Source organism: Richelia sinica FACHB-800 (assembly GCF_014698825.1).
Classification (GTDB): Bacteria; Cyanobacteriota; Cyanobacteriia; order Cyanobacteriales; family Nostocaceae; genus FACHB-800.
In genome coordinates this window covers 1-57,671 of the sequence record NZ_JACJTT010000035.1, presented here as the reverse complement: position 1 = coordinate 57,671, position 57,671 = coordinate 1, and the positions used below count along the sequence as shown (strand labels likewise).

At 40.0% G+C, this 57,671-nt stretch carries 42 protein-coding genes; 12 read left to right on the top strand and 30 right to left on the bottom strand.

Annotated features, from left to right (window positions below; genetic code table 11):
* Positions 1-172: 172 nt before the first annotated feature.
* The 7 genes from H6G73_RS19520 to H6G73_RS19490 form a co-directional block, all read right to left on the bottom strand.
* Entirely contained in the window at positions 173-1,381 is a 1,209-nt protein-coding gene (locus tag H6G73_RS19520) for a 4-hydroxy-3-methylbut-2-enyl diphosphate reductase (protein ID WP_190607508.1), read from the bottom strand.
* Between the two features lie 94 nt (positions 1,382-1,475).
* Positions 1,476-2,303, bottom strand: coding sequence for an SGNH/GDSL hydrolase family protein (locus tag H6G73_RS19515; protein WP_244997492.1), 828 nt, complete (start codon positions 2,301-2,303; stop codon positions 1,476-1,478).
* Positions 2,304-2,646: 343 nt separating this feature from the next.
* Complete coding sequence (locus H6G73_RS19510) at positions 2,647-4,062, bottom strand: ammonium transporter (RefSeq protein ID WP_190607495.1); 1,416 nt, start codon at positions 4,060-4,062, stop codon at positions 2,647-2,649.
* Between the two features lie 500 nt (positions 4,063-4,562).
* Positions 4,563-6,776, bottom strand: a complete 2,214-nt coding sequence (locus H6G73_RS19505) for a CHASE2 domain-containing serine/threonine-protein kinase (protein ID WP_190607494.1) — start codon at positions 6,774-6,776, stop codon at positions 4,563-4,565.
* Between the two features lie 82 nt (positions 6,777-6,858).
* Positions 6,859-7,137 carry a hypothetical protein gene (locus H6G73_RS19500; RefSeq protein ID WP_190607492.1) on the bottom strand — a complete coding sequence of 93 codons (279 nt, stop codon included), beginning with the start codon at positions 7,135-7,137 and terminating at the stop codon, positions 6,859-6,861.
* Between the two features lie 120 nt (positions 7,138-7,257).
* Complete coding sequence (locus H6G73_RS19495; RefSeq protein WP_190607490.1) at positions 7,258-8,328, bottom strand: NADH:flavin oxidoreductase/NADH oxidase; 1,071 nt, start codon at positions 8,326-8,328, stop codon at positions 7,258-7,260.
* Between the two features lie 271 nt (positions 8,329-8,599).
* Positions 8,600-9,064: a BON domain-containing protein gene (locus H6G73_RS19490; protein ID WP_190607488.1), complete on the bottom strand. Its 465-nt coding sequence runs from the start codon at positions 9,062-9,064 to the stop codon at positions 8,600-8,602.
* A 449-nt stretch (positions 9,065-9,513) separates the two neighbouring features.
* Here H6G73_RS19490 and H6G73_RS19485 point away from each other — a divergent pair, with 449 nt between their 5' ends.
* Positions 9,514-10,947, top strand: coding sequence for a sensor histidine kinase (locus H6G73_RS19485; RefSeq protein WP_190607486.1), 1,434 nt, complete (start codon positions 9,514-9,516; stop codon positions 10,945-10,947).
* 191 nt (positions 10,948-11,138) lie between these two features.
* On the opposite strand, the gene H6G73_RS19480 is transcribed toward H6G73_RS19485, so the two are convergent.
* Positions 11,139-12,212 carry a DMT family transporter gene (locus H6G73_RS19480; protein ID WP_190607485.1) on the bottom strand — a complete coding sequence of 358 codons (1,074 nt, stop codon included), beginning with the start codon at positions 12,210-12,212 and terminating at the stop codon, positions 11,139-11,141.
* A gap of 255 nt (positions 12,213-12,467) precedes the next feature.
* Between H6G73_RS19480 and H6G73_RS19475 the strand changes: the two genes are divergently transcribed.
* On the top strand, positions 12,468-13,289 hold the full coding sequence (locus H6G73_RS19475) for an alpha/beta hydrolase (RefSeq protein WP_190607483.1): 822 nt from the start codon (positions 12,468-12,470) through the stop codon (positions 13,287-13,289).
* Here the strand turns inward: H6G73_RS19475 and H6G73_RS19470 are convergent.
* The 3 genes from H6G73_RS19470 to H6G73_RS19460 all read right to left on the bottom strand — a co-directional run bounded on the left by H6G73_RS19470 (position 13,286) and on the right by H6G73_RS19460 (position 16,936).
* Complete coding sequence (locus H6G73_RS19470; protein WP_190607481.1) at positions 13,286-14,380, bottom strand: Gfo/Idh/MocA family protein; 1,095 nt, start codon at positions 14,378-14,380, stop codon at positions 13,286-13,288. The genes H6G73_RS19475 and H6G73_RS19470 overlap by 4 nt on opposite strands.
* A gap of 145 nt (positions 14,381-14,525) precedes the next feature.
* On the bottom strand, positions 14,526-15,671 hold the full coding sequence (locus H6G73_RS19465) for a DUF1822 family protein (protein WP_190607479.1): 1,146 nt from the start codon (positions 15,669-15,671) through the stop codon (positions 14,526-14,528).
* A 101-nt stretch (positions 15,672-15,772) separates the two neighbouring features.
* A complete protein-coding gene (locus H6G73_RS19460) occupies positions 15,773-16,936 on the bottom strand; it encodes a sigma-70 family RNA polymerase sigma factor (RefSeq protein WP_190607477.1) in 1,164 nt (387 codons plus the stop codon).
* Between the two features lie 83 nt (positions 16,937-17,019).
* Between H6G73_RS19460 and H6G73_RS19455 the strand changes: the two genes are divergently transcribed.
* The 3 genes from H6G73_RS19455 to H6G73_RS19445 all read left to right on the top strand — a co-directional run bounded on the left by H6G73_RS19455 (position 17,020) and on the right by H6G73_RS19445 (position 23,689).
* Positions 17,020-17,496 carry a hypothetical protein gene (locus H6G73_RS19455; protein WP_190607475.1) on the top strand — a complete coding sequence of 159 codons (477 nt, stop codon included), beginning with the start codon at positions 17,020-17,022 and terminating at the stop codon, positions 17,494-17,496.
* A 516-nt stretch (positions 17,497-18,012) separates the two neighbouring features.
* Positions 18,013-23,016: an nSTAND1 domain-containing NTPase gene (locus H6G73_RS19450; RefSeq protein WP_190607473.1), complete on the top strand. Its 5,004-nt coding sequence runs from the start codon at positions 18,013-18,015 to the stop codon at positions 23,014-23,016.
* A gap of 82 nt (positions 23,017-23,098) precedes the next feature.
* On the top strand, positions 23,099-23,689 hold the full coding sequence (locus tag H6G73_RS19445; protein WP_190607471.1) for a thioredoxin family protein: 591 nt from the start codon (positions 23,099-23,101) through the stop codon (positions 23,687-23,689).
* Positions 23,690-23,727: 38 nt separating this feature from the next.
* On the opposite strand, the gene H6G73_RS19440 is transcribed toward H6G73_RS19445, so the two are convergent.
* The 8 genes from H6G73_RS19440 to H6G73_RS24905 all read right to left on the bottom strand — a co-directional run bounded on the left by H6G73_RS19440 (position 23,728) and on the right by H6G73_RS24905 (position 34,848).
* Positions 23,728-23,958: a DUF6737 family protein gene (locus H6G73_RS19440; RefSeq protein WP_190607469.1), complete on the bottom strand. Its 231-nt coding sequence runs from the start codon at positions 23,956-23,958 to the stop codon at positions 23,728-23,730.
* A gap of 85 nt (positions 23,959-24,043) precedes the next feature.
* The gene (locus tag H6G73_RS19435) at positions 24,044-24,415 is read right to left on the bottom strand and encodes a hypothetical protein (RefSeq protein WP_390840481.1); all 372 of its coding nucleotides are present in this window, start codon (positions 24,413-24,415) and stop codon (positions 24,044-24,046) included.
* Between the two features lie 753 nt (positions 24,416-25,168).
* Complete coding sequence (locus H6G73_RS19430) at positions 25,169-28,015, bottom strand: zinc-dependent metalloprotease (protein ID WP_190607467.1); 2,847 nt, start codon at positions 28,013-28,015, stop codon at positions 25,169-25,171.
* A 207-nt stretch (positions 28,016-28,222) separates the two neighbouring features.
* Positions 28,223-30,271 (bottom strand): ribonuclease catalytic domain-containing protein, encoded by a 2,049-nt coding sequence (locus tag H6G73_RS19425; protein ID WP_190607465.1) that lies wholly within the window; start codon positions 30,269-30,271, stop codon positions 28,223-28,225.
* 578 nt (positions 30,272-30,849) lie between these two features.
* Complete coding sequence (rpsR, locus tag H6G73_RS19420) at positions 30,850-31,065, bottom strand: 30S ribosomal protein S18 (protein WP_066383809.1); 216 nt, start codon at positions 31,063-31,065, stop codon at positions 30,850-30,852.
* Between the two features lie 3 nt (positions 31,066-31,068).
* Positions 31,069-31,263, bottom strand: coding sequence for a 50S ribosomal protein L33 (gene rpmG, locus H6G73_RS19415; protein WP_096572409.1), 195 nt, complete (start codon positions 31,261-31,263; stop codon positions 31,069-31,071).
* Positions 31,264-31,306: 43 nt separating this feature from the next.
* Positions 31,307-31,864, bottom strand: a complete 558-nt coding sequence (locus H6G73_RS19410; protein WP_190607464.1) for an RDD family protein — start codon at positions 31,862-31,864, stop codon at positions 31,307-31,309.
* A gap of 392 nt (positions 31,865-32,256) precedes the next feature.
* Positions 32,257-34,848, bottom strand: a complete 2,592-nt coding sequence (locus tag H6G73_RS24905) for a bluetail domain-containing putative surface protein (protein WP_199317775.1) — start codon at positions 34,846-34,848, stop codon at positions 32,257-32,259.
* A 323-nt stretch (positions 34,849-35,171) separates the two neighbouring features.
* Between H6G73_RS24905 and H6G73_RS19400 the strand changes: the two genes are divergently transcribed.
* Positions 35,172-35,735, top strand: coding sequence for a Uma2 family endonuclease (locus H6G73_RS19400; RefSeq protein ID WP_190607462.1), 564 nt, complete (start codon positions 35,172-35,174; stop codon positions 35,733-35,735).
* Between the two features lie 46 nt (positions 35,736-35,781).
* Here the strand turns inward: H6G73_RS19400 and H6G73_RS19395 are convergent, their stop codons facing one another.
* The 3 genes from H6G73_RS19395 to metH form a co-directional block, all read right to left on the bottom strand.
* Positions 35,782-37,716 (bottom strand): WG repeat-containing protein, encoded by a 1,935-nt coding sequence (locus H6G73_RS19395; protein ID WP_190607460.1) that lies wholly within the window; start codon positions 37,714-37,716, stop codon positions 35,782-35,784.
* Positions 37,717-37,936: 220 nt separating this feature from the next.
* A complete protein-coding gene (locus H6G73_RS19390; protein WP_190607458.1) occupies positions 37,937-38,776 on the bottom strand; it encodes an Rpn family recombination-promoting nuclease/putative transposase in 840 nt (279 codons plus the stop codon).
* A gap of 191 nt (positions 38,777-38,967) precedes the next feature.
* Positions 38,968-42,519 carry a methionine synthase gene (gene metH / locus H6G73_RS19385; protein ID WP_190607457.1) on the bottom strand — a complete coding sequence of 1,184 codons (3,552 nt, stop codon included), beginning with the start codon at positions 42,517-42,519 and terminating at the stop codon, positions 38,968-38,970.
* A 299-nt stretch (positions 42,520-42,818) separates the two neighbouring features.
* On the opposite strand from metH, the gene H6G73_RS19380 reads away from it, so the two are divergent.
* From H6G73_RS19380 to H6G73_RS19370, 3 genes are all read left to right on the top strand, one after another.
* Complete coding sequence (locus tag H6G73_RS19380) at positions 42,819-43,676, top strand: peptidoglycan recognition protein family protein (RefSeq protein ID WP_190607455.1); 858 nt, start codon at positions 42,819-42,821, stop codon at positions 43,674-43,676.
* Positions 43,677-43,753: 77 nt separating this feature from the next.
* Complete coding sequence (locus tag H6G73_RS19375; RefSeq protein ID WP_190607454.1) at positions 43,754-44,167, top strand: SgcJ/EcaC family oxidoreductase; 414 nt, start codon at positions 43,754-43,756, stop codon at positions 44,165-44,167.
* Entirely contained in the window at positions 44,167-44,610 is a 444-nt protein-coding gene (locus H6G73_RS19370; RefSeq protein ID WP_190607452.1) for a GNAT family N-acetyltransferase, read from the top strand. Before H6G73_RS19375 ends, H6G73_RS19370 begins: the two co-directional genes overlap by 1 nt.
* Before the next feature lie 66 nt (positions 44,611-44,676).
* Here the strand turns inward: H6G73_RS19370 and H6G73_RS19365 are convergent, their stop codons facing one another.
* The 8 genes from H6G73_RS19365 to H6G73_RS19330 form a co-directional block, all read right to left on the bottom strand.
* Positions 44,677-46,365 carry a mucoidy inhibitor MuiA family protein gene (locus H6G73_RS19365; protein ID WP_190607499.1) on the bottom strand — a complete coding sequence of 563 codons (1,689 nt, stop codon included), beginning with the start codon at positions 46,363-46,365 and terminating at the stop codon, positions 44,677-44,679.
* A gap of 37 nt (positions 46,366-46,402) precedes the next feature.
* Positions 46,403-47,344 (bottom strand): LysR family transcriptional regulator, encoded by a 942-nt coding sequence (locus H6G73_RS19360; RefSeq protein ID WP_190607451.1) that lies wholly within the window; start codon positions 47,342-47,344, stop codon positions 46,403-46,405.
* Between the two features lie 250 nt (positions 47,345-47,594).
* Positions 47,595-48,383: a carbon dioxide-concentrating mechanism protein CcmK gene (locus H6G73_RS19355; protein ID WP_190607449.1), complete on the bottom strand. Its 789-nt coding sequence runs from the start codon at positions 48,381-48,383 to the stop codon at positions 47,595-47,597.
* Between the two features lie 137 nt (positions 48,384-48,520).
* Entirely contained in the window at positions 48,521-49,264 is a 744-nt protein-coding gene (locus H6G73_RS19350; RefSeq protein ID WP_190607447.1) for a transferase, read from the bottom strand.
* A gap of 150 nt (positions 49,265-49,414) precedes the next feature.
* Entirely contained in the window at positions 49,415-51,061 is a 1,647-nt protein-coding gene (locus H6G73_RS19345) for a ribulose bisphosphate carboxylase small subunit (protein WP_190607445.1), read from the bottom strand.
* A gap of 96 nt (positions 51,062-51,157) precedes the next feature.
* The gene (locus H6G73_RS19340) at positions 51,158-51,460 is read right to left on the bottom strand and encodes a EutN/CcmL family microcompartment protein (RefSeq protein WP_190607443.1); all 303 of its coding nucleotides are present in this window, start codon (positions 51,458-51,460) and stop codon (positions 51,158-51,160) included.
* Positions 51,461-51,468: 8 nt separating this feature from the next.
* Positions 51,469-51,813 (bottom strand): carbon dioxide-concentrating mechanism protein CcmK, encoded by a 345-nt coding sequence (locus tag H6G73_RS19335; RefSeq protein ID WP_010995041.1) that lies wholly within the window; start codon positions 51,811-51,813, stop codon positions 51,469-51,471.
* Positions 51,814-51,902: 89 nt separating this feature from the next.
* Positions 51,903-52,211, bottom strand: a complete 309-nt coding sequence (locus H6G73_RS19330) for a carbon dioxide-concentrating mechanism protein CcmK (protein ID WP_010995042.1) — start codon at positions 52,209-52,211, stop codon at positions 51,903-51,905.
* A 663-nt stretch (positions 52,212-52,874) separates the two neighbouring features.
* Between H6G73_RS19330 and H6G73_RS19325 the strand changes: the two genes are divergently transcribed.
* From H6G73_RS19325 to H6G73_RS19315, 3 genes are all read left to right on the top strand, one after another.
* Positions 52,875-54,731 carry an NAD(P)H-quinone oxidoreductase subunit F gene (locus H6G73_RS19325; RefSeq protein WP_190607441.1) on the top strand — a complete coding sequence of 619 codons (1,857 nt, stop codon included), beginning with the start codon at positions 52,875-52,877 and terminating at the stop codon, positions 54,729-54,731.
* Positions 54,732-54,827: 96 nt separating this feature from the next.
* A complete protein-coding gene (locus tag H6G73_RS19320; RefSeq protein ID WP_190607497.1) occupies positions 54,828-56,351 on the top strand; it encodes an NADH-quinone oxidoreductase subunit M in 1,524 nt (507 codons plus the stop codon).
* Between the two features lie 36 nt (positions 56,352-56,387).
* Positions 56,388-57,518, top strand: a complete 1,131-nt coding sequence (locus tag H6G73_RS19315) for a CO2 hydration protein (protein WP_190607439.1) — start codon at positions 56,388-56,390, stop codon at positions 57,516-57,518.
* Positions 57,519-57,671 lie beyond the last annotated feature (153 nt).

Sequence of the window (57,671 nt, the reverse complement as noted above, 5' to 3'; positions counted from 1 at the left end):
TGAGAATATAAGACCTATCTTTTTTTACCATACACCTTCACATTCTTTACTCTGTCTCTTTTTCAGCCTTCTTTGTCCCCCCTTAAGCTATTTACAATTAAAATTGTATCATTTCAATTCAGCTATCAGCAACCCCTATGTAGCCGCACAACTGATAGCTGAATTAATCAATTTAAACTACAGCAACAGTCGCTTTCAACAGAAAAATTTTCTCGATTACATCTTCCACAACTTTATCGGGAGTAGAAGCACCAGAGGTTATACCTACGGTGATTTTACCTTGAGGTAACCAGTTTTCACTAATTACTAATTCTCCAGATAATTGTCGATGCTGAATAGCATCTTCTGAGTGAATTCTTTCAACACTGTCGATGTGATAGGAAGGAATTTTCCGCTCGATAGCAATTTGTTGTAGTTGAGTAGTATTTGATGAGTTAAACCCACCAATTACTACCATTAAATCGAGGTTATCTTGGACTAATTCCAACATGGCATCTTGGCGTTCTTGGGTAGCATCACAGATGGTGTTGAAACTTTGGAAATGTTGATTTAATTCAACGGGTCCATATTTCTGCATCATCGTCCGCTCAAATAGCTTGCCGATTTGCTCGGTTTCACCTTTAAGCATGGTGGTTTGATTAGCAATTCCCACTCTTTCTAAATCTTGGTCTGGGTCAAATTCTGCTGAACAGGCTTTAGCAAATTTAACTAAAAATTCTTCGCGGTTGCCACCATGGAGAATGTAGTTAGCAACGTATTCGGCTTCTTGTAAGTTGAAAACAATTAAATATTTACCAGCGAAGGAACTGGTGGCAACTGTTTCTTCATGTTTGTATTTACCGTGAATAATAGAAGTGTAATCGCCTTTTTTGTGCTTCTCAACTGTGTTCCAAACTTTAGAAACCCAAGGGCAGGTAGTGTCAACAATTTTGCAGCCTTTGTTGTGGAGAATCTGCATTTCTTGAACGCTAGCACCGAAGGCAGGTAAAATGACTACATCACCACTATCAACTACAGAAAAATCCTTTTGATTGTTTTCCACAGGGATGAATTTAACTTCCATCTCCTGCATTCTTTGGTTGACTGAGGGGTTGTGAATAATTTCGTTGGTAATCCAAATGCGTTCTGTAGGGAAGTGCTGACGGGTTTCATAGGCCATAGCCACCGCACGTTCTACACCCCAGCAAAAACCAAAGGCTTGGGCCAGACGGATGGTCACATCTCCTTTGGTAATAGTGTAGTTGCGATCGCGTATTTGTTGAATCAAGTTACTCTGGTACTCAGACTGCAACTGGCTGGCTACTTCTGCTTGGTGACCAAACCCTTTGCGATTGTAGTTTTCAGAATGCTGGAGGCTACGTTTAAAAGCTTTTGTATCCATTTGGGTTTTGCCACTCATATCACTATTGTTCATTCTCTCGTGCCAAGAGGCGATTCAAGAGGGAAAAATCTCTTAAGCTGTGGATAAAGTCATTTTACTGTGACTGGGACGGAGTATAAATCTGCAAAGCAGTCCGCCACACGAGATAACCTTGAGGACTTAAATGTAAACCATCGGTAGAAAATTCCTGACGCATATTACCTTCCTTGTTGATGAATAGGGAATGTAAGTCAAGATATTTAGCACCTTGGTCGCTAGCTATCTGTTTTAATCTTTCATTTAATTGGCGAATGCGATTGTTAGGAATGGCTAACAGTTTTTCCTTTTGTTCCCAAGTAGCTTCTTTGTCCCCATGAGGCAAAATAGATTGGACAAAAATTTGGGCTTGGGGGTGTTTTTCCCGTAAATAACGAATAATACGACGCTGATTGTCTAAAATTTCCTCATCGGAGATGCCCCGAATCAAATCATTAATTCCAATCATCACTAGCACCGTTTCGGGCTGGGTGTGGTCAAATAACTCTAATCGATTTAATAGTCCTTCGGTAGTTTCTCCAGATATCCCCTGATTTAGCCAAGCTTTGTTTTCCGGTAATAATTCCGGTGGAAACCATAAACTCAGAGAATCTCCGGCTAATACAGTCAAGCGGGGGGGCTGTTTTTCCGCCGCTACAATGGCTTCTTGTTTGAGAATTTCCAACCACTGTTGATAACTGAGTTTATGACGGGGGCCTAACTCTGGTGAAACATATTGATTAGTCCAGTTGAGGTTAACTGGTGGTGATGATGATGTGGTTGTCCCGAAGACAGGACTTAACTTTTGCTGTCGCCAAATTAGTAAGATGACCACTAACATCAGGATGGCGTTAGTGAGTAGTGCAAATAATCCCCAGATCGGAAAAGGCTTGACACGAGTGGACACGACTAGAAAACTTCACCAATGTTGAATTTGACTGTAAAACCGTAGCACTGAGTAGGTGAAAGGGGTGTAGAAGTCTTGGTATATGGGGGTATGACCCTTTGATATATAAATACCAAATAAAAATTAAAAATTAAAAATGGGAAAGATATTATTTCATCAGGGTTTTCAGCTTTAATTTACCGCATTATCTGTACAAATTGGTATTACTTAGCACTGTAACCTGTCACCTATCACCTGCTACATCATACCAATTTTCAAAAAAAGAGCGGGAATGTAGCTTGTTTATCAGATACAAGCTGTCCCGCTGTGGTTTTTGATTAAGTTTTCAGTGGTTAAAGAATAGCTAGGACATATTAATTCTTTCCCCAAACTCGGAGTTATAGCCTTCTTCACCATGTTCATTGATATCTAAACCTTGGTGTTCAGCTTCTTCTTTCACTCGCAGACCAATGGTTGCATCAATAACTTTGAGAATGATCCAAGTACCAACAGCGGCAATAATATAAGCGATCGCGATCGCTCCTAATTCTACTAGCAACTCGGAGAAGTTACCGCGCAGTAGTCCATCTTTACCAGCAGCGTTGACTTCTGTGGTGGCAAAAATGGCGGTTAAAATTGCCCCTACTGTTCCACCCACACCGTGAACAGGATAGGTATCTAAGGCATCATCTACTTGTAGCTTGTGCTTAAAGCTGACTGCATAGAAGCAGACAACGGCAGTAATAAAACCAATGAGAATTGATGCTAGAGGGGTGACAAATCCAGCTGCGGGAGTGATACCAACTAACCCAGCTACAGCACCGGTAGCAGCACCTACCGCTGTGGGTTTACCTCTCAATACTCCCTCTAAAATCAACCACATCAAGGCACCAGCAGCAGCGGAAGTATTAGTAGCGACAAAGGCTGTAGTAGCAACGTTGGTGGCTAAGTTACCAGAAGTACCGCTAGCTACAGATAAGGCGCTACCAGCGTTAAAGCCGAACCAGCCAAACCATAATAAGCCAGCACCCAGCAAAATAAAGGGTACGTTGTGGGGAGGACTCAGACGGTCTGGATGGTTTTTTCTGGGGCCAAGGACGATCGCTGCGACTAAGGCTGATACCCCAGAACTGATATGTACCACGGTGCCACCAGCAAAGTCTAGAGCGCCTAAACCACCATATAAACCTAAAAAACCTCCTTTAGCCCAAACCATGTGAGCTAGGGGCGTATAGATAAAGGTTGACCACAGAAGTACAAATAAAGAATAGGCTCTAAAGCTCATGCGTTCAGCGATCGCTCCAGAAATTAGTGCTGGAGTGATGATTGCAAACATGGCTTGATAAATCATGAATGCTTGGTGAGGAATAGTTCCCGCATAGGAAACCACTTCTGATGGATTAGATCCATCCAGATAACCAGTTGTCTCTAAACCTACACCATTTAAACCTAGCCACTGTAAGCCACCGATGAAGGGTAGACCTGGTGCAAAGGAAAGACTGTAACCCCAGAGAACCCATGTCACCCCAACAATCGCCATCAATACAAAGCTCATCATCAAGGTGTTGAGGACGTTGCGCGATCGCACAAACCCACCATAGAAAAATGCTAATCCTGGTGTCATTAGCAATACCAGACCTGAACAAGCCAGCATAAATGCTGTATCCCCAGTGTCCGCTGCTGGTGGTGCGGTAGATGTTTGAGCTAAAGCATTACCCGTGAGTAGTCCTAACACCAACAATAGGGTTAAACCCCCAACCGTCAAAAATTTTTTCAGCACTTGTTTTATTTCCTCTGCACCGACAATGTTTGTCTTAATTCAACAGACTCCGTAAAATTTGATACTTTTTCTGTTTTAAAAGTTACTCATCTTTTGTGTTGCGGCAAGTTTTAACAAAAAAATCATTATTGGGACAGTAGATGATTTTAAAAATCATAAGCTGTTGATGCAATTTTTGTATCAATTTCTTTTTGTCAGAAAATTGTTATCTTTGCCAAAAATTGCCGAGAGAATGTTAACAATAATCAATCTCCTGAGAAACTATAGCAGGTGAGAGTTAACAGGTGACAGGTGACAGTGCTAAAAGTCTTGAACTGTCTCAGTTTTAGTGTTAATTAATGTCCTAAGCTTTCTGTCAATTGCTATACAAAAAAATTAATAATTTTCTGTATGGGATGTTCTCAGACTTGCGGCACCTTGCTAGTCAATAAGCGTCAGAAGAGACATGATATTGTCCATCACTATCCTAAGAATTGTGATGACAATGAATACAATCGTGATTAAGAATCTACAACTAATTGTTGTAAATCTTGCAACACATCTACCGCAGACTGATAGCGATCGCTAAAATGGTAACAAACCATTTTATTCACTATGACAGCTAACTGCGGATTTATATCTGCCTGTTCTGTCCAGATAATATTACCGGTGCGGGAATGTTGGTGAAAATCCTGGGGTAACACACCAGTTAAAGCTTGAATAGCTATAATTCCTAAAGCGTATATATCACTAGATAATTGTGGATGCCCGGCAAATTGCTCTGGTGGTGTATATCCTTTTGTACCAATAGCAACAGTAGCTAATTCCGTTTCTTCATCATTTTTGTTTTGAATTAATTTAACTGCACCAAAATCAATTAATACCAATCTGGAATCGTTCTTGGATCTAATAATATTGCTAGGTTTAATATCCCGATGAATTACGTCATGTTTATGAATAAAAGCCAGGATTTCTAAAATTTCCATCAGCATATTAATCACAAATAACTCACTTTTCACACCTTGTTCAGGTGGCAACTCTGTACTTAAAGTATGTCCTTCAATATACTGCTGTACCAGATAAAAATTTTGGTTTTCTTCAGAATAGGCAAATAATTCAGGAATTTGCGGATGTTTACCCAAAATCGCTAAAATGTCTGCTTCCGTATTAAATAATCTTCTAGCAACTTCCAAAAATTGGGGATCTCGACGTGCTGGCATTAATTGCTTCACTACACAAATTGGATGGCCAGGTAAATGGGTATCTTCTGCTAAATAAGTCTTACCGAACCCACCAGCACCCAAGGTTTGATGAATTTTGTATCTTCCACTGAAAATTAAACCACCAGTTCTCAAACAGACCGTATCTGTTAATTCTTGGCTATGAGAACCTAGAGATTGAAAGATAGTGGTCTGATTGAAAAGTACATTTAATTCAGAAATAGCATCTTTTTGGGCATTTACTTGTTGCAAAATTAGCTGATGCTGTCGCTGACTTTCATAACCAGCATAAACTATGACAAATACACCACTAATCAATAATGTTAAACCAGAGGGAATTAACGGTATCCAAAGTGATTGAAGATACAAACCCGCAGCAATTCCCACCAAGCCAATGAGAATAAAACCTGTGACTGTTAATAATAATAAAGGATGTCGCCATTGCCATGCTAAAACAGCACCTACCAGCGACCATACCCAAATCCATAATAATTCTGTCCAATCTGTCCAGTAGGAAATTAAAGGTCTACCATCTAAAACTGTACTGATAATTTGACTGGCAATTTGGGCATGAATAAACATGCCATGAGTTCTAGCAGGTTGATTAGCCAAACTATTAAATGGCGTATAAAAACCAGGATGAATACTAGTGGCAGTAGTGCCAATAATCACTAACTTATCTTCTACCCATTGAGGTTTTACTTCGTCCCGCAAAACCTGTGTTAAAGTTACTTGTTGAGCTAGATGTTCTGAGTGACGATAATTAATTAAAATTTGATAGCCATGATCATCTGTGCTTTGATAACTGCCACTATGGGAGTGGAGACGGGGAAAAACTTTGTTACCTATTAGAATTTCTTGCTGTTGCGTGAAAGTAGGGTGAATACCTTGTTTTTCTAAATAAAGAATAGCTAATAGAGTAGCAAAAGAAATTTGAGTATGACATTTTTTATCTGTAGTTGTGGGATTAGCAAACATTAAGCCACGACGGAGAATGGCTTCATTTTCACTATCTGTAACAACATCATTAAAGCCAACATTATCAAGGGGAAAATTGGGAGGAGGAGCGATTTCTGCCCTACCAATATTACTGAATAAACAAGTAGTTACAAGATTATCTATAGTAGGTAAATTATTGCCTAAACTGGCTTGTTTGTCCCGGTAAATATTCAAACCAATCACACGAGGACGATAAGCAGATAATTTACTAAGTAATTTATTAACAGTGGCATCCGATAGAGGCCATGGTTCCTGTGCTAAATCTGCTTGGGTAATGGTGACAAGTAAAATTCTGCTATCTGCTGGTTCGAGAGGGCGCGATCGCAACATCATATCATAGGCGCTTAACTCCCAACTTTGCAGCCACTTCAATTCACGCATTCCCCAGACTAAAGCTGTCACCCCCATACTAGTCAGCAAAATGGTTGACAACCAATTCACAGTAGTCAAAGTCTGAGGATAATTCGGTTTTTTGACAGTAGATGACCGAAATTTAGCCAAAAGCAGATTAATCACGGCTTTGCGGCAGCACCCTGGATATATGGGAGATTGCAGAACTGGAAATACAGTTTAACTCATTCAAGATTGATGTAGCAATTTACTCAATCACTGTTTTTTCTACTTTATCCGCGGTTTGAGCTATATCAAAAACTATGGGACTGCCTGGGGTGGTTGAGTCCAGTTGCGCTGGTTTAGCGGTCGTAGTCCCAGATACATCACTGAAATAAGAACCAACAATTTTCTCGTAGTTAGAAGCCACAGCTAAAAATGCTCCCCCTAAAATATAGATAGGTAGGGGGAAAGAAAATCCTTGCATCCAGTCAAATAATTCTGCTAAAGCAAAAAGTAGCAAAAAGCAAGCTAGCCAAACTTTCATCCTTTTCTCTCCTGCACTGCAACCACTATAGTAAAAGGTTAAACCGCTTGCATCATAACGGATGTCCTCTGTAATCACAATGAAAACTTACCTATAGCGGTGCATGGAGACTTTCACTCTTCACAACCAAGCGCGGTCATACTGCACAGGCCAAACCTTTTCCTGTCCCAGTTTTTTGGCAGCCACATGGGGCCAGTAAGGATTTCGTAATAGTTCCCTACCTAATAGCACTATATCTGCTACCCCAGAGCGAATTATTTGATCAGCATGTTCTGGAGATGTAATTAACCCCACTGCACCAGTGAGAATATCAACTTCTCGACGAATTCGTTCTGCAAACTGACTTTGATAGCCTGGTTTGACAGGAACATTAATACCGGGAATAATGCCACCAGAAGAACAGTCAATCACATCCACACCTAAAGCTTTGAGTTCCTTACTTAAAGTGACACTTTGCTCAATGTCCCAGCCTTTATCTATCCAATCAGTAGCAGAAATCCGTACCCAAAGAGGATATTTTTCTGGCCAAACAGCGCGGACTTTTTCCACAATCTCCTTCAACAGACGAGTCCGGTTAGCATAGCTGCCACCATAATCATCTTGACGTTGATTAGCTAGTGGAGAGAGAAACTGGTGTAAGAGATAGCCGTGAGCAGCATGGATTTCAACTACCTTAAAACCAGCTTGGAGAGAGCGTTGTGCGGCTTGAGTAAAGGCATTAATTACCTCTTGAATCCCTTCTCTAGTCAAAGGTGTGGGCACTGGACTATCTTTATTAAAAGCGATCGCACTACTAGAAAATACAGGTCGCCAACCCTCTTGTGATTCATCTAAAGCCTTTCCCCCCTTACTTGGTTTCGCTACACTGGCCTTTCTTCCCGCATGAGCCAATTGAATACCCGGCACAGCACCAAAACTCTGGATGAGCGTCACAATCTTAGCTAACGACTCTATATGTGTATCAGACCAAATCCCTAAATCCTGGGGGGTAATTCTACCGCGAGGTTCTACCGCAGCTGCTTCCGTGAAAACTAACCCTGCACCACCAACCGCACGGGATGCTAAATGTACCAAATGCCAATCATTGGCGTATCCCTCTGAATTAGAGGAATATTGACACATGGGAGAAACAGCAATGCGGTTGCGAAATGTAACTTCCCGAATTTTTAACGCTTCAAACAGATGTGCCATCGGTTTTGACTTCCATCAGCTTAAATTTAGCTAATCAAAGTTTTACACTCTCTTACTTCCAATGTGGAGATTCTTAACTATTTTGCCTGTTTACACAATGGAAATCTGGTGGTGATTAAATATGCGTGGTTTGAAACCCTTGTAGAGACGTTCCGACGGAACGTCTCTACAAGGGTTTCGGAAATGTCTAAATAATAAACATCAGAAAAAAGGACTCACAGGGTTAGTAAGTCCTATAAAATTGTTGTTTTGCCGCTAATTCAGGGATTATCTATGGTTTTTTTGCAGGTTCTACCTTCGCTTCCACCTTCACAGTTTTGACACCTTTGACAGCCTTAACTAAAGTTTCTGCTTTTTTTAAGTCTGCTTCTGACCCAACTGTACCTTTGAGAATTACCTCTCCACCTTTATCTTCAACTTCTAATTTGTTACCAGGTAAACCTTCCTTCAATTTTTTAGTCACTTCTGTTTTCAAGTCACCTGTAGTTGTCTTGCCTGTGGTTTTATCAGTTGCCTCTGTCTTCGATTTATTGTTTTTATCAACTGATTTTTCCTTACCAATTTTGTCTGTTTTAGTGGTTTTATCAGTAGTTTGGGTTGTATTAGATGCTGATTTGACTGATGCCGAAGTTCCGTTATTACTGGATGTTTCTGTGCCAGTTTGAGACGATTCCTGACAACCAAATAGACTAGCTACCAAAATACTGCTAACCACCAAGGTAACAAGTTTCTTCATATTCATCTCCTAGTGAGTAATTGAAGCGATTTATGAGGTGTGTTTCTGAGGAGCGAAATATTAAAAAATCATTAATTGTTCAACAACAATAATGCTTAAATTAGCTTTAAAGTTGCTGAAAACCCAATTTAGCACCAACCTAGATCCTGAAATCTAGCTCTCTGTTGTCAACAACATCAATCTGACTTTTTACGGCTACAGAATAGAGCAGATTGATATAGAGTCAATAAATATTATCAGATATATAAGATTTTGGCGATGTTTACTTAAAGTTTGGTGACATCACCTGAAAATATTGCCAACCTCAGACTAAAGAGAGGGAATTGCCCCTAAATTGTTCGGTTCTACGACTTCCATTACTCCAGCAAAGAATATAACCTCTTTATGTATAGAGTGCAAAATCTACCCTAGCCGCTTTTAGATGCTCTTCAATCAAGGGGTGAAAACCTGTGTACGAATGGATCTTACCAAGTTTGAGAGAAGTGTTAACTGGTAGCCAACCCAGCATAACTGAATGTTCATCTGCTCAAGCAGAGCAACAATGGCGTGTAAGTCTAGCCGCAACAGAAAACCTGTTGCTCAAAACTTTAGCCACAACTTCATCTGAAACTACCCATGGTTTGGTTATCACCGCACCAGCACCTCTATTTAGTCAACCCCAACTCACCCAGAGTTTACAAACCGTCACTTTCACGGCTAAACCCTTTAATCCTCTAGCGCTGATGCCGTTTCAGATTCCAGTAGCAATAGAGGAGGAAATTACACCCCAAGAGTCTATCTTACCTTTACTACCTGCTGACCCTTTGGGTATGGAGCAGTTCTGTCTAGTATTCACAGAAAGATTCCGGTTAGTGTTAGTGTTAGCAGAACGCAGTAATGGTCAAAAAGAATTTGCTTTTTCTTTTGAACCAGATGTAGTACAGCAAGCATGGCGAGCCATTGGCGCTAGGATTATCTTAAATAATCCCGAATTATTTGCAGATTTAGATGTACTTGTGCAGGATTACGCTCCCGCTACCCTGGACTATCACAGTATTATTCACTTCACACGTTGTATACTTCAGGAAGTCGGCGAGCCAGAAGCAGATAAGGTCGCATCTCCATCTCCCATATCTACTTCCCCCCATCCTCCCATCACTCCACCTGCTAAACCATCTCCCCGTCCAGATGTGGAGTTACTGCAAGCTTTTGCTCATGAAGTCCGCACACCGCTAACTACCATTCGGACAATGACGCGCTTGTTACTCAAACGGCGAGATTTGCCAGATACTGTCATTAATCGCCTGGAAATTATTGACCATGAATGTACTGAACAAATCGACAGAATGGAGTTGCTGTTTAAAGCTGCGGAATTAGAAACTACTGCTACCACAAAACCTGTTAATACACAGTTAACTCCCACATCTCTGGATCAAGTTTTACAGCAAAGTATTCCCCGCTGGCAACAGGCAGCAAATCGCCGCAATTTAACTATAGATGTAGTTTTACCCCAGCAGTTACCAATGGTGGTGAGTAACCCTGCTATGTTAGACCGGGTACTGACTGGGTTGATGGAAAATTTTACCCGCAGTTTACCTCCTGGTAGTTGCATTCAAGTGCAAGTCATTCCTGCTGGTGACCAACTGAAATTGCAACTATCGCCACAAATCGACTGCCAAAACAATAATCAGACAATTAATCCACCAATTCGTAAATCTCTTGGACAATTGCTGATGTTTCAGCCGGAAACCGGGACAATCAGTTTAAATATGGCTGCTACTAAACATTTGTTTCAAGCCATTGGTGGGAAATTAATTGTTAGGCAACGCCATCAAAATGAGGAAGTTTTGACGATTTTCTTACCATTAGAAATCAGTGGTAAGCAGAAGGTGGGAGTTAAGTAATATCTATTTCATATTTTTCAGCTAGCACTATATAAAATTGCCTGTGATTATGTTTTTTGATATTAAATTAGGCATCTGGGATAAATATTTTTTTCACGCATAGTCACTACAGAAGAGAACACAAAGAAGGACTTTATCACGATGTCTAATGATGTGTGAATTATCCAGATATGAAAATTGATTTCTAAATTTTAAGGTAGTACCTCTGGTTCAGATTCTCTGACGGCTACAGAGATAGAATTAACTTTTTTAGTTCCAGATGCTTCTAAAATACTTTGAGAAATTGATGGAGTTATTTCTGGAACAGAAGTCATATTCTTGTTTCCTCCCAGTTTTTCCCGTTGATTGATTAAATAAATACTGACTAAAGTCAAGAGAACGCCTCCCCATTGAATAGGAGAAAGGACTTCAGACAGAATGAGATGACCAAAAAGCAAAGCAAAGACTGGTGTGAGGAAGGTGAGGGAACTGAGGCTAGTGAGATTACCACTGGAGGCAAAATAGAAAAAGAACCCGTAAGCGATCGCACTCCCAAAAACTGTGGCATAACTTAAAGATAGCCACTCAGTTAATGCCAAATTTTGCCACTGTTGGCTTTCCCACGCCGAAGAAATACCCCACAAAGGCAAACCACCTAAAATCATATGCCATCCTGTCGCTGTCACTGGGTCAGCATACTTACAGACAAAACGAATCAGCACAGTTCCCACAGCCATGGATAAAGCTGCTAGCAACATCAACCATTCACCGCTAGCCAACAAGTTTTCCCAGTTGAATGCAGGGATATTTACCCCTGAGTCCAACAAATGAATAATTAACTCATCAGGCAAGCCAATTAAACTAATACCCGCAACACCCAAGCCTAAACCCAACCATCCCCAAAAGCCTATATGCTCTTGAAATAACCACAGAGACAGCAATGCTACAGCTAAAGGTTGGGAATCAATCATCACTGAACCTAAACCCGCACTGGTTCTCACCAAACCTTCTGCTAAAAAACCTTGGAACAGAGAACCATCGATTAAGGCAAATAAAATGATCCATGACCAAGCTTTCCATCCCTGGGGTTGGGGTCTGGCCATAAATCCTCCAGTCAGTAGAATTAGCACCCCAGCCGGTAGTAATCTAAACCCCGCCATGAATAGGGGTGTGGTATGGGGAATCACGCCTTTCATCGCCACCATTGCCGTACCCCAGAGGAAAAAAGGAGCAATTAGTAGTAAAGACGCTAAGGGAGATTTAGATCCTCTCAGTTGCAGTTGCATCGGTTGGCTGTGAAGTTTTGTAAATTATGTGAAACAGTTACTTCCCCTAATTCTACCGAAACATTGCGTTTTGTGAAGGAATTAATACTTATTAGTATTATAAAATACTTGTTTTTTGTCTTGGTTAAAGCGAATCGATAATGTTAAAATATCATTTTTTACCTGTAATTATGTATTTATTCGGCTTTGTGATTAATAAAATTAATAATCCAATATTTATTTGTATCAAAACAATACTACATTAAGTAATCAAATATGAATAAAATAAATCTGCAAAAACTCATCATTGGTGATTTAAGTTGGAAAAGAATGATAAAATCTCTAATTTTTATCTACCTATTTTTTGCTATTTATGTTTATTTTCGCGCAGATAGCATGATTTTTTTGCCCCAACCATCTAGTTATCAAGATAATCAGAATATTTTTAAATTAAAAACTACAGATAATCAAAAGATTTCTGCTATTTATTTACCTAACCCCAAAGCCAAATATACGATTCTTTATGCCCATGGTAATGCGGAAGATTTAGGTGATATTCAGCCTGTATTAGCAAAACTACACAGTTGGGGTTTTAGTGTATTTAGTTATGATTATCGTGGTTATGGTACTAGCGGAGGTTCACCCACAGAAAAGCACGCTTATCAAGATATTGAAACTGTCTATAATTATTTAACAAATAATTTAAAGATTGCACCAGAGCAAATAATAGTTTTTGGACGTTCTGTAGGTGGTGGTTCCGCAGTAGATTTAGCTGTGAAAAAGCCAGTAGGTGGTTTAATTGTTGAGAGTGCTTTTACTTCAGCTTTTAGGGTGGTATTACCTGTGCCAATTTTACCCTTTGATAAGTTTAATAACCTGGATAAAATTAGTAAGGTTAAATCTCCAGTATTAGTAGTACATGGGACAAAAGACGAAGTAATTCCTTTCGCACATGGACAGAAGTTATATGCTGCTGCGGCTTCTCCAAAATTGTATTTTTGGGTGGAAAATGCCACACATAATGATGTCATGCTGGTAGCAGGGGAAAAATACGCTAAGAAACTACAAGAATTTACAGCTTTACTCTCTGTTCCTTAAGCTAAAAAAGCGTCTAAATTTGGTACATCTACCCATCTTCCTGATTCATGGGATTGATGAGATAAATCCATTAATAATTGTGAGTAAACTCCTTCTCGCAAAGATGGGGTGGTTTGTTGATTATTTTCTATTGCTTCTACCCATTGATTGACCACACGAATAAAAGCACAAATGCGACCATCATCGTAATGTTGGGGAAATAATAATTGTTTGGGGATTTCTAGTTCTGTTAAAGGCTGACCACTTTGGGAACCCCAAACACGGAAACCGTGAATATAATCTTTTTGATGTTCACTTCCTAATACTAATGTGCCTTGATCTCCATACACTTCTAGCCAATGGGGTCGAGGTGCATGAACTACGGCACTAATGGAAATTTGGCAAGGTGTACCATCAGCTAATTCTAGAGATAATAAGCAGGTATCATCCGTATTTACTGATTTTAATTCTCCGCTAGTGGGGTCAATTCTTGCGGGAATAGCTGTACTTAAATAAGCGTTTAATTTGCGAACTGGCCCAAATAACCAATAAATATAATCAAAGGCATGGGAACCGAGAGAACCTAAGGCACCACCACCTTGCGCTTGATTAGAATACCAATTCCAAGGACGAGATGTATCTGCACGGGATGAACCTAACCAGTCAATTTTAATGAGACGGAATTTACCGACATAACCTGATGATAAAAGTTGAGAAAAGTATTGCCATCCAGGTACAAATCTAAACTCAAAATCTAAGGTAGCAATGACATTTTGTTGTTGCGCTAATTGATATAGTTCTTTGGCTTCAATGGCGTTTAAAGTTGTGGGTTTTTCTAGTAAGAGATGTTTTTTAGCTTGTAAAACAGCCTTTGCCATTTCGTAATGTAAAAATGGCGGTGTAGAAATGCTAACTGCTTGGACTGTGGGTAAAGCGAGAATTTCCTCTAGATTATCGCTAGCGTAGGGGATATGATGGGTGGTAGCGATCGCTTTGGCTTTGTTGATGTCTCGATGGTAGACTGCGGCTATTTCGGTGTTGTGATGTGCCTGAAATGCAGGAATATGAACCTTTTGACCAAATCCAGTACCGACAACTGCAACACCTATCATAAGCTATTCAAAATTAATTGTTCTAAATGTGAAAATTCATAACATGGTAATTATAACGAGAGCTAGATGAGTTACAACACCAAGTTATGGCAATAATTATCCCTGACTGGCAGGATAATAGTATTTACCTATTTTGCAATTGAAATTAAAATCTGAGGATTTCTTGGTCGTAGTTATCGGGTAAAGGTTCAATTTCCCAGACAATACCTTCTCCGGCATCTAAAGCCACCTCAATAAATAATGATTCTACCGCAGTTGTGGCTACAGCTTCATTATTGGGGAAGGGTTGTAAATCTTCGGTGAGGAGTCGCAGTTTAAAGCCACCGGGGATATTTACACCAACAGTGAGATGTCGCAATTCAAACCGCCAGGTTTCCCTTTGCGGGATGATGGATAATTCATATAATTGGCCAGCGATCGCTAGTTGGCGAGATATACTTTGCTGTGGTTGATTTTCGATGACGCTTCTGGCACCAGCAGCACCAAATTCTAAGTTTAACTTTCCCCAACCCGCAGTTTCTGCAACTTGAGAAACTCCCCTTTGCAACCATTGTAAAACTGACCATTGTTCTGGTAGTCCTAAGCGTTGTTGAGATAATTTTTGTCGCCACCCCCCATGAGCTATTAATCCTGCCCATAATGTAAAAGGGATAGCTAGACGAGGTGTAATGATTTCTGGGTTAGCTAACCGAGTAATTAAGTTTTCTGCTTGTGTTTGGGGTAAGGATGGTAGAGGTGAAATAACTGCGCGGGTAGTTGCGGTGGGACAAAGTTCTAAAGTTAGGGTGAGGACATTAATATCCGCAATCATATCACTAGCATCTAAGGAATAAGTGCGATCGCTTGCATCATAAGTACCATTTTCTTTCAATGCGGCATGAGTGCAATAACCCCAAATTTTCACATAACCATCTTCCGGTTCCACCTGGACAGCTAAATAATAGTCTCCCACCCAACCAGGAATATCCACCCATTCTTGGGGAACACGAAATTCACTTAAATCTATATTGTCGTTAGGAATTAAAATCAGTCGAGTTGTATCAACAGTTAAAGCAGTTCCAGTGACCAGTTCCCAAAAACTGGATAAAACAGTGATAGTTGGCCAAACCTTTGCTTGTGGTGTTACATCCTCTTGTAACCATTGCAAGACAGCACTCAAGCAAAGTTCATTAATATAACCTTGGTACTGTGAATAGGAGTTAGAAAAAGTTTGACCCTGGAGACTCACCTGTTGTGGGGTGGTTTTGGGTATTTCTAAAATTAGGTCTGTGGGGTTGGTAAAGGTAAGCATATGTTTTGGGGGAGGGAAGGAGTTCAGAAGTCAGTAGGGGCGGGTTTACAGATATCATCAACTATGAACGAGAATTTTGGTAAACCCGCCCGTACAGAAGTTCAGGAATAATATGTTTGTAGCCATTCTTCAACAACCACACTCATACTTTTGAGTAGGTCTGGTGTGAGGGTAATATGCAAATTATCGCGACTCCAGGTAGCGAGGGACTTTAATAGGGTTTCTTGGGCTTTTTTTAGCCGACGGGAAACGGTGTATTGTTGTATTTCTAATTTTTTAGCTATTTTGTCTTGAGTGAGTGCCTGACCGTAATACAGTTGTAAAATCTGTTGTAATTGTTGTTCTAGTCGGGATATGGCTGTAATTAAAACCTGCTTGACTTCTGTTTGTTGATGATTTCGCGCTTGCTGTTCTTCTTGGGCAATAATTTCGTTAACTAAAGATTCTTGTTGTAAACCTGGCAGATTATCTAACCATTCTAGGGAATCATCCCCACCTTTGGGCGTGTTCAGAGAGTCTAGGTTGGGATAAAGATACTTACGAATAGCTTTTGCCGCATTTAACAACCATTTTTCCAAAGTTTGGGGGTTGATTTGTTCCTGACTTTGGGAATAATAGGATTGTGCGATCGCTTGCCAAGTTATAGCATCTGGGGGCGGAAGTTGGCGAGAAGTACCTGTGGGTGTGGGAACATAATGAATTTTCAAACAGTCCCAAGCTAATAGGTAGGCATTGATTTCTTTTGCAGATAAACCAGCAGCGTCTAATGCTTCTGATAATCGCTTTTTCGTAGTTTTTCTTAACAATCCCCAATCTGTGCAGATATCAACCTCATGGCGTTGGCGTAAGGTTTCCCGAATAGCATTACCAAAAACCGTGCTAGCGTAGTTTTTCAGGGTAAAGTTGTGATTCGCGTTAAACCCTTTAAGAATTTTCTCAACTTGAGCAATAGCAATTTGAAAACAATCTGATAATTGGTACTGGGTACTGGCAAAACTAGTGACGGTTTTTTGTGCTACCCAATAACAAGCTTCCTGTAAATAAGCACTGAGATGTTCCCTAGCTAGAGATTGAGTTTCCGGGACTTGCCAAAACTTATACCAATAAAGCGACCAAAAATACTCTGAAGTTTCCTGTGGTGTGCGGTGGAGACAATTTTGCATACTCCGACGCAACTTTGATTCTACCGCCCAATGACCAAAGCGATCGCCCGCAAACTGCACAAATGTTGAAAAACTTTCAATGATGTTTTGTCGAGGTTGCATAAAAAATGATCAGCCTACCTATAGAAATAGTGAAGGCGTAAACAAACAACGCTTTCACAAACTTTACTACAAGGATAAGTAAAATGTTAAAACGTTCATTGACCCTTGCCGCTTCTAGTTTAGCCTTAGCTACCGCTTTAGTTAGTCCTGCTGTAGCTGCACCCAGTGATTTTGTGGGGACATGGGTGAACAAAGATACTAATACTCGCGGAATTACTCGTTTAGTTATTACGTCTGGGGGAGGAAATACATTAAATATTCAAGTTTTTGGCAAATGTCATCCCACGGACTGTGACTGGGGAAGCACATCATTAGTCACCTATGGACTTAATGTCCAAGATAATGATCATACCTACGGAACAGCCAATTATAACCAAGGTTTTTCTAATAATATCTTAACCATAAATTTAGGAGGTCAACAAGTGATGTTGCAAAGCTTTACCCAGTTTTTAGATAATAGTGGACGGCAAAACTATTACTCCCGTGACTATTTTCAAAAATCAACCAAAATCAAATTTCCAGTTGATATTCGCTCTTTTCCCATTAGACCAAATCGCTAAATAGAAACAAATGCGAAATTACAAACATCAAGATTGCATTATGTCACAGGTTTAGGTGATTCAATTATTATCGATTATAGGCATCTTCTAAAAAGTGTAGAGAAGCTCCCCCGGAACTTCTCTACAGGAACATAGACAATATATGTTTAATTTCTGGAGATGTCTAATGCCAATTTTTAATCAAATAACAACCGATTTTTTTACTGAAATTTATAGCTTAATTAATGCTTCCCATTTGCGTCATAATTAAATCATACCAACGATGTAAAGACGTTACATTTAACGTCTCTATGAATATTTACAAATTTTTTATGACTTACACAAGATTAACTTATTTTCATCATTGCGACCGCAGGGAAGAAATCTCAAACCCATATTTTTCTTAGCCTATGGGTAAGTCCTGTTTTTTTCGTCTCTAAAGCGCCTCTGTATGCAATATTAATTATTTAATTAACCTAAAAATAGCTATAATCGATACTCTTGCTTTTTTCTATTATTAAATTTGTAATTAAACTCATGTGTCCTCGTGGTGTTGCCACCAATCAATCAACAAACAATCAAACAACCCTCATTACCAAAATTTGGCTATTATTGGTAGGAGTAAATCAATATCAAGATCCACAGCTTCCATCTTTACGGTATTCCGCAGTTGATTGTCAAGGACTAGCAGCAGCATTAAAAACTGCAACTAATCAGTATTATTCACAAATTGAAGTGAAAATTTACCATGATTTTACTTCTCAACTCCCTTTATTAAATAATGTGCGTGTTGGCTTACAGGAAATAGCCAAATCTGCTCAAGCATTAGACACAATATTAGTTTATTTTTCTGGTCATGGTATTCTTCATCCATCCACACAGCAAGCATTTCTTTGTTTAGCAGATACAGAAAAAAATGATATAGAAAATACTGGCTTATCAGTTCAAGAATTATTACAAACCATTGGTGATAGTCAGGCACAACATCAATTAATTTGGCTAGATGCCTGTCACAGTGGAGGAATGACACTGAGAGGAGTAAATCCCACGCCCCAGCTAGTTGAATTATTGCAAAGAAAGGCTGCGAAAACCAAAGGATTTTATGCTTTGCTATCTTGTGATGTCAATCAACAATCATGGGAGTTTAACGAATTAGGTCATGGTGTCTTTACTTATTATCTCATTCGGGGTTTGCAAGGGGAAGCAGCAGATAATCAAGGAGTAATTTCGGCGGATGGACTGTACCGTTATGTTTATCATCAAACCCTATTATATATAGATAAAATTAATCAACAATTACGCTTAATTAATCAGCAAAAGCGTGGTAAGGGAGAAACACAACTTTTTAGTGAATATCCTTTGCAAACACCGAAGCGCATTGTTGAAGGTGTGGGAGAACTAATTTTAGGAAAAATTCCAGTTATTCCCGATTTACATGCTGCAAGAGTAGCATTGGTAATTGACGGATTGATCAATTCACAAATTGCCCTGGAGTTGAGTAAAATTTTAGCTACTACTGGTGGATTTGATTTACAATATTTCCCTCGTGGAGAAGCTATAACTAGTCAAGATATTCGCATAGTCATTCAAGAGTATTTGCATGTATCTACTCCATCACAAGAAACCACAACATTGTTATATCTCCGGGGACAATTGGAAGAGAATGCAGATGGAGAAGCTGTATTAGTGTTGTTAGAAAATATTTGCTTAAGCCGTGCTTGGCTACGTCAGCAGTTACGCCATTGTCAAGCTAATCAACAAATTATAATTTTAGATTGTTTGGGAAATTCTGCTGCTCTACAAGCATGGGTAGAAGATTTACAATTAGCAGCAGAAAAAAGTCAATGCATTATCGCTGCCAATTCTCCTAAACATAACTCAGAACTATTCACCCAAGCACTGATTTCAACTTTAAACTCTGCTTCCCAATCTACTGGTTTATCAATAGCTGGTTGGATTAGTCAATTACAAGTTTCTTTAGCAGGAAATGTGGATTTACAGATTTGGTTATCTGGTACGCAAGGAGTGATAGAAATTGTTCCTGCTAATACTCATAATCGTCATGGTACAACAGGATTAGATTTAAAAATTTGTCCTTATCGAGGTTTACGTGCTTTTCAAGCTGAAGATTATCAATATTTTTATGGAAGAGAATCTTTAACTCAGCAGTTAATTAATGAATTAGCGAAAAAATCATTCTTAGCTGTGGTAGGTGCATCTGGAAGTGGTAAATCTTCTGTTGTTCAAGCGGGGCTAATTGCCCAATTAAAGCAAGGTAAACAATTACCAGGCAGTGAGTCTTGGTGGATTAAAGTTTTACGTCCTGGTATACATCCATTAACAGCTTTATCCCAAAGACTGACAGATAAAAAAGATGAAAAAAATCATCTTGTTTTAGAAGGAATGCTTTATCAAGGTGTGGAAGGTTTCGTTTATTGGATACGCAACCGACCAGAACCAATGGTTGTTTTGGTAGTTGACCAATTTGAAGAGTTATTTACTCTCGCATCTGATGAAGATAGAAGACGGTTTTTAGAGTTGGTATTTGGTGCGGTAGAATATGCACCAGATAGGTTTAAGTTAGTAATTACATTAAGGGCTGATTTTATCTCATCTAGTTTAGAAGTTCTCCCTCTCGCGCAATTATTACAAAAATCAAGTGTGTTAGTTCCACCCCACCTCAATGATGATGACTATCGTCGCGTTATTGTGAACCCTGCGGAACAGGTAGGTTTAAAAGTGGAACCTGGTTTAGTGGAAGTTTTGTTACAGGAGTTAAACCACTCTGCGGGAGACTTACCGTTGTTGGAATTTGTCTTGGAACAGTTGTGGGAGTGTCGGGAAGGAGGAGAGTTAACTTTAAAGGCTTATCAGCAGCAGGTAGGGGGAATTAAGGCTGCATTGGAGAGGAAAGCCCAAGGAGTGTACGATAATTTAGATAATTTAGCCCAAGACTGTACTCGATGGATTTTTCTTTCCCTCACCCAACTGGGAGAAGGTACGGAAGATACTCGTCGTCGGGTGTTAAAGTCTGATTTGGTGGTGAAAAAGTATCCCCAAGAGTTGGTGGAAAGAACTCTCCAAGCTTTAACTACAGCTAAGTTGGTGGTGGTGAGTTTAGAGGGGGAGGTGTTAGGAACTGGAAAGGGTGAAGAATTTACAGCTATCACTGGTAGCGACTTAGTGACCATTGAGGTCGCACACGAAATTTTAATTCGTCATTGGTCAAGCTTGCGCTGGTGGTTGGAGGAAAATAGAATTAGATTGCGATCGCAACGTCAAATTGTACAAGCAGCTACTTTATGGAAAAATCACGGAGAACAGGCTGATTTTTTGTTACAGGGTGTGCGGTTAGCAGAAGCGGAAGAAATTTATGTTAAATATACTGATGAATTATCGTCAGATGTTCAAGATTTTATTATTGCTTGTTTAGAGGCTAGACAACAACAACAATTAGCTCAAAAAAAGCGTCTAAGACAAGCGCAAATAGCAGTAGTTGTGATTAGTTGTTTAGGAATTATATCTAGTATTTTTGGTGGGTTAGCTTATTGGCAAAAACAAGCTGCCCAAATGCGCGAAATTGCCGCATTAAATGCTTCTTCTCAGGCTTTTTTATTATCTCATCAGCAATTAGAAGCTGTAATTGCTAGCATCAAAGCTGGACGAGAATTTAAACAAGTTTTTGCACCTGCGGTTGATCTAAAAATATCCACTGTAGCAACTCTACAACAAGCACTGAATGAAAGCGAAGAAATTAATCGTCTTTCTGGTCATAGTCAACAAATCAATGCAGTCAAGTTTAGTCCTGATGGAAAAATGATTGCTTCTGCTAGTGATGATCAAACAGTAAAACTTTGGACTGACCAAGGAAAGTTAGTTTTTACCATCACAGGATTTTCTCAACGAGTTAAATCTATTGCTTTTAGTCCCGATGGTCAATTGATTGCCGCTAGTGTAGGTAATAATATTCAACTTTATCATCGCAATGGAAAGTTTATAAAAACATTCACAGGGCATCAAGATATAGTGACTGAAGTTAACTTTAGTCATGACGGTAAACTACTTGTTTCTAGCAGCTTAGATAAAAGTATTAAGGTATGGGATATTAATGATAGTTTAGTAAATAGCTGGAATGCTGCCAATGGTTGGATAAACACGGTGAGTTTTAGTCCCGATGACCAAATGATTGTTACTGGTGGGGAAGATAATTTAGTCAAAATTTGGCGTAAGAATGGTCAATTAATTAAAATATTGCCAGGACATCAAGGACGCATTACTAAAGTTGTGTTCAGCAATGATGGTAAATTAATCGCGACTGCTAGTGCAGATAAAACGATTAAAATGTGGAATCAAACGGGAAAGTTACTCCACAATTTAACTGGGTACACTCAACAAATCAACAGCATGAGTTTTAGTCCAGATAATCAAACTCTTGCTTCAGCATCTGCCGATAACACAATTAAACTGTGGGATATCGATGGCAAATTATTAGCTAATATTACTGGACATAATCAACCAATTAGAGATATTGCTTTTAGTCCTGATGGAAAAATTATTGCTTCTGCTAGTGATGATAAGACAGTGAGATTTTGGCAAGTTAAAAATCACCAATATATATCAGGTGATATTTATAGTATTGCTGTGTATGGTCATACCTTCGCTGCGGCTGGTTGGAATGGCAATATTTATATTAATGAAAAAAGTAAACTAACTCACTTTCAAGCTCATCAAAATATAATTAATGCTATCAGTTTTAGCCATGATGGTAAAATTTTAGCTTCAGGCAGCGCTGATAAAACTATTAAAATTTGGCAAAAAAATAAATTAATCAAAAATTTCACAGGACACAAAGATAGAGTTACCAGTTTAAGTTTTAGTCCCGATAATCAAATTCTCGCTTCTGGTAGTGCTGATAAAACGATTAAATTATGGCGTTTAGCTGATGGTAAACTATTAAAAACATTCACGGGACATAGTGACGAAATAACCAGTATTAACTTTAGTCCCGATGGTCAAACCATAGCTTCAGGAAGTTTTGACCAGACCGTGAAAATTTGGCGCAGAGATGGCACTTTAGTCAAAAATTTTACCGAAAATGGTTTAGCGATCGCTTCCGTAATCTTCAGCCCCAATGGTCAAGTTATCGCTGCTAGTAGTTGGGACAACACCATCAAACTTTGGAACCCAACCACAGGAAAGTTAATTCATAGCCTCACAGGACATACAGATGGTGTCACGAGCCTCAGTTTCACCTCTGACAGTCAAATTCTCGCTTCTGGAAGTGCTGACCAGACTATCAAGCTGTGGACTGTTAGCACCGGTGAATTATTAAAAACCTTATCAGGCTATCCTCATCCCATCACTAGCCTGAGTTTCACAACTGATGGTCAAACCTTGGTCGTAGGTGGGAAAGAAGCGGGGGTAATGGTGTGGAATTTCGACTTAGATAGCTTATTGTCACAAGGATGCACCATCATAGCATCCTATCTCCAAAATAACCCAACCCTCACCTCAAGCGATCGCTCTCTTTGCCAAAATTAATGATTGATATGACAGAACAGCCTCTACAGTTCTTGGGTAAACTAGATCAAGATATTGCTTAATAAGTCTTAATAAATTTATCATGAGTACAGATACACCTGTGAACACTCCTGAGCAAACCGAGTCTACATCTGGCAGAAGAGTGAGAAACTTCCTCATTGCAGTAGTAGCTATCATCCTCAGCGTAGCTTTATTTTTAGGATTAAAAACACAATCAAATTCCGTTTCTCTTACCCAACTAGACCAAGAATCTACACCCTTAGAAACAGCCGTAACAAATCAAAAGCCGAGTTTAGTGGAATTTTACGCTGACTGGTGTACGGTCTGCCAAAAAATGGCCCCAGACATGGCCCAACTGAAACAAGAGTATGGTGAAAAACTCAACTTTGTCATGCTCAACGTAGATAATACAAAATGGTTGCCAGAAATTCTCAAATATCGTGTCGATGGCATTCCCCATTTCATCTTTTTAAATCAGCGTGGAGAAAGCATTGCTGAAGCCATTGGTGATATTCCCCGCAACGTCATGGCCAGTAACCTAGAAGCTTTGGTCACAGGTACTCAATTACCTTATGCACAAGCTTCTGGTAAAACTTCCGAATTTTCTGCACCAGTAATCAAGCAAAGCAGCAAAGATGACCCACGCCTTCATGGTAGCCAAGTAGTCAATTAAACTCCAACCAGGGTAATGGACAGATACTTTCCATTACCTCAACTATCATCCTTTTCCAATAAACCACTACGCATCATCAATTTTGGCCAAACCAACAAGAAAAAACCCATCCAACCTAACACAGGTATAGCTACCAAAACAGTCAACCAAATGACCCTAAATAATAACCAGCTACCACTAATCAAGACTACACCTGTCAGCAGGATAGACCAAGGCTGACACCACCAAGGTTTATATTGCCAAGGACTGATAGATTTCACTTCTGACATCAGTTTACAGCACCTTTAACTCTTTGCGTGAGTCAACAACAACATTCTCAACCCTACCAAACAAGCAGCATAACATCCCCACACTTTACCTAGCATCAGGCTTCCATTGTTCCAAAGATATATATTGATTTTGGACAATATCTAAAGCGAGAATCACACCACTAGGATTCAATACCCGAAACCAATAAATTGTATGTGTAGACTTGTCGGGGTGATTTTCAAACACCTTCACCACATAATATGGTGCATCTTCAGTCGGAGAACTATCCACCGCAGCAGCAACTCTAATAGTACCTCTGGAGAGTCTTTCAATTTCTCGTGCTTTGCGTCTAACTTGGGGTAGCTTCCAGACAGCATCTAAAGCTTTTTTCTCATCTAGATTGTTCTCAGTCGCAACAACTTTCATTGCTGTCGCTTTATTCGATTTGTCCAGGGGTTGAGTAGATGCAAAAGTCATGTTTGTACGTTTATTAGCATTTTGCTCAATCGCTGAATGTCCCAATAAAGCCACCAGGAATGCCGCTATTAATGGATAATACCAGGTAGGATTTTGGATTTTAGATGAGAGATAAGCAATGCCTTTGGGATTATTCTTTTCCCATTGAGTACGATAGATGGATTTTTTGCGAAGGTTTCGCCTAAACATAATCATGTACCTAAGTCAAAATTACTTGTTGCGGTTTGTATAATTAACATATCAGGGGTAATACCCCTCGTGTCTACCGTTTTGCGGAAATCCGTAGTTTTTGTCGGGTAATTGCGGTAAAAATTGGGGAACTTTTTTGATTCTCTCAACGTCTCCAGCACAACAAATATGAACACAGAGAAAGCTTGACCACAACCCAGTATTAGCCTCATTCTGAAGAGTTGAATCAGACTAATTAGCAACCATGAATCTGCATCTGAATACTCACACCTGATTGATAAATCCGGTATGATACTAAATTTTAGATTGGAGATTTTGCATCAGGCATGAAAAACCCTACTGTCTAGAATTTTTCAACAGGTACCAATCATAATCCCTCTGTCAATTTGGTATGATTCTCATCAGCAATGTAGAGAAACTAATGGCTGAATAACTGATTACAGCCGGAAAATCAATTGCCCATTTATTTGTAGGTTTGACAAAAAACGAAGAGATTTTACCCACAAACTTAAAGTTAGCACTAAAGTCGGAAATTGTGCAACATTTCGCAATATAGTTGATTGCTTAATTTCCCACCAATGGTGCATTCAAGACTTTATCAATGCGATCGCTTGTTTCCAACAAATGGGCTTTGGTATACTCATCCTCAGAACCTACTCGCCGCAATCGCTGATTTAATTGCTTCAGCTTATACCAAGCCAAGGTTCTAGCATCCTCTGGCACAGTTTCTTTCCGCAACACCATCCCCATCAAAACATCTAAATATTCCCGTTGCAAACCCCGACGGAGACTAGAAATTTTCAATTTGCCCTTTGGTTGCAATACTTCTGTCCAAATGCCATTTTGCAGCGTGTCAAATAATTCTGGCAAACTCAGGGCATGATCTGATTTTGTTTTCAATTCTATATCCTTGAGGCGAGAAAGGCGATCGCCTGACAACAACTCTCGCAGCACCGCACTTTGCACCAACAATACCAAATCATGGACAGGATAATCCAAACGTCCCGTCGGAGGAATACTACCCCAATGTCGCCAACGAGAAGGTGCTAACTTATTTAGTAGTTCTGGTGAAAAGTTCAACGCATCCTCAGCAAATACATACTTTTGTAGCGTCGCTAAAGCTTCCCGTTGTTTTTCCACAGGTACAGATGCAAATGGTAAACGACGCTGTTTGGAACTCGGCTGAACCCGGTAAAAAGACTGCCCACCAATGTATTTAGTTGTATAAAATAACTGCTGCAAATAATTCGTTAAAATAGTTGTAAATCTTTCCCGCCAATCGCTATAACTTTCTCCAGCCGTGGGATAAGTCTGTTGTAATCTCTCCCACATAACCCGTGAATTATTCAACTGCCACTGAGAATAAACCAGCACATTAGCACTATTATCCCAAGCCGCTGCTGTGGGGTCAATATCCGACATATCTTCGTCTGGGGAATAACTCAACTCTGGATTTTCTGACTGATTGGCAATTTGCTCTAAAAACGGCTTTTCTGCTACAGGAGTTTTCCCTGGAGTAGGTTTATAACCATACTCAATAGCCCATTCATCATATACCCCCACCATACTGGGAAAATAATCTCCCTGTTTCGTGCCTTGGGGGGCAATATTGGGGGGAATATAATCCATCACAGAGGTAGTTAAGCCCTTCGTCCGGGTAATATTCGTGTTGTTCATCTCCTCCGGTGCTAAGAGGGTACTACCACGAAAATTGTGACGCAAACCTAAGGTATGACCAACTTCATGGGCAATAATCAACCGTAAATATTGGTGAATATAATCTTGTATTTGCTCCTTGGTCGGGCTACCATTGGGCAGGAGCGACATGGCCAAAGAACCATAGGCAAATTGATTGGCACTTTCCATGCCGTAGCATAAATCATACTCCCCAGCCAATTTAGACAACCTACTTAAAAACCCCTGCCGATTTTTCCCACCCTGGCCACACAAGCCGTGGTTTTCCATAAGTGTAGATAAAGCTGTGTGCCTCTTTGCTTGACTTGGTTGCACAATTTGCCGATACTCATTTTTTAATACCCTGACAAAACTAGCATCGACCAGAATATCTGCATCCAAAATTTCCCCAGTTAAAGGATTGACACGGGATGGCCCCATAGCAAAAAAACCATCTACGGTGTTAATCCAGCGAATAGTATTGTAACGAATATCTGCTGCTTCCCAATCTGCATTGTCTGGCATTTGCCGCACTTCAATGGCATCCTGAAACCCTGCTTTCAAAAAAGCTTTATTCCACATCAGAACACCTTCTTTGATTGCATCCCGATATTCCCAGGGAACTGCATTATCAATCCAGAAAACAATCGGTTTTTTAGGAGGAGAAATAGCCGCGTTGGGGTCTTTTTTCTCTAAATGCCAACGATTAATATACCTAATAAATGAGTCACTGCGGTTATCATTGGATAAATCTTGATATGCAGTGACAAAATAACCAACCCTTTCATCAGCTAACCGGGGACGATAATCATGATTAGGTAATTGGGACAAACTGTAGTGCACACGTAAAGTAAACCCACGACCATCAGCTAAAGACTCAAAACCTGGACTTTGGTTTTCACCACCCCCACCACCTGCACCAGAAAAATTGAAAATTGTCTGTACTTCTAAATTTTCCGGAAAAACTTGAGCATTACCAAAGTAAGATTGCTCTGGGTTGGGAGCAAGTTCTAAACTACTAGCTAAACCTGCCAAATCGCTAATTAGTAAGTCACCCAAATCAATCAAATAGGTTTTTCGTTCAGGATGAATGCTTTTAATAGGGAGATTATACAGTACAGAATCGCTAAAAGAACGAGCAAGCGATCGCACCTGGGGATCTCCCTCCCGTGTGCGAAAGTTAACATTACGGATAATAAACTGTAGATTATTATCTACTCGTTGGAAATAAAACAAGAAATCCTGCAAGGGAACACCACTATAAATGCCCTTTTCTCCAATTCCCGATTCTAATGTAGCTGTAGCGATAAAATTCTTTTCTAATTGCTCTGGTTTAATTTCTAAATATATTTTATTCTTACTTTTTTGCCGATAGATTGTAAATAATCCTTCATGTTTCTCGGCATCTTTAACAACATCTGCAAAGGCTTCTAAATCATCACTTCTGTCTGGTTTACTAGGTGTAGGTTCTGGTTTTTTCCCAGGATTTTTTGTGAGCAGGAATGGTTGCATCCCTATTTTTTTCTGATTTTCCACCACCCAAATATAAGGTTTTCGCTCTAACTGCTGACCTTGATTCAATACCCAAATTTGCGATGATGATAGGGGTAAATGAGAATTAGCTTGTCTATTATCTAATCCTGTGGGGTGTGGGGATGGTAATGATTTAGCCTTAGCGGTTTCTATCCCCAATAATAAACTCGACAACAAAATGATATAAAAACTCAACTTGTTCATACCCTACACCCCTGGTAATATCATTTTGGAATAATTCAGTCCATATCAGTCAAATTACCCAAAATTTCGAGAATATTTATCAATTATCTACATCTGTTTACATTTTTTGATGATTGCCAATTCCTAGTTACTGGACAATATTATCATTTCCAGCACAAACAGGTGAGAGGAAATTTCTCACCTAGAATGCCTGAATAGATGCCATTGTCAAATTGCTTCTTGATAAATGATTTCCTGGAACTGGATAATGTCTTTCTGCGGGTCAGCAATACTTACTTTCACCAATAATTGCTCACCTAACTTCACAGTTCGACGGAAAGACATCGGCAATTGTAAGCCTAAATCTTCTAAAAGAATTAGCCCTAAATTACTATCTTCTCGCAACCACATTAACAATGTCACTTCCCACGCTTTATCAGGGTGACGACGCAAATATTCTAAAGCCCAATAGCGGTTTGTTTGTCTTTCCACCATTGTCACTTCTTGGGTAATGGTGGTGACGGTCATCATCACCTCTTTGAGTTGTTCTGCTGAAAAGGGTAAAACTTCACCTCTTAAATGGGCTTTGAGTTGAAAATGGGTAAGTAAATCGCTGTAACGACGAATGGGGGATGTGGCTTGAGTGTAAGTATCTAAACCTAAACCAGCATGACGTACAGGTGTAATGCTCATTTCACTCTTGGGCATACAGCGACGCATGGCACAAGCACGAACAAACCCTGCTGGTAGTTGGAGTAATTCTTCTTCTGGGGGTAATTCTGGTTGGGGTTGTCCCCGGAAAGGCAGAGGGATGTTATGGGTTTGCCCATAACGTGCGGCCACCTCTCCAGCTAAAATCATCATTTCTGCTACTAATTGCCGAGAGGAAGAATCATCAAGAATGTCAATGTTGATGTCATCACCTTTGACTTTAATCATCGCCTCTGGCATATTAATGCTGATGGCTCCTTGGGCATAGCGCCAAGTTTTACGTTTAGTCGCCCAATTAGCGATCGCTGCAATTTCTGGTTCTGCCTGTACCCCTAATTCCAACATCTCATCCACATCTTCATAGGTGAGACGATAGGTGGGCTTAATAATGCTGGGATGAATACAATAATCCGCTACAGCCCCGTTGGTATCTAACACCACACCAAAACTCAAGGCACAGCACACTCTTCCCTGTACCAAACTCATGGGTCCAGTCGCCAACACTTCGGGAAACATGGGAATCATCCCTGTGGGCAAATAAACTGTACTCCCCCGTTTTCTGGCTTCTAAATCTAATTCATCTTCTGGTATTAACCACCGGGTTGGGTCGGCAATATGCACCCACAGTCTTTCCCTTCCCTCCCCTAAAGATTCCCAACTCAGACCATCGTCTATTTCTGTAGTGCTTTCATCGTCAATGGTATAGACCTTGAGATTAGTTAAATCTAGACGATTAGCATCTAAGTCATGAGGGGGAAAATCTAAACGTTGTTGCGCCACTTCTAATACCTTATTGGGAAACTGAACGGGAATTGATGAACGGCGCAAGAACAGGTTTTCATGGTTAGTCCACCAACCCAAATCTATCAACAGCTGAAAGGCTGCTTGTGGTGTGGCGGAACGTCCCAACATATTCATGGTTTCTAACACTGGGGCAGGGGGAGGATAGGCACGGGCTAAGGAATCATAGTTGACTCCCATCCGCACAATGTCTGCCAGTAGCGCCGCGTATTTTTCCAGTGCTTCTAAACGCTGACGGTCAGGTCGTTGCCATTCTACTATTTCACCTTTAAGGGCCTGTTCGACACGTGCCAAAAATTCCTGTTGTCCCTTGGCTTTTTGGGCTTCCACTTCAATTTGATGCTTTCGTTCTGCTACCTGGGTAGCGCTGCGTGGTTCGTAAGCATCACCTTTCTGCTTGAAATAAAGTTTGTCGTCTGATAACAAGCAATGAGCCGCGTAACATTGGGATGGATTGGCTTCGGAAAACAGCAGATTAGCCATTTCACTGGGGGTGACTGTTTCCCCATCTTCTACCAATAATTCCCAGGCTACTTCCAAGCTTGATGGGTCAAGGTATGGTTGGACTTGACTCACAAAGTGGGGTATGTCAGTAGATTTGTAAGTTTGTCCGTTAACTGTATAGGTAATTTGTCGCGGCGCGAGGCTGTGGGATTGACCTCGTTCATCTACCACAAACCAACGGGTCTTTCCGTCTGGACGATCTACTATCCCCAGACGGCGATCGCCTTGAACCCTAAATTCAACTAGCGTCCCCTTCTCCACAACTCTCGCACTTCAATAATTTTATATTTTTGGATTTAAGATTTTGGATTAAATAACTGGTATCTAATCCTTAATCTCTTGATTTATCGACAATCTTATGACAGTTCGCAATTCCATTCCCAAAGATGAATATTGGATTTTTAATTTTGAGACCTGATTCTCAGAGGCGAACTGCACGCCTATTATCCCTCATCCTATATTTTGGGAGATTTTGGGACTAAATTTTTAATTGAGCCTCAATTACAATCACCTGCCATCAACCACCGTTTTGATTTTTACACTTGATGTGCAATAGATATATTAATCTATCTATTTATCAAAAGCCTAATTTATGCAGGCAGAAACGTTCGTTATGACGTTTTTGCCTCTTGCATAAATACTTGGGTTGATGCTCATAGGCTCTTGGCGATACTAGTAATATTTTACCGCGTTCAAGGGTAACATTGATTGAATGTTTTTCACTCTCTTTCACCCTCTGCCAAGGTTGAGATTTTGGAATCAAAGTAAACGTTTAATTCTACACAAACGCTACTTTTCTTGGGCTACCTAAAACCCAAGATCCAAAATCCAAAATCTTTTTAGCCTTCTGCATTAATAAATGGCAATAGAGCCACAATCCGAGCGCGTTTAATCGCTAATGTTAAATCCCGTTGTTGTTTGGCAGTTAACCCAGTGATTCTGCGAGGTAAAATTTTACCACGTTCTGTAATAAACTTACGCAGCAAATCTACATCTTTATAATCTATAGGTTCTCCGGGCTTAATAGGAGACAGGCGACGACGGTAATAGCTCATCTTTTACTTGATTTCCTTGTGAACAGTGTGCTTATTGCAGTGGGGGCAGAACTTTTTCAGTTCTAAACGATTGGTGGTGTTTCGACGGTTCTTGGTGCTGGTGTAACGAGACACACCAGGGGAACGCTTGTCTGGATTAGTGCGACACTCGGTGCATTCTAGTGTCACAATTATGCGGGCACCTTTACTCTTAGCCATAATCTTACAAACAGTAAAGCCTGGAGAGAATTAACACAAATGCCTATTTTCTCATATCACGCCACATTTTTTCAACTATTCGCTTAACTTTTAAATCCAACGAATAGCCACGTCGCGACGAAACTATGATAGTCCTTGCCAGGCGATCGTGCCAAGCCTGCCGCATCTGAGTATCTGATAAGGCGGCTCCACAGTCAATTGCCAGAGGAATTACTAGCAGTATAGCAGTGGGATTAGCAATTATATTGCCGAGAAAAATAGAAAAAAGTAAAGTGCCAAGACAAATCAGGGATTCTCGTTTCAATAAAGCCTGTAATTCCGGAATTCTCCCAACTATTTGCCCTGATTCCACTTCTAAAATCTTTAAATCAACAGCCCAGCGTCCCAAGCTTTGCCCTTGATTGTTGTACACCACCAGGACGCGCAAAATCAGCCAAGCAACGATAAAAACCAAAATTTGAGCAAATTGAATCCCGATATTGCCGCTACCTAATAGAGAACTAACTAACCATACTCCCAAGAAATCAATACCCAAGGCCATACCTCTGCGGCTAATTTCTGCCTTGGGATAGTGTTTTTGAGTTGGTTTGACGATAGTCATAATTAAAATTAAAAATTTAAAAAATATCTGTCAGCTAAAATATTTGAGTCTTATAGAGCCGGAGCGAAATCTAGACTTGGCAGTCCCAGTAAATCTGTATCAAACACTCTGCCAATACAAGTTTACTCAATTTGCGGGACAAAGGTATCCAGTTTTGATAATTGTATGATGACGGGGCAAGTCTTTATCCAGCATCTGATGATGAAAATTCAATTAGAGCAAAATTAACGTGTTTTCGTCATTGCGACCGCAGATAAGCAATCTCCAACCCATATTTTTTGTAGGCTATGCGTAAGTCATGAGAGTAATAGATTCACATAAAATAAAGGTGGGTCAAACCATTGCTAACCCACCGTAAAGTTTTTTCTAGTAATTGATTTTTGCTAACTTCCTTAAACTACAAAATCACTTGTGTTAAAAGTACCAGTAAATCCTGTTACCTCCATAATCGCATCAGCAGCACTATTAAATCCGGCTGTAGCATCATTAATAGCGATGAAAGTCCGAGTACCAAAGGTAAATTGAGCAGCGAAATTAGCAGCAAAAGCTGTAGTGGTTAATTTAGTGCTAATTCCCGCAGTATCGAGAGTGGCAACAGTTCCCACATTGGAAAATCCTGCTCTAGCAGTGCTGACCAGGAGTAGGTCATTGCCTGTATTAGCATTGAAGTCTGTAATGATGTCAAAGTTACTCAGGAGTGAATCAGTGAGAGTTTTATAATTCAATCTGTCATTTCCTGATCCGCCAATGAGGGTATCTTTACCAGCCCCACCAATGAGGATATCATTACCTACCCCACCATTTAATAAATCATTGCCGGTACCACCATTCAATGTATCATTGCCACCATTTCCATAAATAGCATTCCTGCCACTATTACCTGTAATCACATTGTTGGCTTCGTTACCAGTACCATTATCGTTAGCAGTACCTGTCAGAGTGAAATTAGATTGCGATGAATCGATTATTTTGACAGTTCCTAAGTTTTGTCCAGGTACTAAAAGAGCATTCGTAGGATTAGAAAGTTTAACAGTAAAGATTTCATCAGGGTCGGCAAAAAAATCATTTAAAATAGGAACTGTGATAATCTTTGTAGTTTCTCCTGGGTTAAAAGTGAGCGTACCAGATGTGGCGGTGTAGTCAACATCTTCTGTTGCGGCTCCAAAGGAAAACGAACTTTCTGTTGCATATTGGACAGTAACAGTGGTTGTGCTAGCAGCAGAAAGAGTCACACTTAAAACCGCATTTTGAGGGGATGTTTGACCTTCTATCGCTGTAACATTGTTGATACTCAAACCTAGCTTTGTCGAAGGTTTAGCGACATATAAAACATTGTTACTTACCCCAACAAAATTATTACCAGTGATGCCTATCTGTGTAAGAAAAGGAGCATCTGTGGTAATTTGTGTAGTTGTTGTGCCATCGTAAAAAAATAATTCTGCATCATTGTAAAAATCATCGTCGTTGGAGGCATCTGCAACCCATACAACTTTATTATTTACAACTGCAAAGTCCTGATTATAACTAGCACTACTAGATATCCGATTGCTTAAAGTAATTGTTGAGGTTCCATTGTAGAGTTTTAACACCCCAAAACTTGAAAATTCTCCCAACTTCTCAGCCCAAACAACCCAATTACCACTCATTTGAAATGTATCGGCAGAAATTAACGAACTGCCGAGATTAGTTGTAGTATTGGTGACGCGGTTGTAAAGTCTGAGAAAGTAATTTGTGCCGTCATATCTGGCATAGGCAACTTTATCTCCAGATACTTGTGGATTATATACCTCAAGATTAGTTGTGATTTGAGTATTGTTTGTCCCATTGTAAAACCACAAATTTTCTGCTGTACCAGTCCAGTTAAACCAGGCTATTTTATTGTTATCAATAACCGGACTGTAATCGTCAGTTGTGTTGTTTGTTAGTTTAGTTGTGGTCGTACCATTGTTGAGATAAATTTCGTAATCATTCCCATCCCAACCAGCCCAAACAGCATAACTACCTGATAATTTTAGATCATATTCGTCAGTCGTATTGCTTGTCAGTTGGGTTGTGGTTGTACCATTATTGCGGAAAATTTCTACATCTGTACCATCATATCCATACCAAACCACATTACTGCCAGAAATTTGAGGTGCGTAGTCATTAATAGTGTTATTAGTGACCTTAGTTGTTGTGCCACCACTATAACGATAAATTTCATAATCACTACCTTCTTTCCTCGCATAAACTATGGTACTGCCAGAAATGTCGTAGCCTTGAATAGGTGAGTAGGCACTATTAGCTATAGGAGTTGTAGTTGTGCCGTTATAAGAATAAACTACAGAATTAGATCCTTTTTGATATACCCAAACAAGATTGCTGCCAGAATTTTGATAGCTGTAGTAGTCAACCTCTGAAAAATCAACGAAGGAAGAGTAAGAAGAGAAGGAGTTAGGAGAGACAAAGGAAATAGGCCCTAAGCGAGTGAATTCATAGAGTGTCGTTCCAGACTCTTCTATTTCGATATTCTGTCCATTAAGATTAATAGTGGCATGGTCATTTTCTTTCTGGATGCGGTTTATATCGCTGGGGCTTAAATTCACTCCCCGCACTAAAGCAGAAAAATATTCTCCTTCATCACCTTTAGCATCTTTGCGATTGATTTTGGCATCTATATAATGACCAATTTCTTCTAAGAGAACAGCCTTAATTTCATTGGCATTGGCATTTTTAATAAAGGCATCAGAGAGATAAATCGTATTGCTAATTGTGGCATAGCCACCTTTGGCTGTACCTAGTACATTACTACTGATAACTTTAATGCTTGGTAAATCGTTAAAGTTATTCGATTGCCACTGATAACGTATATATTCAGCTGTTTCATGATTGAAACCAAAACCGAAAGCTGTTTCCAAAATGTTCCAAAATTCATCAGAATTGGCGTAATTTTTTAATATTTGGTGAACAGATGGGATATGGGTGGAAATCAGATTGTTAGCCATATATTTTGCTCAATTCTTGGATTTTTTAGTACAGAATCAACTATTTTCAAAAAGCCAGCGTAAAAATATTGCTGTTTAATATTCAGCAATATTTACAGCCCGTAAAAAAATAATCGTTTATAATTATACAGACAAAAAATTTTTACTTCTGAGTTGATAAAAATCGTTATGTTGTTTATTAATTAGTAAAAAAGTAGGTTGGGTTAAGCGACAAAACAACCATGCAAAAGCATTGATATTGAAGATTTTTAACTATCACAACTTCTCACTAATTGAGAAAACATATAATGCTAGAATCTAGGCTAACTGCTAATTTCAAGTAAATGACAGCCACAGTTGCAAACATCTCTTCCCTAAATGAGTTCTTAAAACTCGGCTACATCGATGAGTCACCAGCTTGGGAATATATTAACCGAGAAGCAATTCAAAAACCGATGGGTGGTGGTAAACACAGTTTATTACAAAAACGGTTAGTTGCAGCTATTGACGCACCAGTAAGTGATTATGAAGCATTTCCAGAACTGCGCTGTACTTGTGGAAATCGTTCCATCGTTCCTGACGTTGGGGTAATTGCCACCGCACAAATTCCATTAGATGAAAGTGGTGATATTATTAGCAGTGGGATTAATTTTGCACCAGCTTGGGTAATTGAAATTCTTTCACATAACCAAAGCCAAACTAAGGTAACTGGTAATATTTTACATTGTATTAAACATGGGACTCAACTTGGATGGTTGATAGACCCCAGTGAGCATTCAATTTTAGTTTATCAGCCGAATAATTTACCTGAGTTGTTAACTGAAACAGATAGATTAACGGTGTTAGCAGGTATGAATTTAATTTTGACAATTGAGGAAGTGTTTTGTTGGTTGCAAAGGAAAAAGTAACCTGAAATTATGCTGCCAAAAATCTAGAATATTTTTAATTTATTAACTAATAAATAAATCTTCCCTTCTTATCAATATATCGTTCTTGTTCACCAATTTTGACTCGTGCTAAACCTTTATAAAATTTGCAAACATTATCAAATTGAGGTGGTATGATAAACTTTCCATTTTTATCAATATAACCATATTTATTATCTATTTTTACTCTTGCCAAACCTCCAGAAAAGTTATCGGAATCCTCAAATTGAGGTGGTATGATAAACTTTCCATTTTTATCAATATAACCATATTTATTATCTATCTTTACTCTTGCCAAACCTTCGGAAAAATTATCGGAATCCTCAAATTGAGGTGGTATAATAAACTTTCCATTTTTATCAAAATAACCATATTTATTATCTATCTTTACTCTTGCCAAACCTTTGGAAAAATCAGTAGCAAAATAAAATTGAGGTAGTATAATAAGCCGCCCAGTTTTATCAATATAACCATATTTATTATTTATCTGTACTCTTGCTAAACCTTCGCAAAAATCCCAAGATTCCTCAAACTGAGGTGATATAACGAACTGTCCACTTTTGCCAATATAGCCCCATTTTTCGTCTATCTTCACACTTGCTAGACCTTCGCACAAGTCCCAAGCACAATCAAATTGAGGTGGGATAACAAACCTACCACTTTTGCCAATATAGCCCCATTTTTCGTCTATCTTCACACTTGCTAGACCTTCAGAAAAGTTATCAGCTTCCTCAAAATGAGGTTGTATAATTAAATTACCACTCTTGCTAATATAGCCATATTTATTATCTATTTTAACTATTGCCATACCTTCATAAAAATTCCAAGCCTCATCGAATTGAGGTAGTATTATTAAGTCACCTTTTTTATCAAAAAAACCATATTTATCACCAATCTTAACCTTTGCCATACCTTCATAAAAATTCCAAGCCTCATCGAATTGAGGTGGTATTATTAAGTCACCTTTTTTATCAAAAAAACCATATTTATTATCTATTTTAACTATTGCCATACCTTCATAAAAATTCCAAGCCTCATCAAACTGGGGTTGAATGACTACTCTTCCTGTCTGGTCTATATAGCCATACTTGTCGCCAATTTTAATTGGGTGTAGCGAGATAATAGGAGATTCTGAAGGTAACCCAGCCTGTTTTAAAGCTTGCAATGCTTCATGAGCATCTGTATATCTCTCTTTGTAGTGATATCTAACCATCTTGGTTAAAATATCTGCCAATGATTCGCTTATTTCGGCTTTTTCTCTCCAAATAACCTCTAGCGTATTCGGGTCTATTGGTAATTCTTGCGGTGATTTTCCCGTTACGGCTTGAATTGCAGTTATCCCCAGCGCATAAATATCACTGCATAATTTAGGATGTCCATGAAACTGCTCATTTGGCATGTAACCACGAGTACCAATGGGAATAGTGCTGCTTATTTTCCCTTTTGCATTTACTTCTAAAGTGCTGATTTCCTTGACTACTCCAAAATCAATCAAGACAAGTTTATTATCAGAATAACGGCGCATTAAATTTAATGGCTTGAGATCACGATGAATAACATTTTGTTCATGGACAAAAGCTAGCACTTCCAAAATATCTTGCAAAAGTTGAATTACATCAGCTTCACTCCATTTTTGACCTGAATTTATTTCATAACTTAAATCTTGCCCATCAATGTATTCTTGAACAAGATAAAATTTTCTATTTTCCTCAAAAAAGTCGTATAGTTCAGGAATTTGGGAATGGCTTTTTCCCAATTTGAATAATACTGCGGCTTCTTTTTTAAACCTTTGTTCTGTATCTAGGTCTGGTGTTGGAGGTTTGACAAGTTCTTTAATTACACAGTTATATTGGGGAGTAACAGGTAAATCACAGGGGTATTCCGCTAAATATGTTTTGCCAAATCCCCCATTTCCTAACTCTTTGATAATTTTGTAACGTCGTTGCAGTATTTCCCCAATCATAATGATACAGAAACATTTCTGTATATTTTGGCATAATCCCGCCAGAAAAAGCAATTATGGATATATAAGCTTCAGAATAGGCTAAAAAGGCTTGTCTGAATTCAGACATGAAAATTAAAAGTATAACGGTGCGTTAAACTTTCTCTAGTACACCCTACTTCTTAATAAAACACAAGTAAGGGCTGGTTACACTCTTGCTAACCCACCATTCCACTAACATTTAAGCATCGGAACTACCTTGATTATTTAACCAAGTAACCAAATCAGCAGCGCTTGTAAAATCTAACAACGCTAAACCTAAATTCTCTAAATCTTCCACGGAAAGTTTATTAATTTGCACTTGTAAATCCTGACTAATTCCACCTATGCGCCGTTCAAGTAGACGTGTAGTGTAATTTAAAGCCTCTTCATAGCGGACTTCTTGATAATATCTGGTATTGCGTAAATCACTAATACTAAACATTCTTGCTAACTCCTGGGGACTGAGACGGGGTAATTTGTAGGAAACAATAGTCTGGATTAAATCTAGCAAATTCTTTTGTAATCTTGCATCCGGTAAATCTGACCTGGCTTGTGATAACAAGTTTCTTGCTAATGTAGGGACTTCTTTCTCATTCTCCACCACTAGCTTAATGATACCTAATCCTAAAGATGCTTGAATATCAACTGGTTCATCCAGATATAACCGAGTTACCAAAGGACTTTCTAGCAAATAGCGATAGGGTTCTATTTCTGTTGGTTCTATACTACGTTTAGCAAATAAAACTACCGCTTGCCAAGGTTGTGTAGAAGCATATAGACGTAGATAAAGAAAGATTTCCGAAAAAAAGCGAGCATAAAAATCTACATCTTTCTGAAATTGTACCTCGACAAAATAAATTGGTCTTTGTGGTTGATTATTTATTGGGAGAAATAAACCATCAATTCTAAATGCTGTTTGTTTCAGTTCTACAGAAGCAAAATCATAAACATCTGCTTCTGTAGCGGGTAAATTAATCAGTTCAAAAAAAGATGCAGGTAGAGTTTGAAAAATTCGATAAAAAATTGAATCAGTTTTCATGGAAAAAATTGGTGCTTACGGAGCTACAATTCAGTTAGAGTCAAAAACTTTCCGTAGAGTAGGTTGGGTTGACGGAAGGAAACCCAACATTATCAATTTCAATGCTTTTGTTGGGTTGCGCTGTCGCTTAACCCAACCTACTTGTTGTTACTTTTTTCTAGCCTCAGACTTCTAGTCTGAGGGCTATTCTATTAAGCGGTGAAATACTTGGCTACAGGATGATAAGCAATAATCGCTGTTGTAGACTGTTCAGGATAAAGTTGTTCACTTTCATCCATGTACATCTTAATTCTGTCAGTGCCTAACAACTCCAACTGCTTCAACTGATCTTGGATATTTGGACAAGCAGGATAGCCGAAACTATACCGAGAACCTTGATAACGCTGGGCCAAAATATCGCGAATATTATCAGGTTCCGCATCACTAAAACCTAATTCTCGACGAATTCTGGCATGTGTCCATTCTGCTAAAGCTTCTGCTACCTGCACAGCTATCCCATGAAAATACAGATAATCGGTGTATTGATTATCAGCGAATAACTTTTGTGCAAATTCTGTTGCTACTTCCCCTACAGTTACTGCTTGCATTGGAAAAACATCAATTATTCCTGATTCCTTGGGTGCAAAGAAATCAGAAATACAATATCTTCTGCCTGAACGTTGACGGGGAAATTCAAAAGTTGTTACGGGTTGTAGAGACGTTCCATGGAACGTCTCTACATTGTCGTGTGAATAAATCAATAAAGTATTCCCCTCAGACTGGCAAGGGAAATATCCATAAATCACTTGAGGATGCAACAAATTTTCTGCAATAATCCGCTGTTTCCAATTATCTAAAATTGGATAAACCTTCTCAGCCAAAAACTCTTGATATTCTTCCTTAGATTGTTCCTTGGGTTTGCGGAATTGCCATTGTCCAGCAATCAAAGCTTGCAAGTCTAAATGCCACAGTATCTCTTCAATGGGAATATCGCAGGGCTGTAATAACTTTGTTCCCCAGAAAGGAGGTTGGGGACGTTCAATATTGATATCTACAGCCTCGGAACGACGGGTATCTATTTCTCTTGGTTCAGCAGCAGCTTTCTCTTTAACAATCTTATCTGCGGATTGTTTTTGACCATTTGTTGATGTTTCAGCATCTTCCAATTCATCTAAAAATCCTTGCAAATCATCCCATTTATCCGCAGCTTTAGCGGGCATCAATTTATCCATGAAATGCAAATCAGAAAAGGCATCTTTACCATAAACCACTTTGCCTTTGTAAGTGTTTTGGCAGTCTTCATGGACAAACTTAGGCGTTAACGCTGCACCACCTAAAATTACCGGAACAGTAATACCTTTTTCGTTGAAGACCTGCAAATTTTCTTTCATGAAAGCGGTAGATTTAACCAACAACCCACTCATAGCAATACAATCAGGTTTATACTGCTCGTAAGCTTGAATGATATTTTCTACTGGTTGTTTGATGCCTAAGTTAAATACTTTGTAACCATTGTTAGATAAGATGATATCTACTAGGTTTTTACCAATGTCATGAACGTCGCCTTTAACAGTGGCAATGATTACCTTACCTTTGGCATTGTCTCCTGCTTCTGATTTTTCCATGAACGGCTCTAAATAAGCCACAGCCGCTTTCATAGTTTCTGCTGATTGTAATACGAAAGGTAGTTGCATTTGTCCTGAACCGAACAATTCACCCACAACTTTCATGCCATCTAATAGGAAGGTATTGATGATTTCTAAGGGTGGATATTGTTCTAAAGCCTTAGCTAATTGCGCTTCTAAACCAATACGTTCTCCATCAATAATATGACGCTTCAGCCTTTCTTCAATGGGGAGGTTTTCATCAATGCCAGTGTTACGTTTAGCTTTGACTCCTTCAAAGAGTTTCGTTAATTCTCCCAAGGGATCATAAATGCAAACATCCCCTTCAAATTTGCGTTCATCATAGATTAATTTTCGGCAAACTTCTTGATGATGTGGTTCAATTTTCGCCAATGGTAAAATTTTACTGGCGCTGACAATAGCTGCATCCATTCCCGCAGCCATTGCTTCATGCAAAAACATGGAGTTCAAGACAATACGGGCGGCTGGGTTTAAGCCAAAGGATATATTAGATACACCCAGAATGATATGACTGCCTGGCAATTGTTGGCGAATCCTGCGAATGGACTCGATAGTAGCTTTGCCATTTTCTCGGTCTTCTTCAATCCCCGTAGATATTGGTAGAGCTAAAGTATCAAAAAATATTTCTGTTGGGGGTATGCCATACTCCACAGCTTGGCGGTAAGCACGTTGAGCAATTTCAAATTTTTTGTCTGCTGTTCGGGCCATGCCATCTTCATCAATTGTACCAATGACGACACCAGCACCGTAATTTTTCGCCAACTCCAACACTTTTAAGAACCGAGGTTCCCCATCTTCGTAGTTGGTGGAGTTAAGTAAACATTTACCTCCAGCTACCTTTAAACCTGCCTCCATTTTCTCCCATTCAGTGGAGTCTAGCATCAGGGGTAGGGTGACGTTATTGACGATGCGAGAAACTAACTCGTGCATATCCCGCACACCGTCACGTCCTACATAGTCTACGTTAACATCTAGAATATGTGCGCCTTCTTTAACTTGCGATCGCGCCATTGACACCAAACCATCCCAATCTTCTGCATTCAGTAATTCCCGGCATTTCTTGGAACCACTAGCATTCAGGCGTTCTCCCACAATCAAGAAAGAGTTATCTTGTTCGTAAGGTTGGGTGGAATAAATTGACGCTGCTGCTGGTTCTAAACTTGGTTGTCGCACCTTGGGTTTTAAATCTTTGGCTATTTCCGCTAATTGTTGAATGTGTGCTGGACGTGTCCCACAGCAACCCCCAATCACTTGGACACCCAAATCTTCAACAAAGTGCATCAAAGCCATGCGTAACTCTAACGGCGTGAGGCGATAATGGGCTTGACCACCAACGTTTTCTGGTAAACCAGCGTTGGGAATACAAGAAACCACAAAAGGAGAATGTTCAGCTAAATACTTGATATGTGGTTTCATCAAGTCTGGCCCAGTGGCACAGTTTAAACCAAGAATATCAATCGGATAGGGTGCCAAAATCGTCAGTACAGCAGCAATTTCTGTACCTACCAACATTGTCCCCATACTTTCCATGGTGACAGACACCATCAATGGTCTTCTTTCGCCTTTTTTGGCAAAAGTTTCCTCAATCCCATTTAATGCCGCTTTAATTTGCAGCACATCTTGGCATGTCTCCACAATAAATAAATCCACCCCACCATCAAATAAAGCCTCTGCTTGTTCAGCAAAAGCCGTTTTCATGGTGTCAAAATCAATATGTCCCAAGGTGGGAAGTTTAGTCGTGGGGCCAATCGACCCAGCCACAAACCGGGGCTTTTCTGGGGTAGAAAACTCAGTTGCTACCTGCTTTGCCAATTCTGCCGCAGCTTTATTTAGATAATAGGTTTGGTCTTGTAGGTCATATTCTGCCAATACAATAGAAGTACCACCAAAAGTATCTGTTTCTATCACATCTGCACCGGCAGCCAGAAAGTCACGGTGAACTTTTGCTACAGCTTCTGGTTTGGTGTGGACGAGATATTCGTTACACCCTTCATATTGTGGGCCACCAAAGTCTTCCGCAGTCAGGTTTTGGGTTTGCAGATTGGTTCCCATAGCACCATCAAAAACAATGACGGGAAATTCGGGACTATGTAGTCTTTCCAGGAAAGGATGAGTCATATGATATGCAAAAAAATGGAAATGTGTATTGTGAGATACGACTTAACTTACTATTTTCTAACATTCTTCTAATAGAGATAAGTTTTAAATAAAACTAGTGCTGGGGTCAGTTAAAACCAAGAAAGTTGATTTTCTATCCGGAAACGCTAATGGATGAGAGACTTCTCTGGGCAAATAAATCCCCAGATGGAGGAGTAGTGTCAGTAAAATATCTATTATACTTTGGTATACCAGTATCCTATTTTTACTAGTAAAAATATATTAATATTAGTGTTAGCCAGATTACATGTATTAAATATATGAGATTCAGGGATTGGATAACTAGAATAGTGCTAATTTTTCTGATGTTGGCAACTTTGATTGTGGCATTGTTTATTGGTGGAGCAAAACAAAGGCCCAGTCAAGTAAATGTATCACCACCTGAAGTTATATCTGAAAATTTCTATCCCCAAGTTCTATTTCAGTCAGAAAGAAAGCAAGAAAATTTACCTAAAAATGTTAACAAACCTGCATTACCACCATTAAAACAAAAATCTCGTAATAAATATTTAACCACCACAGCTTTTTCCCAATATCGACCTAATTTAGAAGTGGCAGCAGTAGATCCTACAAACTACGGTGAAAGATATACTACAGATGTAAATGGTTTAGTAGTAACCAATCAACCCATCATAGTTATTCATGAAACTAGTAATTCAGCTACTAGTGCCATTAATTTTTTTCAAACACCCCATGAAGATGAAAATGTCCAGGCTAGTTACCATACTTTGATTAAGTTGGATGGGACGGTGATTTATCTTGTTGCCCCAGAAAAAAGAGCTTTTGGCGCAGCTAATTCGGTGTTTGAGGGAGCATATGGTATAGAAACTGTACAAACTAATCCTAATTTACCGCCATCGGTGAATAATTTTGCCTATCATGTATCTCTGGAAACTCCCCCAGATGGTCGGGGTGACAATATGATTATTAGTCATAGTGGTTATACAGATTCACAATATAAATCTCTAGCTTGGTTAATTGCTCAAAGTCAAGTACCAGATGAGCGCATCACTACTCACAAGGCTGTAGACCGTTCTGGACAAAGGGCAGATCCCAAGAGTTTTGATTTTGATAAATTGTTTACCTTACTCCACACTTTCCGTGATTTCCAAGCTTGAATAAGAGCAATTGATTTGGTTAATAGTTAAGATTTCAGCATATATTCCACAATTTTTACCTAAAAATACAACATTTTATGAATCAAGCTGAACAAGCAATTAAGGCAAATATGCAAACATTTGCTGATGCCTGGAGAGAGTATGATGCTCACAAATTAGCATCTTTATTTGTGGAAGATGCTGATTTTGTAAATGTCTTTGGACAAAGGTTAGCAGGAAAAGCCGAAATTGAAACGGGACATGCTTTAGCATTTGCAAATAACCTGCAAAATACGCAATTGCAATTTCTGGCAACGGACATTAAATTTATTCAACCTGATTTAGCAATTTCCCACAGTTATTGGCAGTTGGAAAAAATTAATAGTAATGAAACACCAAAAAAAGGTGTTTTAACTTGTGTGTCTCAGTATATAGATTCTCAATGGAAAATTTTGGCGATTCATAATACAGAAACACGCCCTTTACCATTTGTAGTTAATGAGGATAATTAATGGAAGTTTTATTAGCCAATATTAATCATCTTGAAAGCCTTTCTGTATTATTTGATCAGTATCGTATTTTTTATAATCAAGTATCAAACCTTGACGCTGCTCAGGAATTTCTCAAAGACAGATTTAAGAATAATGACTCCGTAGTGTTTGCAGCTAACGACAATGGGCAATTAGTTGGATTTACTCAGCTTTATCCTAGCTTTTCTTCAGTGTCGATGAAACGAGTATGGATATTAAACGATTTGTATGTGGAAGAGTCATATCGTCGCAGGGGAATTGCAAAGTTATTGATGAATGCTGCGGAAGAATATGCAAAAGAAAGTGGAGCAATTCGAGTAATTTTATCTACGCAAACTTCTAATATGACCGCGCAAAAACTTTATGAGGCGCGGAATTACATTAAGAATGAAGAGTTTTACTATTACGCTTTACAGTTGCAATAGTTGCCCATTCCCTGTCTTCATAATAAGTATTTTACGCCTAACAGCAAGTTACGTGAACAGTAAACCTTAAATATCTAAACCTACAACCATTAATTCCGGTGGATGTTCAACCGTAAATTGATAATATATTTCCTGCGTCTCTTGAGAATCGAGATTGATTGACCATTCAAGAATTCCCATTTCAGCTAATTGAATTTGTGGTTGACTACGAGTGAGCCGTACCTTAATTTGTTCGTTGCGACTGACTGGTAATTGTTCTATTAAATTCAAATTAATTTCTTGGTTGCCTAAATTTGTGACTAAAATCCGATAGGCGTAAGTAATGCGACGTTGATTACTAATGAGTTTTTTATCTACTTGCCGTTCTACTAAATCTCGTTCTATTTTTAAAGTCTCATCTATACCCAGATTTAATTTAAACTCCTGTCCAGGGGCAATATTATTTAATTTGGTTGTGCCAATAAAGGTATGTTCGCGGAAAACATTCGCTGTACCGGGCAGCAAGGTAGCACCATCAGCTTTATTTTTAACCTTAGTTTGTAAATAGGCAAAACTCACCAATCTTGGTAAAGCTACATATTCAAAACTACAGGGAAAATCATCTTGGAAAATAGTAGTTTTGTGGGGTGCACCATCACTGGGAATGTTACTACCACTATCCAGTTTAAATGAGACAACGCTGCCTTCGTGAGATACTTCGGCCACAACACTGGCTGCTGTAATAAAATTTTCTTCTTCCTCTTCTATCTCTTTCCTCATAGCACTACTGGGAATCGGTAGAGGAATCGGTAATGCTGGTGGTAATGTGCGACCAGTTCTGAAGGTGATAGATTCTTCAGCACGAAGAGCTTGAATATCAATGTACCAAGGTTTAGGATGGGGCGGAATTGTGCCTAATCCTGGTTTAGCTGTGGACAGGGTAAGATTAACACCTAACCAATCTTCACCTGTAGTTTGGGTAATTTCGGCAAGATAGGTTAAATGGAGAATTTTGCTAGCATTCTCAACTCTCAGGTCATACAGTGGCTGCCAGCTAGCGCAATTGACTAAATAGGATATCTCTAGCTCAAAGTCTCCTGTACCATTAACTTCCACATCAACGGTGACACTCCATGTTTCTTTGGGATGGGGTGTTTGGACTTTTTGTAAATTAGAACGGAGAGTTTGTAATTGCCGATCTACTTCTTGCTGTTGGTGTTTACATTCTCCAGAGGCGATCGCATATTCGCTATACTGACTGCCGATAAAGTTGAGAAAATCTAGGGTTTCACTCAAGCTGAGATTTTTTCTCGCTAAACTTTGGGCAAATGTTTCCTCAGTTTTGTCCCGTAAACCGGCAATAAAACTAGACTGTAAAGCTAAAGCATCAATTTGGGCTTGCAGATTGCGTTTTTCTGCTTCTAATTGTTCAATTTGTCTAGTTAGCTGGGCTACTCGCTCTCCAAAGCTTTCCGTCGTATACAGACGATCGCTGGTTACTCCCAACAACCGCACCCCTACTGTACCCGCACCATTCACCCGCACAGATTCCGATTCTAGAGTGGCTGGCAATGGTGTCACAACTAATTCCCGTTCTTCTCCCGTCAAGGAGACCACACCTCGTCTTGTCACTAGGGCTTTGTCGCCATAAACTGTGACCGCCACAATTTGACTGTTGACTATTTTGCGCCAAGAAGGTGTTTCCGTCAGGTGAACCACTGCCAGTTTTCCCCCATATTGAATGGTTCTGTTGGTTAATTTTGAAGGTTTCCTCATCCCCCAGTCAAGGGATAAGAGTAACTTCACAAATATTTCATCTGGAAATTGTTTCCGCAGAAGGAATGGAAAGAAGATTTCCCTGTTCTACGATTTCCTTTGCGGCATTGAGCAGATACTCATAGTAGGTACGAGCCACAATGGATAATTGTTTACCTGCTGGGTAAACCATATACCAAGTGCGTTTAATCGGGAAGTGTTGGACATCTAAAATGCTGAATTCCGCCGCATCTGTCAGTAAAGTATGGCGAGATAAAACAGAAATACCTAAGCCACCAGCGATCGCTTGTTTAATTGCTTCGTTACTGCCCAATTCTAGCTTCACATTCACTTTTACCCCATGCTCATCCAACAGAGTCTGTACAGCACGACGGGTGCCAGAACCAGGCTCACGCATGATAAATGGCTCTTCTCCCAATCTTTCAATGGGAATATTTTTTTCATGGGACAGAGGATGATTTAAAGGTGCAAACACCACCAAAGGATTTTCTAAAAATGCCTCAAAATTGACATCTAGATGGTCAGGAACTTGACTCATAATATACAAGTCATCCATGTTATTCACCATCCGTTCGAGAATCCGTTCGTGGTTGGTGACTTGAAGGGAAATATCAATTCCGGGGTACAGTTGGCAAAATGGCCCCAATAAACGCGGAATAATATATTTGGCAGTAGTAATGACCGCTAACCGTAATTGCCCTTGTTTTAGCCCTTTTAAATCGGCTACCTTCATTTCAAATTGAGCGATCGTGTCGAAAATCTGACGACAAGTAGCAAATAATTCCCTACCCGCCTCAGTCAAATACAAGCGTTTGCCAACTTGCTCAAATAATGGCAGTCCCACCGATTTCGTAAGTTGCTTGATCTGCATCGATACGGTAGGTTGGGTCAGAAATAATTCCTCAGCAGCACGAGTAAAGCTGCCGTGCCTTGCCGCCGCCTCAAACACCTTCAACTGGTGCAGCGTCGCTTGGTTCAAGGTGATTCTCCTCTAATAGCAATTCGGTAGATATAAATTTAGTATCACTGAACACTCGCCATTGATGTAGTGTTACTCATACAAAGTTATGAGTTTTAGTATAGACGAAAATCTATGTTCGCTATCAGAAGAGAAGTATTGGACTTATGGAGATGAAAAGTTATCATCAAAAAACAAGCAAAGCGTAAGATGCCTTCCATACAGAAGATGAATGCTGAATCCTGAATCAGTATTTACTATTCACCATTCATCATTCATCATTCCATAATTCCTCTTTCACCCTGACAGGCAATTTTGCTAAATCTGGTAACTCTACTGCTTCTGCTTCAACAATTTGCTCCTTGAGATTCAAGGGTATATTCAACGGTTGACGTTCTTCTACCCAGCAACTAGCTACAGGTAAGGTTTGTTCCAACTCATCCAAGGGACGAGGAATCACCATGACTGCGTTTAACTCACCAATCCTTTCTGCTTCATACATCCCTGCTTCTACAGCCACTGCCACGTTAGCAACAGAACCCCTTATAATTGCTGTGCATAAACCCGCACCGATTTTTTCATAGGATGCCAAGTGGACATCAGCCGCTTTGAGCATGGCATCACAAGCACCTACCATAGCCGGGAAACCCCTTGTTTCTACCAAACCAATGGCTTGATTACTCAAACGACTGTAGTTACCATCTGCCATCACTTGAGTCAAGCGGTTGGTAATGGGCAGTACCACATCCAAATTGGGAAAGGGACGAGGAATCACTAAACTGGAAACTAACTGACCAAACTGTTCTGCCGTTTGCACACCAGATTCTACAGCCAGACGTACATCAGCGATACCTCCGCGCACAATAGCTGTACAGTGACCACTACCAATTTTTTCATAGCCTACCAAGTGTACACCAGCAGACTTTAACATCATGTCAGCTGTACCCACGATTGCCGGGAAACTCAAGGTAGATACTAAACCCAAGGCGCTATCCTTGAAGCTATCTCGGCGACGCGATCCCTGGATGCTACTACGAGACAGTTGATTTTTCGTTTCCATCTGAAATTCTCCAGAATACTCTCAAGACAAGGAAGAAGGATAAAGACTGAAGAATGAAACCAAATATCTCAAAACCAGCAGCTTTATCAATTGCTCTGACAACTTAAATTTCAATCTTCATACTTCAGAATTAACACTTACTCCGACGAATTGTCAGATCCTTGATCATTCAACGCTTGTCGATGGGGAAACAAAGTGGTTAACAACCGCTGGATACTTCCTTGTCCATAGATTTGTGTGCCAAAACTGTTAGGAGATTGGGTATCAGCTGCACTTGGTTCTGGTTCCGGAGATTCTGGGGATGGTGACGCATCTGCAAGGGGTGTTTCCTCAGGAGGGGGAGACTGACTTTTAGGAGTAGGAGGAGATGGCACGGAGATAGAGTTGGTGGTCGATTGGTGCTTTAATTCAACAAATGCAGCGGAGATTTGTGTAGAAGAGACCACAGTTTCTTCTGTTGTCGCCTCTGGGGTATTTGTTGATGTAGATGTAGATGGTGATGGGGACTGGGGTTCAGCTTCTCCCATTTGCCGACTGACATCTCCCAAAATTGAACCTGGTGGTACCACTTGTCCCGGTGCAACTGAACAATTAAATACTGTTGTGGCAGCACCAATACAAGCACTAGCTCCAATTTTGCCTTGACCAACCATTAAAAAACCTGCTCCCAGGTTTGCTCCTGCTTCTATCTCTAGGGTACCCTCATTGACTTGGAGAATTGAACCCATGCCAATACATACCCCAGCCCCGATAATAATCCTACTGTTGGCAGCCGCTTGGAGTATCACTCCTGGTGCCAGCACCGCGCTGGGATGAATATTTACCTCGCCACTAATATAGGAACTAAAGTTGTCGCTGAGGCGCAGCAGCGGCACAGACATGGAATTAGTCACCTCGGAAGCCAAAAAAATGAGTATTGAGCAGAATCTAGTTGAGAAGGAGTCTGGGAAGGGCAGGCGATCGCCACCTGTCACTTCTCCTGACAAGAAGGGGGGTTGTCAGACTATGCTGACTTTACCTGTCTTTTGTTCCTATGGACGTTGGATAATTGCTTCCAACACACGACGCTTGGCTGCGGGGTCGATACCAATTAAACGGACATATTCCCCAGGATATTCAGATAGATAAGCTTCCAATGCAGCGATCGCTTCTCTTTCTGTGGTGGCTTGAATTTGACCAGCACTGGCCCAAGTGCCTGTGCGGAAACGGCGTTGGTCTACATGTTCAACACTGATTTTAAAACCACCTGTCAATAACTGGCGCAGTTGGTCTACTACTTCTGCACTTAATTTGGTGCTAGTAGCGGTAGCTGTAGCTGTGGCAGAACTGCTGGTGTAAGCTGATTTAGCTCCGTTGCTAGCAGCAGGTTTCACTACACCATTGGGGCGTTGGATAATGCTTTCCAATACACGACGTTTGGCTTTGGGGTCAATCCCAATCAAACGCACATACTCACCTTGGTGACTAACGATGCAATCTTCTAATGCGGCAATGACTTCATTGGTAGAGCTAGCTTCAATAGGCTTGCAACTTTGCCAAGAACCTGTGCGGAAGCGGCGCTCATCTACATGTTCTGTACCAATTTTGTAACCATTAGCCAAAAGTTGGCGGATTTGGTCTACGGTTTCTGCGCTGAGATTACCACTAGCCGCACCATTGCCATTACCGTTGTAGCTACTGTAAGATTTTGTAGTAGGTGTCTTAAAGCTGGTGGTTCCTGCCACTACACCATCTGGGCGCTGGATAATTGTTTCCAACACCCGGCGTTTGCCATTGGGGTCAATGCCAAACAGGCGGACATATTCACCGCTATGCTCAACCAGACAAGCTTCCAACGCAGCGATCGCTTCACCTAAAGACCGAGTTTCAATTGGTTTACAGCTTTGCCAAGACCCTGTGCGGAAACGTCTTTGGTCTACGTGTTCGCTACCAATTTTATAGCCTTGCTCTAGTAAATAACGCAATTGTTCTATGGTTTCTGCACCCAAGCTACTGCCTGCCACGTCACTACTCCTTTCCAATTCTTCAACAACAATCTCTGTATAAGATTTAGCTAATTCATCCCGAATAGGTGCAATACACTTAAGATCCTCAGCACAGCGATAACCAGCCCGCAACGCCTGATTAATTCCAACCACATGATGGGCAAATTGCTGATCCTGAGCTTGTACATCCGGCAAGCGATCTGCTTGTTGCTGAGTAGTAATGATTGCTCCCGAAGGTACATATTTACCTGGGGGAATTTCTACATCTTGAATTAAAGCGTGCATCATGACGATGCAACCTGCTCCCACCCTGGCATTAAATACCGTTGAGCGAAAACCAATGAAGCAATTATCCCCAACATAAGCTGGCCCATGAATCAGCGCCATGTGGGTAATGGAAGCATGTTTCCCAATCCATACCGAGTAATCTTTGCCATCATCACCAATGACTCGGCCTTGCTCCAACCCGTGAATAACCACACCATCTTGAATATTAGTTTTTTCACCAATATAAAAAGGTGTGCCTTCATCTGCTCTAATCGAAGTCCCCGGAGCAACGATTACGTTAGCACCAATTTGTACATCACCTATTAAGTTAGAAAATGAATGTACAAATGAGCTTTCATGGACATTGGGTTCAGCCAAATTCCTTGACCACGGGGTTGGGGGTGCCGCCGTGCTGCGGACTGCCATCGCGAGATTCCTCCTGAAATTAAGCTTTTGGTCAGTTGTCAGTGGTCAGTGAGAATTTATGTTTACTCTACTGCCTATCTGGCACCTGTTCCCTGACTATCTATACTGGTCTTTTTTGCTGTAAATAAGACGATCTTCAACGTGAATAGTATCTATTATCGCCACTACTGCTGCATCTAGCGGACGTTGTTCATTGCCAGGTACTTGCCGAGCCGCACTACCACGACTCACAAGCACCCACTCATCCACTCCTGCTCCCACACTATCCGCCGCTACTTCATATTGTGGTAATAGGGTTCCATTTTCATCAACTAATTGCAACAACAGCAGTTTCACACCCCTGAGACTCGGCTCTTTCTGTGTGCTAACTACCGTGCCACGCACTTTGGCAACTTGCATTATTTAAATTATGGTCTTCTACCAAAAGGACGAATAGCGTTAACGTTTTCCCGGAATTGTTCTACATCTTCGGTGTAACGAATTGGTAGTACATACTCTAAGTTTTCATGGGGACGGGCAATGATGTGAGTAGACAGCACTTGTCCACCATTCACTCTTTTCACTGATTCCACACCTGCGGCAACAGAAGCTTGAACTTCAGATACATCACCGCGAACAATGACAGTTACCCGACCACTACCAATTTTTTCATAGCCTACCAAGGTTACACGCGCAGCTTTTACCATCGCGTCAGCAGCTTCTACTACTGCTGGAAAACCAAGGGTTTCAACCATTCCTACCGCAATTGACATTCTTGTGATCCTTAAATTAAATTATTACGCACAGACGAATTTATACTCAAGTAAGCAACCCCGTGAATGAATTTTCGTCTAAACAGTTTTTAAGTACGGAACTGTTCTACTGCTTCTGTATAACGAATTGGCAAGACATATTCTAGGTTTTCGTGAGGACGGGCAATGATGTGAGTTGATACTACTTCACCACCGTTAACTCTTCTAGCTGCTTCAATCCCAGCTGCTACGGAAGCTTGAACTTCAGATACATCACCGCGAACAATTACAGTTACACGAGCGCTACCAATTTTTTCATAGCCTACCAAAGTCACACGAGCGGCTTTTACCATTGCGTCAGCAGCTTCTACTACTGCGGGAAAGCCCTTTGTTTCAATCATTCCAACTGCAATTGGCATCGCAGAAACTCCTACAAAATTAATTCAATCAGTACTATCGGTTGAAATTTTTGACGGGGATGCTCATCTTGAGCTAAATAACACTTACAAATTAAGCATAGAAAAGGTTGGCACCCCTGGCAACATAAATTACTATAATAGTTTGTAATAAAATAGTTTAAAAAAACTTAATAAAACTTCATAAACCATTTTTACTGCATCAAATTTCTCTGATCCCTAGAGTGGACAGTTATGCTTTATAATTTTTTTATCACATTGAGAATCGCTATCTTCATAACCAGGGTTAGTCCCATCTGGGGAAGGAGAGTCAGAAGCTAAAATCCTTACTGACTAATTCTTTCGCCTGTTTTGTGTATTTTGACCAATTCCCAGTAAAACCAAACTATAAATTTTCCTAATAAATCATATAAATTAGTTTGGGAGAAGTATTAATACTAATTTCAAAGCCATAGCTAGGTAAGATGATTTATAGCATGATGGTGTAAGCAAATAATATAGAATTTTCCCATCTATAGAATTAGGTAAAGTAAAAGTGCTTAAAAAAACTGTAATTTAAAAATAGTTAAGAAATCATAGATTTTCGCAAAATTAATTTTTTTTTAGCAAATCATTATTTTAAGGCTACTTAAGAAAATTGAGGCTAGGTCGTCAAGGGCAATATAAATGAATGAAGTTCTCTTTTTCACAACTTGGTTTGTTCCTTTTTATAGCTTAACAGGTGCAATTTTAACCTTGCCTTGGGCAATGGGAATTGTACAACGGACAGGTCCAAGACCAGCGGCATACTTCAACTTGTTGACGACGCTCATAGGTTTGATTCATAGCTTATTTGTATTTAAAGATATCTGGAATAGAGAGCCAGAAATTTTAGTTCTCACCTGGTTTCAAGCGGCAGATTTTAAACTAAATGTAGCCTTGGAACTCTCTCCAGTTAGCATTGGCACTATTGTTTTAATTACAGTTTTAAGTCTGTTAGCCCAAATTTATGCCTTAGGCTACATGGAAAAAGACTGGTCATTGGCCAGGTTTTTTGGACTACTGGGATTTTTTGAAGCAGCTTTGAGTGGGTTAGCTATTAGTGACTCTCTGTTTTTGAGTTATGCCCTATTAGAAGTCCTCACCTTGTCAACTTACTTGCTAGTGGGATTTTGGTATGCTCAACCATTGGTAGTGACAGCAGCGCGGGATGCCTTTTTTACGAAAAGGGTAGGAGACTTATTACTGTTAATGGCAGTAGTCACTCTCTCGACTTTAGCGGGTAGTTTGAATTTTTCTGATTTATACGAATGGGTGCAAACTGCTCATTTAGAACCCCTCACTGCCACTTTTTTAGGTTTGGGTTTAATAGCTGGGCCAGCAGGTAAGTGCGCTCAATTTCCTCTGCATATGTGGCTAGATGAGGCAATGGAAGGCCCCAACCCAGCTTCTGTGATGCGAAACTCATTGGTGGTTGCCGGAGGGGCCTATGTTCTCTACAAAATTCAGCCCCTATTAGCCCTGTCACCAGTTGCCTTAAATGCTTTGGTTGTCATGGGTACGGTCACGGCAGTTGGTGCGACATTAGTATCTTTAGCACAAATAGATATCAAACGCGCCTTATCCCATTCCACCAGTGCCTACATGGGTTTGGTATTTTTAGCGGTAGGATTAGAGCAAGGTGGGGTGGCTTTGATGTTGCTGTTGACCCATGCCATAGCGAAAGCTTTGTTATTTATGAGTTCTGGGTCAATTATCTACACCACCCATAGCCAGGATTTAACGGAAATGGGAGGCTTGTGGTCAAGAATGCCTGCTACGACTACTGCTTTTGTGGTGGGTTCAGCGGGGATGGTGACATTGTTACCCTTAGGTAGTTTTTGGGCAATGCTGGGATGGGCTGATGGCTTGGTCCGAGTTAGTCCTTGGGTAATCATCGTTTTAGTTTTAGTTAATGGGTTGACAGCCTTGAATTTAACGAGGGTGTTTCGCTTAGTCTTCTGGGGGAAACCGCAGCAAAAGACCCGCCGTGCACCAGAAGTAAGTTGGCAAATGGCTTTCCCAATGGTGACTTTGACGATTGTGACTTTGCTCTTACCGCTGATGTTACAACAATGGTATTTGCTACCTACCTGGGAAAGTATTGATTGGTATGTACTGCTTTCCCTAATCGCTTCTACAGTGTTTGGTGTGGTTGTGGGTTCAACTATTTACCTGCATAAGGCTTGGTCAAGGTCAAGAATTTTTGTATGGCGGTTGCTGCAAGACTTGTTGGGTTATGATTTTTACATCGACCGCATTTATCGCCTCACAATCGTGAGTGCAGTGGCACTATTATCGAAGATTTCGGCTTGGAGCGATCGCTATTTGGTCGATGGTTTAGTGAATTTGGTAGGCTTTGCAGCTATTTTTGGCGGACAAAGTTTAAAGTACAGCATTTCTGGTCAATCCCAAGGCTATATGCTGACCATTCTGGCAGTAGTGAGCGTTTTGGGTTTCTTCATTAGCTGGTCATTGGGTTTATTTAATCATTTACCCTTTTAATCATCTGGAATCATAGAGTGTTGAGTAGCAATTGTGCTTCCCTTCAAGCTACTCTACCTCATCAAACTATTTCTCCCTTCACTGGTTCTGCTTATGATGCTGAGTGCTTTGATTTTGCTGCCCTTAATTGGTGCAGCCTTAATAGGTTTCTATCCTGCTAGTATGAGTGGGAAACTGTCCCGTGGCATAGCTTTAACGGTAGCTATTCTGACTTTTTTGTGGACTATATTTTTGGTAATTCAGTTTAACCCAACAGATATAGGACAACAATTTGCTGAATCTCTACCTTGGATTGACGTCATCGGTTTTAACTACAGCTTAGGGATAGATGGTTTATCTTTACCTTTATTGGTATTGAATGGTTTATTAACTGCCATTGCCATCTACAGTAGTGATCCATCTCTTCAACGTCCTCGCTTTTATTATTCTTTAATTTTGTTATTAAATGCTGGGGTTTCAGGGGCATTTTTAGCCCAGGATTTACTGCTGTTTTTCCTCTTCTATGAAATAGAATTGATTCCTCTTTATTTGTTAATTGCCATTTGGGGCGGTGCAAAAAGAGGTTATGCCGCTACAAAGTTTCTGATTTATACAGCCTTTTCTGGGATTTTGCTGTTGGCTAGTTTCTTAGGGATGGTGTGGCTAAGTGGTGCTGATAATTTTGGTTTACAAAGCCTACAATTAACTGCCTTACCATTAACTACCCAACTCATATTATTAGCAGGAATTACGATTGGTTTCGGCATTAAAATGCCCTTGGTGCCCTTACATACTTGGCTACCAGATGCCCATGTTGAAGCCTCCACACCGATATCCGTTCTTCTAGCTGGGGTATTGTTGAAGTTAGGTACCTATGGTTTATTGCGCTTTGGCATGAACTTGTTGCCAGAAGCTTGGGCCTATGTAGCCCCTTGGTTAGCAACTTGGGCAGTAATCAGTGTCTTGTATGGTGCATCCTGTGCGATCGCCCAAACAGATATGAAAAAAATGGTAGCCTACAGTTCAGTAGGTCACATGGGCTATGTTCTCCTCGCAGCTGCCGCATCAACCCCCTTAAGTGTCTTGGGTGCGGTCATGCAAATGATTAGTCATGGCTTGATTTCTGCCATGCTGTTTTTATTGGTGGGAGTTGTTTATCAAAAAGCTGGTAGCCGTGACTTAGATGTATTACACGGACTGCTGAACCCAGAACGAGGTTTACCAGTGATTGGCACATTGATGGTAGTAGGAGTAATGGCCAGTGCGGGTATACCTGGTATGGTGGGATTTATTTCTGAATTTATCGTTTTTAGAGGCTCATTCCCCATTTTTCCCTTACAAACCTTGATTTCCATGTTAGGAACAGGATTAACTGCGGTTTACTTCCTGATTCTTGTCAACAAAGCATTCTTTGGTCGCTTATCTGCACAAGTGTTGAACTTACCCCGTGTATATTGGAGCGATCGCGCCCCTGCCTTGATTTTAGCCATAACCATCGTCATTTTTGGTGTTCAACCGAATTGGTTAATTCATTGGACAGAAGCAACAATTACAGCCATGGTAAAAACACAAAACCTAGTGGTAGCAACATCTAGTGAATTAAAGATAGAAAATGCTCCATCTTCAGATTTTAATCTGTAATTTTTCATTGTTCATCGATTTGCAGGAGATTTGGCAATGGTAACTATGCAAAATAAACCCACTAATCATTCCTTAGCGGAATATATTCAAAGACTATTAACTGGAGAAGCACTACTCAAAAATACTCCAGAAAATGTTTTGGAAGTGGTGGGAATTTTGAAAGCTTATGGCATAGTTATAGATGCCTACTCCAACAATTTGATTTACATTGCTGATAATCAATTTCTAGTATTTTTTCCATTTTTTAAATACTTTAATGGTGACATTTCTTTAGCAAAATTGTTTCGTCACTGGTGGCATGATCGCATTAATTTTGAATATGCGGAATATTGCATGAAAGCCATGATGTGGCACGGTGGTGGGGGACTGGATGCCTATTTAGATACACCAGAATTTAGCCAGAGAGCGCAAGCTGTCATCAATGCTAAATTTAAAAATAATCCGTTTATTCTGGGTATCAATCAACTGTTTCCGGAATTTTTAATTGAACAGTTACGTACCTCTGCTTATTACAGTGGTTTAGGTCAATTTTGGCGTGTCATGGCTGATATTTTCCTGAGTTTATCTGACCGCTATGACCAAAGAGAAATCACATCCATTCCCCAAATTGTAGACCATATTAAACAAGGATTGGTTGAAGCCGCAGTTAAACCTATCACCTATGCAGTCAAAGTAGGTGATAAAGTTTATGACCTCATTCCTAAATCAGTTGGACTGACTTTTTTAGGAGATACGGCAGTTCCCTATGTAGAAGCAGTCTTTTTTCGTGGTACACCCTTTTTGGGAACAGTTTCTTACAATGCTCAAGCATATCAAATTCCCCCAGACCAAACTCGATTTCAATATGGTGCATTATATGCAGACCCCTTGCCGATAGGTGGTGCTGGTATTCCTCCCACTTTATTAATGCAAGATATGCGTCATTATCTACCAGAATATTTGCATGAAATTTATCGTCGCAGTCGTCGCGGTGAAGATGATTTGCGGGTGCAAATTTGTATGACTTTCCAAAAATCTATGTTTTGCGTTACTACTGCGGCTATTTTAGGACTAATGCCCTATCCATTGGATACTGAAGAACCTTCAGAAGAAAAAGCTAACCGAGTTTATTTAGAAAAGTGGCTAGACCGTTTACAAACTTCTCAATTGTTCGATGTGAATAGTTGATGAACTATCCACCACAATTATATATCAGCAATGCTGAAGGGGGGACAAAACAGTCTAAAAGACAGATTGTACAAGGCGCATAGCCCTTTGACCCTGTTGATAATACTTGCGCTTATTGGGATGAAGTCTCATTAATTGGGTGACTAAAGATTG

Excerpts from the sequence above, each read along its gene's own strand:
- H6G73_RS19520 (WP_190607508.1), bottom strand. The coding sequence starts at position 1,381 with ATGGATACAAAAGCTTTTAAACGTAGCCTCCAGCATTCTGAAAACTAC.
- H6G73_RS19500 (WP_190607492.1), bottom strand. The coding sequence starts at position 7,137 with ATGAAAGTTTGGCTAGCTTGCTTTTTGCTACTTTTTGCTTTAGCAGAA.
- H6G73_RS19495 (WP_190607490.1), bottom strand. The coding sequence starts at position 8,328 with ATGGCACATCTGTTTGAAGCGTTAAAAATTCGGGAAGTTACATTTCGC.
- H6G73_RS19490 (WP_190607488.1), bottom strand. The coding sequence starts at position 9,064 with ATGAAGAAACTTGTTACCTTGGTGGTTAGCAGTATTTTGGTAGCTAGT.
- H6G73_RS19480 (WP_190607485.1), bottom strand. The coding sequence starts at position 12,212 with ATGCAACTGCAACTGAGAGGATCTAAATCTCCCTTAGCGTCTTTACTA.
- H6G73_RS19475 (WP_190607483.1), top strand. The coding sequence starts at position 12,468 with ATGAATAAAATAAATCTGCAAAAACTCATCATTGGTGATTTAAGTTGG.
- H6G73_RS19470 (WP_190607481.1), bottom strand. The coding sequence starts at position 14,380 with ATGATAGGTGTTGCAGTTGTCGGTACTGGATTTGGTCAAAAGGTTCAT.
- H6G73_RS19465 (WP_190607479.1), bottom strand. The coding sequence starts at position 15,671 with ATGCTTACCTTTACCAACCCCACAGACCTAATTTTAGAAATACCCAAA.
- H6G73_RS19460 (WP_190607477.1), bottom strand. The coding sequence starts at position 16,936 with ATGCAACCTCGACAAAACATCATTGAAAGTTTTTCAACATTTGTGCAG.
- H6G73_RS19455 (WP_190607475.1), top strand. The coding sequence starts at position 17,020 with ATGTTAAAACGTTCATTGACCCTTGCCGCTTCTAGTTTAGCCTTAGCT.
- H6G73_RS19450 (WP_190607473.1), top strand. The coding sequence starts at position 18,013 with ATGTGTCCTCGTGGTGTTGCCACCAATCAATCAACAAACAATCAAACA.
- H6G73_RS19445 (WP_190607471.1), top strand. The coding sequence starts at position 23,099 with ATGAGTACAGATACACCTGTGAACACTCCTGAGCAAACCGAGTCTACA.
- H6G73_RS19440 (WP_190607469.1), bottom strand. The coding sequence starts at position 23,958 with ATGTCAGAAGTGAAATCTATCAGTCCTTGGCAATATAAACCTTGGTGG.
- H6G73_RS19435 (WP_390840481.1), bottom strand. The coding sequence starts at position 24,415 with ATGACTTTTGCATCTACTCAACCCCTGGACAAATCGAATAAAGCGACA.
- H6G73_RS19430 (WP_190607467.1), bottom strand. The coding sequence starts at position 28,015 with ATGAACAAGTTGAGTTTTTATATCATTTTGTTGTCGAGTTTATTATTG.
- rpsR (WP_066383809.1), bottom strand. The coding sequence starts at position 31,065 with ATGAGCTATTACCGTCGTCGCCTGTCTCCTATTAAGCCCGGAGAACCT.
- rpmG (WP_096572409.1), bottom strand. The coding sequence starts at position 31,263 with ATGGCTAAGAGTAAAGGTGCCCGCATAATTGTGACACTAGAATGCACC.
- H6G73_RS19410 (WP_190607464.1), bottom strand. The coding sequence starts at position 31,864 with ATGACTATCGTCAAACCAACTCAAAAACACTATCCCAAGGCAGAAATT.
- H6G73_RS24905 (WP_199317775.1), bottom strand. The coding sequence starts at position 34,848 with ATGGCTAACAATCTGATTTCCACCCATATCCCATCTGTTCACCAAATA.
- H6G73_RS19400 (WP_190607462.1), top strand. The coding sequence starts at position 35,172 with ATGACAGCCACAGTTGCAAACATCTCTTCCCTAAATGAGTTCTTAAAA.
- H6G73_RS19395 (WP_190607460.1), bottom strand. The coding sequence starts at position 37,716 with ATGATTGGGGAAATACTGCAACGACGTTACAAAATTATCAAAGAGTTA.
- H6G73_RS19390 (WP_190607458.1), bottom strand. The coding sequence starts at position 38,776 with ATGAAAACTGATTCAATTTTTTATCGAATTTTTCAAACTCTACCTGCA.
- metH (WP_190607457.1), bottom strand. The coding sequence starts at position 42,519 with ATGACTCATCCTTTCCTGGAAAGACTACATAGTCCCGAATTTCCCGTC.
- H6G73_RS19380 (WP_190607455.1), top strand. The coding sequence starts at position 42,819 with ATGAGATTCAGGGATTGGATAACTAGAATAGTGCTAATTTTTCTGATG.
- H6G73_RS19375 (WP_190607454.1), top strand. The coding sequence starts at position 43,754 with ATGAATCAAGCTGAACAAGCAATTAAGGCAAATATGCAAACATTTGCT.
- H6G73_RS19370 (WP_190607452.1), top strand. The coding sequence starts at position 44,167 with ATGGAAGTTTTATTAGCCAATATTAATCATCTTGAAAGCCTTTCTGTA.
- H6G73_RS19365 (WP_190607499.1), bottom strand. The coding sequence starts at position 46,365 with ATGAGGAAACCTTCAAAATTAACCAACAGAACCATTCAATATGGGGGA.
- H6G73_RS19355 (WP_190607449.1), bottom strand. The coding sequence starts at position 48,383 with ATGGAAACGAAAAATCAACTGTCTCGTAGTAGCATCCAGGGATCGCGT.
- H6G73_RS19350 (WP_190607447.1), bottom strand. The coding sequence starts at position 49,264 with ATGTCTGTGCCGCTGCTGCGCCTCAGCGACAACTTTAGTTCCTATATT.
- H6G73_RS19345 (WP_190607445.1), bottom strand. The coding sequence starts at position 51,061 with ATGGCAGTCCGCAGCACGGCGGCACCCCCAACCCCGTGGTCAAGGAAT.
- H6G73_RS19340 (WP_190607443.1), bottom strand. The coding sequence starts at position 51,460 with ATGCAAGTTGCCAAAGTGCGTGGCACGGTAGTTAGCACACAGAAAGAG.
- H6G73_RS19335 (WP_010995041.1), bottom strand. The coding sequence starts at position 51,813 with ATGTCAATTGCGGTAGGAATGGTTGAAACCCTTGGTTTTCCAGCAGTA.
- H6G73_RS19330 (WP_010995042.1), bottom strand. The coding sequence starts at position 52,211 with ATGCCAATTGCAGTTGGAATGATTGAAACAAAGGGCTTTCCCGCAGTA.
- H6G73_RS19325 (WP_190607441.1), top strand. The coding sequence starts at position 52,875 with ATGAATGAAGTTCTCTTTTTCACAACTTGGTTTGTTCCTTTTTATAGC.
- H6G73_RS19320 (WP_190607497.1), top strand. The coding sequence starts at position 54,828 with ATGCTGAGTGCTTTGATTTTGCTGCCCTTAATTGGTGCAGCCTTAATA.
- H6G73_RS19315 (WP_190607439.1), top strand. The coding sequence starts at position 56,388 with ATGGTAACTATGCAAAATAAACCCACTAATCATTCCTTAGCGGAATAT.